Here is a 57,671-nt window from a genome sequence, read left to right on the forward strand (position 1 = left end):
CGAGTGAAATACCAAGAAATAGAGAAAAAGAAGAAACGATTTTTGTGGTTTTGACAAGAGTCGTTTTTTAGTTGGGGAAAAGGGGGAGAGAAAAAATGCAAGAGAGAAAACGAAAGATTGAACACTGGCATGTGATCTCTTTGTACCTGATTGTTTATGATGCTTTCACCGTGAACTTAGCATATCTGCTTGCCTTATGGTTTCGCTTTGATTGTCAGTTTACAAGGATTCCTCGGAGTTACTTAAATGCATGGATGCAATTCATACCTATTTATACAGTGATCTGTTTACTTGTCTTTTTTAGTTTGAAGCTCTATCGCAGTTTATGGCGCTTTGCGGGATACAGTGAACTGTTAAGAGTCACAGCTGCGACGATAGTGACAGGAATTCTTCATGCTTTAGGAATCATGACGTTCTTTCAGCCGATGCCAACGTCTTACTACTTGTTTGGGATGATTATCCAATTCAGTTTAACCATTGGAATTCGTTTCTCTTATCGGTTTGTTTTATTAGAAAGAAGTCGTCGAGAAAAAGCCCATAAAAAGAAACAGGAAAAGAACATCATGTTGATTGGAGCGGGGGATGCTGGACGACTGATCTTACGAGATGTTCAACGAACGGAATTTGATGTAGGCAAGGTTCAATGCATCATTGATGACAATCCAAATAAATGGGGACGCTTCATTGACGGAGTTCCGATTGTCGGAGGCCGGGATGATATCTTAGTCAATGTTGAGAAATACGAAATCCAACAGATTCTGGTGGCGATTCCGAGTGCTAAAGCAAAAGCAAAACGCGATATTCTGAATATCTGTAAAGAAACAGGCTGTGAGCTGAAGATGCTTCCAGGAATCTACCAGATGGTCAATGGCGATGTCGCTTTCTCCAAGATGAAAGAAGTGGCCGTGGAAGATCTCTTAGGAAGAGAACCCATTCAAGTTAATATGGATGAAATCTTTGAACACTTGAAAGGGAAGACAATCTTAGTTACTGGGGGCGGAGGATCCATTGGCAGCGAGTTATGCCGTCAGATCGCAGGCCATCATCCTCAACAACTCATTCTTTTTGAAATCTATGAAAACAATGCTTATGACATTGAACAGGAATTAAAACGGAAATATCCAGAGTTGAACTTGGTTGTTTTAATTGGCTCTGTCAGAGATAGCCGAAGAATTGATAGTGTCTTTGAAACGTATAAACCAGATATTGTCTATCATGCGGCAGCGCATAAACATGTCCCATTGATGGAAGGGAGCCCCAATGAAGCGATTAAGAACAACGTCATCGGTACATATAAGACGGCGTATGCAGCATTAAAGAATGGCTGTCAGCGATTTGTCCTTATCAGCACCGATAAAGCAGTCAATCCTACAAACATTATGGGGGCAAGTAAACGGCTGTGTGAGATGGTGATTCAGAGTATGAACCAGATCAGTCAGACCGGAAGCTATCATCTTCTTCCTCAGCTTTGGTCGCATACATGGAATCCAATCCAAGAGATTCAAGAAAATAAGATTAAAACTGAGTTTGTGGCAGTACGCTTTGGAAACGTGTTAGGAAGTAACGGATCAGTAATTCCTTTGTTTAAGAAACAAATTGCAGAAGGTGGGCCGGTAACGGTAACGCACCCGGATATTATTCGATACTTCATGACGATTCCGGAAGCTGTGAGCTTGGTCTTGCAAGCCGGAACCTATGCTAAGGGAGGAGAAATCTTCGTCTTAGATATGGGAGATCCCGTGAAGATTGATACATTGGCAAGAAATCTGATTAAACTGTCGGGTTATAAGCCGAATGTGGATATCCAGATTGAGTATACCGGATTGAGACCCGGTGAGAAATTATATGAAGAGAAACTGATGGCAGAAGAAGGGTTACAAACAACCCCAAACCAACTGATCCATATCGCAAAGCCCATTGCTTTTGATGTGGAACAGTTTATGAATCAAGTCGAGATCTTATCAGAAGCCAGTTACACAAACAGCTCAACAATTAAACAGCTAGTTTCTGAGATTATTCCAACCTATCATCCTAAGAAGAAGCAGGATGATATTGAAGGAATAAAAGTAAAGAAGTTAAACGAAAACATATTAGAAAAAGTTTAAATAAGAGAAGAGGGAAAATATGAGAAGTATACCATTTAGCCCACCTGATATTACTGAAGCAGAAATTGCGGAAGTGACCGATGCTCTTCGTTCGGGGTGGATTACGACTGGACCAAAGACAAAAAAACTGGAGCAAGAGATTGCGGAGTGGGTTGGGACAAAAAAATGTGTGTGTCTCAATTCTCAAACAGCCTGTGCAGAGACCGCCCTTCGTATTTTAGGAATAGGGGAAGGGGATGAGGTTATTACCTGTGCCTATACCTATACAGCAACAGCTTCTGTTGTATGTCACGTGGGAGCTAAACTGATTCTTGTAGATTGTCAGAAAGATAGTTTAGAAATGAATTACGAAGCTTTAGAGGAAGCCATAACAGAAAAAACTAAAGTAGTCATCCCTATTGATTTAGGTGGAATTCCTTGCGATTATGAGCGCATTTATGAAATTGTCGAGAGAAAGAAAAGGCTATTTCATGCGAATAATGAGATTCAAAAAGTTTATGGAAGAGTCATTGTCATGGCAGATGCAGCTCATGCGTTTGGTGCTGAGTGGCATGATAAGCGGGTTGGAAATGTTGCGGATATAACGAACTTCTCCTTTCATGCGGTAAAGAACTTTGTGACTGCAGAAGGAGGAGCAATGACTTGGAAATCGGTTGAAGGGATAGAGGATGAAGCTATTTATTATCAGGCACAGTTATTAAGCCTTCATGGACAGTCCAAAGATGCTCTGGCAAAGACGCAGCTTGGGGCATGGGAATATGACATTGTTGGGACTTGGTATAAATGCAATATGACAGATATAGCAGCTGCGATGGGATTAGCACAATTTGAGCGGTACCCGGGAATGTTGAAACGCAGACAAGAAATCATCACTCAATATGATGCGGTATTGAAACCATTAGGAATTCAAGTGCTAAATCACTATACAGAGAATTATAGTTCAAGCGGACATCTCTATATTACAAGGATACCTGGAGTGAATAGTGAGCAGCGTAATGAAATCATTATAAAAATGGCAGAAGTAGGGGTATCGTGTAATGTTCACTACAAGCCATTGCCTTTATTTACAGCATATAAAGATCTTGGGTTTGACATTAAGGATTACCCGAATACCTATGCGCATTATGAGAATGAAATTACGCTGCCGCTTCATACAAAACTGACAGATGATGATGTAGATTATGTTATTGAAAAATATTGTGAGATTTTGAAATCTTATATTTAAAAGGAATGAGAAAAAATAGATGCTTAAAAAATGGGAAGAATTGCCATTAGAAATGCAAACAGAAGAAGTTCGATATTATTACGATATCCTCTGTAAGAAAAAATTCAGCTTGGTAATAAAGCGTCTGTTTGACATTTTTATCTCTGCGATCATGCTGGCGGTTCTTTCGCCCGTTTTTTTAATTCTGGCGATTGCAATCAAAGTTGACTCTCACGGTCCGATATTTTATAGACAGGAGAGAGTGACTGCATATGGCAAACGGTTCCGTATTCATAAATTCCGCACAATGATCAATAATGCCGACAAGAAGGGCAGTCTAATCACTTTGAAGAATGATTGCCGTGTCACAAGAGTAGGCAGTTTGATTCGCAAATGCCGCCTGGATGAGATCAGTCAACTGATCGATGTATTCTTCGGAGATATGACGTTTGTCGGAACACGTCCAGAAGTCGTGAAGTATGTGAATCAGTATGCGCCTGTGATGATGGCAACACTGCTTCTTCCGGCAGGAGTTACATCTGAGGCGTGCATTCTCTATAAGGATGAAGATAAATTGCTTGATGATGTTGCGAATGTGGATGATGTCTATGTAGAAGAAGTGCTTCCCAGAAAGATGTATTACAACTTGAGGAGCATTGAGAAGTTTAGCTTCTGGGGAGATATCGGCACCATGCTTAAGACTATGTTTGCGGTGCTTGGCAAAGATTATGAGGCAGATGCTACTGGAGAGCTGGAGTTTGTGGCTTCTTTACATAAAGAGGAGTTATAGGTATGAGTAGGGATAAACCTTTAATTGCATTACTTACAAATAATGACGACGATGTGTACTGTTTCCGCAAGGAATTGATTGACGGCATCCTCGGAGAGGGATATGAAATGCTCATTTCCTGTCCGTATGGTGAGAAATTCGAACTGATGCAGGATTATCAGTATATATATGATGACCCGATCATCGACCGTCGAGGAACGAATGTTGTAGCAGACTTCAAGCTGCTTAAACATTATAGAAAGCTTTTCAAAAAACATAAGCCCGATGTCGTTTTGACATACACAGCAAAGCCTGGCGTATATGGAAGTATCGCTGCAAGAACTTGTGGTATTCCGTACATCAACAATGTAACTGGCTTTGGTAGTGTCCTGCATAAGACTAGGCTTATGCGTAGTTTTATTATGGGACTTTTCAAATTTGCCTATCGTGGTGCTGAATGTATCATGTTCCAAAACTCCACGAACATGAAGTTAGCGCAAGAATCTGGAATGGTCAAGGGTGAATGTAAGCTGATACCCGGTTCTGGTGTTGCACTCGAACGTTACCCTGTTCAGGACTATCCAGATGGAGGGAATGGTCTTGCGGGAGAAACTGTGCGTTTTAATTACTTCGGTCGTGTGATGCATGATAAAGGTGTGGATGACTACATTGAGTGTGCCAAGAGAATTAAGGCGAAATATCCAAACACAGAATTCAATATGTACGGATTTATTGAGCCTACAGAATCACACTACGATGTGGAATTGAAGAAACTTGGAGAGCAAGGCATTATTTTTTATCATGGTAGCCAGAAGGATGTAAAGCCATTTATAACTCGTGCTCATGCGATTATTCATCCTTCCACTTATGGTGAGGGAATGTCGAATGTACTTCTTGAAAATGCAAGTTCGGGTAGACCACTGATCACCACAGATAACCCTGGTTGTAAGGAAACTGTTGATAAAGGCAAGAGTGGTTTTATTTATCACGGCGGTAATGTAGACGAGCTTGTTGAGACTGTAGAGAAGTTCCTTAATATGCAAAATGAAGAACGCAAAGCGATGGGACTGGTCGGTCGAGCAAAGGTTGGAAAAGAATTTAGCAGACAGATCGTTGTGAAGGCGTATCTAGAGAAAATCGGAGAGATATTAGCGAACTCCCAATAATATCAGAGTAGAAAGGAAAACCAATGGAAAGGTATGCTGTTATTACGGTGCTTGACAATCTGTCAGAGACAAGTATGCCGTGGAATGAATTTGTTTTGTATCGTCACAATCAAGATAAGGATCTCAAACAGTATGTAATTGTGTGTGATTCAGCAAAAATTATCAATAGCATACCTGAGGATTTAGATATTACTTTCACCGGATTTAATTCGAAAGCAATTAGGCAAACAATGAAGCGAATATTGTCTGAATGTAAGGCTTCACAACTTGATTTTATTGTCCACTTGCATCAGAGCAAGTCAGCTGCCTATTTTAATTTAGCTACTTTTTTCTCTGGATATGCAAAGAAAACGTTATTTACTGTTCATAGTCAATTTCCAGCATATAATTTGCAGAACAAAATAGCGAGCTTATTTAATGCTTTGCATGCTAAACGCATAAATAATGTAAGCGCTACCTCATATACGGCATACCCGGGTTTAGTGAAAAAACTAAAGGGTAGTCGAATAACTTACATAGAAAATGGCGTTGACATTGATCGAATAGATCATATTATTTCAAATCACAAAATAAAAAAATGCCGAAGAAAACGCTTCGTTTATGTCGCACGAATGATACCACTGAAAAGGCATGAATTTATGATCGATGTTTTCCATGACATCAACCTGGATTATGAATTAGTGCTGATTGGTGCAGAAGACCCAAACGGAAAAATTAGAAATTTAATACAAGCGTATGGAATGAGCGACAAGGTGGTTTTGACCGGGTTGATTCCAAGAGAAGAATTGTTCACATTATTGGCAGATTCGGATGTATATGTGTCAACATCTTCCATAGAAGGACTGCCTGTGAGCGTTTTGGAGGCGATGGCAGTAAGGCTGCCTGCTGTTGTTTCTGATATTGATCCACATAAAGAAATCCTTAGAGCGTGTGATGCGATTGATATATTACCGTTTGATAAAGCCATGTGGGTACAGAAAATCAAAGAGATTATACAAACAAGTGATGATGTACTAGAAGAACGTGGTGCAAAGTGCAGAGATGCTGTTGTCGCCACCTTCTCGTTGAAAGCTATGCATCAAAGGTATTATGCAGAATACGAGAAGCTACTGAGATAATGTGATGGAATAGAGGAGATAAGGATGCTTGAGTCAATAAGACAAATGCTTAAGGCATTTGATGAGAATAATATCATATATTGCCATTGGAAGAGCAATGAGCATTTGGAAGAGGCGTTAAACGGTGAAACAGATCTTGATGTCCTCTTTTTGCCAGAGCAGAGGTGTTTGCTTGACCATGTACTGAGTGGTCTTGGATTGAAGCGTTTTCGAGATGTTCCTCTTATGCAGTATAACGCAATAGAGGATTATATTGGCTTTGACGTGGAGACTGCAAAGATTTGGCATTTACATACACATTATCGCATGACCTTTGGTGAAAAGCACTTAAAAGGCTACACAACTAATTGGCAGAATGCGATTTTGGAACGCAGAATGCGTGATAAAACGGGAATTTTCTGTTCTTCTATTGAAGACGAATACTTTCTTCTATTGATTCGGATCGCCATGAAGCGCAGAAAAAGAGATTTTGGAAAGAAATTGGGCTCTGACGATACAATAGAGCTTGTATGGCTCAGAGAAAGGGCAAATAGAGAAAAGGTCTTTGATGTAGCCAAGCAGTTTTTAGGGGCTGCATGTGCTGCAGAAATTGATAAACTGCTCCAGGTAGATTTACACAAAAAATCGCAGTTTTCTACCCTGCACAAAAAAGGAAAGAAGGCACTAAAGCCTTATAAGGGATATTCATCTTGGGGTTCTACCTATATGAGAACTAGGAGAGAAATATTCTGGCTTGTTGGTGGCCTAAAGAGAAGATTAGGGGTGTCTATAAATTCGCCATCTAGACGTGTTTCACCGAGCGGTGGTGCTGTTGTTGCATTTCTTGGATGCGACGGTGCCGGTAAATCAACAACTCTTGCATATGTAAAAAAAGAATTCAAGAAGAAACTTGATGTTAAGGCAGAATATTTGGGTAGTGGGGATGGTAGCAGTTCACTACTTCGTAAACCTATGAAATTGATAGCAAAAAAGGTCGGAGGCAAGGGTGTTGGTCATTCGGTAGATAAGGAGCTTGATTCTAATAAAGAGAGCAAAAAGAAAATTTCATTGAAAGTGAGACTATATTCCTTTGCAAAGGTGGTTTGGGCTGTAACACTGGCCAAAGAAAAGAAAACAAAATTGCATAAAATCAGTAAGGCTAGGAACAGTGGTATGCTGGTACTCATAGATCGATATCCTCAAACAGAAATTGCAGGATATTCTGATGGACCGTTGCTTAGTAGGTATATTGAAAACAAAGGCTTGTATGGGATAGCTGCAAGGTATGAGCAACGGATATATGAATCGGCATATACCAATGCTCCTGATTTATTTCTGAAGTTGATGGTTCCTACCGAGGTTGCTATTGCCCGTAAGCCCGAAATGACGGTAGATGAAATTGATAATAAGAAAGTGGCAGTGAGAGCTATGTATTCAAACTGTCATTGTGTAGAAATAGATACATCAAGAGATAAGTCTATTACTTTTGGAGAGGCTATGGATGCTATATGGCAGGTGATTTAAAACATCCGGTTGTGTTGGACTTTTTTGGATTGCCCGGTTGTGGAAAAAGTACAGTATCTCATATGTTGGCAGATAAGCTGAGAGAAAGCGGATATAAGGTATATGAGCCGAGTTATGATCTTGATCACAATTTTAGTTCGTTCATGAGGAAGATATTTAAACTTGAACAGTATATTAGGTATTCTGTTTTTCACCCAGCAAAATCTAAAAGGATATCTGATTTGGTGAAGGATAATGGCTATGTAGCCTTTGCTGAAAAACTATCTCAATGTATTAACATTACAACAAAACTCACGGCAATAAAAAACGCAAAGTGTGATTATATTATATTTGACGAAGGCTTGCTACAGGCAGCAATTTCTCTATCCTTTGGAACTGGAGACCAGCATGAAGTGACTTCAAATTATAATAAAATTTTATCTGTAGATGGATCGCAACTAGAAGTTAAATCTGTATATATGCAAATAGGAACGGAAACCGTATTGAGAAGGTTAGAACAACGCGGCGAAAGGAATTCCCGGGTAGATAAGGAAACAGATTCAGAGAAAAGAAAACAAATTATTGAGTCTTTTCAATCATTGTGTGAATCTGTGACCAAGTGCTGTGCAATCAAAGTAAATGCAGAGATATCGCGGACTGAAGCAGTTACGGAATTGATGGAAAGTCTGTATAATGGAGTGTAAAATGAAATTACTATTTTATATCAGTACTATCCGTGGCGGTGGGGCAGGAAGGGTTTTAATAAATCTTGCAAATTATATGGTGTCAACGGGGCACAATGTCTGCTTCGTTACTAATTTTCCTTCCGAAGAAGACTATTGCCTAGACGATAGAGTAGATAGAAGAAATGTCGAAAAATTTGAAGGTGAGTACAAAAAGATCAACCAAAATCCTGTTCGTATTTTTGCATTGAGAAAAATTATGAAGGAAGTCAATCCGGATGTTTGCTTAAGTTTCATGGGAGAAAATAATGTCCGTTTACTTCTTGCCAATATTTTACTCAAAAAGAAATGCATTGTTTCCGTACGAAATGATCCAAATAAAGAATACTGTTCTCTGCCGCTAAGAATACTTGCAAAAATACTATATTGCAAAGCGGATGGAATTGTTTTTCAAACAGAGGATGCGAAAAGTTGGTTTTCTCATAAAATACAAGGAAAATCTCAAATTATTATGAACGCAGTCGATGAACGTTTTTTCAAGATAAATCTGGATGAAAACAGAATGAATATTGTGGCGGTTGGTAGACTTTCCGGTCAGAAGAATTTTATGATGCTGATAAGAGCCTACAGCCGTATTGCGGGGTTGATCCAGGATGACTTGCTTATCTACGGAGAAGGAAGCCTGCATGATGAGATTCAGGAAAAAATAGATGAATACGGCTTGCATGACCGTATTCATCTGATGGGCACCACCGCTGATGTGCCGGGTGTACTAAAAAAGGCTAAGGCTTTTGTAATGTCCTCTGATTATGAGGGAATGCCAAATGCTTTAATGGAGGCACTGGCTGTTGGTGTACCATCTATTTCGACAGATTGTCCTTGTGGAGGTCCCAGAATGCTGATAAAGAATGGATATAATGGCATATTGGTTCCGGTTGGTGATTCTGATAAGCTTGCAGAAGCTATGAAACGAATACTTGAAAATGCGGCACTTGCGAACGAATTCAGCAAAAATGCAAAAAATGGAGCCAATGAGTTTAGATCTGATAAAATATTTAAATGCTGGCAGAAATACATTGAAGGGATTATGAACACATGAAAATATCAGTAATAATAAAAGAAATTCGCAGAAGAATCAAAGGATCATTTTGTATAGTTAAGGAACAAGGGATGATTGTTGAAAGTGGTGTAACTGTTATGGGGGATGTTCGTTTCGGTTCGGAACCCTATTTAATTACACTTCGTAAAAACTGCAGAATATCAGGCAACGTTACTTTGGTCAACCATGACGGTGATACATGGGCTTTTCGTCACAGCGACAGTAAGTATTCGGATGTGATTAAATACGGTAGAATAGAAGTCGGCGAATATTCATTTGTTGGCACCGGTAGTATCATCATGCCCGGTGTTAAGATTGGAAAAAACTGTGTTATTGGTGCAGGAAGCGTTATTACACATGATATTCCTGATGAAACAGTGGCTGTTGGAGTGCCTGCGAGGCCAATTTGTAGTGTTGGGGAATATGCAGGGAAAGCCTAAAAAATATGTCGGATAATTTTGATAAAGAAAAATATTTTGAAGATAAAAGGAAATATCTTCTAACGTATATAAAGTAAGAGGATAGCTATGAAAACAAAATTGCTGATTGTACTGGGAGGATTTGAGATTGGCGGTGCTCAAAATATGGTTTATGAGTTGCTTAGATGTATTGACAGGACGGTTTATGAAGTTGATGTCTTGTGTTACGGAAAGCAGCTCGACAATGATTTAAGCAACAAAATTGAACAGATTCAAAGCGTTAGATATCTTGGTGTAAAAGAGAAAATAACGCCTAAGATAATTGTTAGAGTCTTGAATGAAATCAGCCGTTATAAACCCGATGTTGTTCATGCACATTTGGGAGGGACGATTTTTGCTGTTCTTTGGGGAATATTGCACCATAAACCGGTTGTTGTGACTGCACATACTAAACCTGAAAAAGCATTTTCCAAAGCAATCCTTCCTTTTTTGAGGATAGGATTGAAAGCACATATAGTTAAGCTAGTCGCAGTTTCAAGAGAAAACCAAAACCTATTGACGAAGTACTTCAATTTAGAATCAAATAAATGCGAGTTTGTCAATAACGGAATAAATCTAGGAAGATATTATAAAAAGGAACATGAACATTTCACGTTCATAAATGTAGGACGGCAGGACGATAACAAAAATCAAGCGGTGATTATTCGTTGTTTTGCTAAAATACATAATGAATATCCACATGTTATGCTGTATCTTGTTGGAGACGGCAATAGGCATAATGATCTTATATATGAGGTAAAGGATTTAGAGCTCACTGACAATATTATTTTTTCCGGGAATGTTGGCAATACCGAGGATTACTATGCCATTGCAGATTGCTATGTACAATCTTCTCACAGAGAAGCTCTGCCGCTGACTGCATTGGAAGCGATGGCAACTGGACTGCCTCTAGTTTCAACAAATGTGGGAGGGATGAAAGACATAATTTCAAATCAAAATGGTTTTCTGATTGACGACAATAATGAAGAATTCTTGTATACAGCAATGAAAGCAATGGTTGAAATGCCACAGGAGAAATTAACTTCAATGGGAAATGAGTCCCTAAAAAAGATTGATGAATACTCTTCGGAAAAGATGGCGAAAAGATACGAAGAAATATATTCCCAAAGGAGGCAGCGTAATGGCCGATGAAGTTGCTGTGAAAAACAGAAATATCGTTTCTGTGTCTCTTGGTAAAATCACGATTGTGTACGCAATTACACTGTCGATTATGATTGCAGTAAGAGATTTGGGCGGAATAAATATGAGTAAATATTTATTTGTCGTAGTTTGTACGGGATTTTTTATGTATGCCCGAAAATCAGAAATGATCTCGATGATAGCTTTTACTGCACCTCTATTGTACGGACTTCCGGGAAATTATATTATTCCGATAATATTGGCAATATATTTTATAAAATCACGAAATATAAACTCTAAGCAATTTGTATTATGTGTGTTCATTGCTTTTATGGAGATTATAGCCAGTATGTTTTACGATTCTTTTAGCATACCGGGTATAATCGGATACATGACAAATCTTATGCTATTTTTTTGCTTAATATACGATTGGACTGAGTATGATTATATTAAGACTCTGAACTACTTTGTTTGTGGTGTTGTTTTAACGAGTCTAATAATAGTTTTGTCGACAATCTTAAAATCACCTACTTGGCTACAGGATATTGCAAACGGCTATTTTAGGTTTGGGGTGGTTGAGCATGTAAATGAAGACGCTTTGAATTTAACATTAAATGCCAACGCCTTAGCGTACTATAGTATTTCAGGTATTAGTTGTATTGCTGTTTTGTTGAAATGCTCCGTATACAATAAATTGTTATTGATTGCAGAGATGATTTTTCTTGCGCTGACTGGCGTTATGACTCTGTCTCGAACATGGATGATTGTTGGAAGCTTGTTATTAGTATTATATATATTCTCGTCAAACAGGTCCATGAAAGATGTTGCTAAAGCTTTGCTGATCATTGGTAGTATAGCTATTGTAGCATTTGTGGTTATGGGGCAATTGCCAGAGGTATATGAAGGGTTAATAGCAAGATTCAACAGAGCAGATACAGCTACTGCTAATGGTCGCTTTGACATAACTGAAGAATATATTGAAAAATTCAATTCTGATTTGAGAATAATGTTGTTTGGAACGGGTGTTACGGAATATCGTAGCGTCATGGGAATTACTAAGTCGTTACATAATTCATTGGTACAGATATTGGTGTGCTATGGAATAATTGGCGGCATGGTATTTATGTTTGGCTGGCTTTCCAATGTAATTAAAATGATTGGTCGTGTAAAACTGCTGTATTGGATACCTTTTATTTGTATATTTGCTTATTCCATAACAGCTCAGATAGTAAATCCACATAATTTAATTTATCCTCATATGATGGCTATATTTGCTATCAGACTTGGGCTCGATGCCAAAAGCGAAAGAGGTGCCTTGTGAGAAAATTCTATCCGAGCTTACAGGGAGTTAGAGTAGTACTGTTTATGAGTATTTTTTTCTTTCATATTTTAGGATTTATTGAGAAGAAAGACATACTCTTTGGTGTATTCGAATATGGAGGATGGTTAGGAGTTTCTGGTTTTTTTATTTTGTCAGGATTTTTGGCGGCTTCCCAATATGATGAAAAAGAGAAAGCGCCACAAAAGGATACCGTATTTTCAAAGATTAAGGACTTCCTTAGAAAATACTATGTATTCCATGTGATTTTCACTATTGCTATGATGCCGTTTGCGATATTAAGACTTTATCATGGAGAATTATCAGTAAGTGGTTTTTGCTTTTCATTGATTTCGCAATTGCTTCTGATTCAATCTCAGATTCCGGTAATAGGGGGGGGACTTAGTTTTAATGATGTTTCGTGGTATTTATCTACGATGCTGTTTATTACTTTAGTTTCAGCATTTGTTTTACGTGCTTTATCAACATTGAAAATTAAAAGATTGGTATTATTATTGTATGGCACAATTGGTATCGCTTTTCTAATTCCGACATTTTTAATTTTCGTACATCCAGACGAGACAACAACAGCATGGATATTGTACTATAGTTTTCCTGTTAGATTACTTGATTATGTTGTCGGTGTAATATGGGGCTTACTGAAGAAAAGAAAAGTTGAATTGACAAAAAGCAGTAAATACTATGCACTGCTTTCAATAGTGTTTTTAGTGCTCACACAATTGTCATTTATTAGCATTCCCCTGGAATTAAGATATGCTGCAGTTTACATTCCAGCGTTAGGGTATTTGATTTATTATTGCGCTGATAATACTGGCTTTTTCAGCAGAATTTTAGGTACAAAGAGATTGGTTAATGTTGGCAGTATGTGTATTTACTTTTATTTTTGTCATTATGCTATTGCAAAATACCTATATATTATATTTAAAAAAACATCGTGCGTTAACATTCCTTTTTGGGGCGACACAATATATATCATTTTAACATTAATATTAACGTATATTGTCGGAATGATAATGCGTAAGGTAGAGTTGACTTTTAGGAGTCGTAAAAGTGAGGAAATTTCTTATATCAGTTGATACAGAATAATCTAATATATTCTCATCTTATGGCAATATTTATTCTTAGATTAGCAAATGAAAGGAAGAAGAGTTATGAGTTCAAAAAAAGGTATCTTGTCTGGGCTTGTATGGTCATTCGGTGAGAGAATATCGGCTCAATTGGTTTCAACGGTGGTTTCCATAGTACTTGCAAGGTTATTGACACCGGAACATTATGGAGTTGTTTCAATTGTAATGGTTTTCATTACTTTTTGCAATGTCTTTGTGACAAGTGGATTTGGCAACGCGGTTGTTCAAAAGAAGGAAGTTGATACTGTTGATTTTAGTACTGCTTTTTGGCTCAGCTTTTCAACTGCTGCGGTTTTGTATGTCCTTCTTTTTGCTGCATCCCCGTTTATTGCGAAGTTCTATGGGCTGTTAGAGCTTAAATGGATTATACGGGTGATGGGTTTTCGGCTTCTCCTTGCATCAATGAACGACATTCAACGTGCATATATGCGTAGGAATATGCAATTCAAAAAATTTTTTATTGCTACTCTTGGAGGAACCATTTTGTCCGGATTTGTTGGAATTATGATGGCTTATAATGGTTTTGGAGCATGGTCTATTGTGGCACAGTATCTTACCAATACATTTGTAGATACGGCGATTTTATGTATTGTAAGCGGATGGAATCCCAAATTCCAATTTTCAATTAAAAAAGCTAAAGAAATATTCTCGTTTGGTGGGAAAGTGTTGGCTGCACAACTGGTTTCTACGACCGAAGGTGAGATTAGAGCCCTGATCATCGGAAAAGCCTTCGGAATGGCTGATCTTGCATTCTACGATCAGGGAAAGAAATATCCTGCTTTGTTGGTTAATAATGTCAATTCTTCTCTGATAAGTGTTATGTTACCAGTATTCTCAAGGTCACAAGATAATCTACAGTCATTGAAGGCTATGCTTAGGAAGACGATTTCAACGGGTATGTTTTTACTCGTACCGCTTATGTTTGGACTTTCTGCAGTTTCGAATACATTTGTTTCTGTTTTGATGACAGATAAATGGATTCCGGCAGTTCCATACATTAAAATTTTTTGCTTTGTTTTCTTGTTACGTCCGTTTGAAATTGCATGTAATCAAGCAGTATTAGCTATTGGAAAAAGTGATATATCATTTAAAGTAATGCTTGCAGTGAATTTGACGGCTTTAGCAACATTGATGATTGCGGTGTTCGGTTTTAATAGTGTTTTATTGGTGGCGATTGGAAGCTTACTTTCTTCTCTTGTGAGTGTTATTTGCTTTTTGATTGTTGTAAACAGACATATTACTTATACTGCGAAGGATATTTTTCATGATATTTGGAAACCTATTGTTGCCGGAGCTTTGATGAGCGTTGCTGTGAATTTGTTGGGAGTGCTTGCAATTAATAAAGTGGTTTTGCTGATTTCTCAGATTGCAATAGGTGGTATAGTTTATATTATTTCTAGCTATTTGCTCAAGATAGAGGCAATGCGATATGCAATTATTAAGATGGAGGCTGTTATCAAATAATGATAGCGAGAAAACAAACATATTTCATTAATTTACAAAAGGAGTGAATCGGACATGAAAAAATTTTTGATATCAGTAGATACAGAAGGAGATAATTTATGGCAGTGGAAGCCGGGTGATTCCATTACCACTGAAAATACAAAATATATTCAACGTTTTCAGAATTTATGCGAGAAATATAATTTTATTCCAACCTATTTGACAAACTATGAGATGGCAATGGATGAGAGTTTTGTTGCCTCTTTTCGCGAAAAGTATAAACAAGGAAAATGCGAGATAGGAATGCATCTTCATGCCTGGAATACACCGCCAGAGTACCACCTGGAGAATATTTATGGAGGGAATCCCTTCATAACGGAGTACCCCAAGGAAGTTATCTTAGAGAAGCATCTTTTCCTTAAAAAGCTTCTGGAAGAAAGATTTCAAATGCCTATTGTAAGTTACCGAGCAGGTCGATGGGCAACCAATGAGACATTATTTGAAGTGCTTGAAGAAATAGGTATTGCTGTTGATTGTTCGATTACTCCGGGAATTACTCATGCCCAAATTAGGGGGAAAACTGTCTCTGGTGGAAATGATTATTCGAAATCACCTCAAAACCCATATTTGATTAATGGAAAATTAGTAGAGCTTCCCATGACAAGTTTCAGAAAAAGAAGTTTGTCTGGCAGCACAACTAAAAATATAATTCACCATATGCTCACTGGAGAGCAATTTTGGTTACGTCCAATCGGTACAGGATATGAAAATTTAATGAAAACCCGTAAATATGCAGAAAGGAAAAATAATGCATATTTGATGTTTATGATCCATTCATCCGAACTTATGCCTGGAGGAAGTCCATATTTTAAGGATAAGAGTGCAGTAGAAAATTTGTTTTTTGCTATGGAAAAATTTTTTGATGAAGTATCTAAAACATATGAGGGCATATCAGTAGGAAGTTATGGTTTAAGCTACCTTGAAACATTGAAGCGATTAGATTGTAAAGATATTTTATAAATTTTACTTTGAAACTATGCTGGACAATGTACAAAGACAGGCCGGCAAATTTAGATCAAGATAAAGGAGAAGCCGAATATGATTGATTCGTGGAAGACATATAAAGAGTATTTGAAGCAGGACGCAATTGCGTTAAGAGGAAAGACGCAACCCGGGGGGGGGGGTAAAAGATTTGCTAAAATATGTGATTTATGATGATATATGGAAATATGAGAGACAGCTTCGCTTTTGTGAGTATGTTGATAATTGTTCAAAAAGTAAAGTATGGCTAAAAAAGCTCGCTCCTTTTGCAAATTTCCGATTATATCGGATGTCTCGCAAAACAGGATTTCAGATACCATTAAATGTTTTTGATAAAGGTTTAAGTATAGCGCATATAGGAACGATTATTGTAAATAAATCTGCCAAAGTGGGAAAAAACTGCAGGATACATGACGGAGTGTGCATTGGTGCAGAAAATAGAAATCCAATAGCCGCGAATATAGGCGATAACTGTTTTATTGCAACAGGTGTAAAGATAATCGGTGAGGTGGAAATTGGAGATAATATTGCAATTGGTGCAAATGCTGTTGTTACAAAGTCGTTTCCTGAGGGAAATATTACGATTGCAGGGGTGCCTGCGAGGAAAATAAGTGAAGAGAATTCCTTTAGTAATTTAAATCAAAAACTTATGGAATGTGAGCTGTTGCATTAAGCTAGATATGAATGGATCTTAACAGGACAGTATCGATAATCATCTTGGAATATAGAAACTAATTAAATAGTATAGACATATTTGCAAACAATGAAGAGAATGTGGAAAAAGTGTCTAAAACACTTAACGCATAAAGTGACCATCATAAATCTTTGGCTGTTACTGGTTACCTTGGATAAATCGAGCACGATATTTGTGTGCAGATACGGTCTTGGCAAAATGTGAAGAAGGTTCGAAGAATTTACATGTAAATATGTGTTCAACAAAACCATGACAGGAAAGAGGCGTGTAATATAATGAATTCAGAAATGTGTGTAGTTGTAATTGGTGGATTACACCACAATACACTAGGTGTTGTACGATCTTTAGGGGAAGCAAAGATTCATTCGGAAAGTATTACTTTAATACTTTCTGGCGCAAAAATTGATGAAGATAACATGATTTGCAAAAGCAAATATCTAAAAAAGTCTCCAGTTTTTATTGTACCTAATGATTCAGCGATTATTCCGGTGCTGGAAAGTTTGGCTGAAGATCAGAAAAAGAGAATTGTAATTTGCTGTTCGGATGGTTCAGCAGAAGTTGTCATGAGGAATTACGATAAATTGAAAACTGATTACTTTACTCCTTCTTGCAGTTTAGATATTGGTAATTTGATGGACAAACAGTATCAAAACAAGATTGCTGTTGCAAGCGGATTTTCTGTGCCCGTGAGCGACGTTATTGATAAGCATGATGTTGATATATGGAATATCTATCCTTGTATTACAAAACCTGTAAAGAGTGTAATGGGGGGCGGAAAAGCTGATATTCATATCTCAGATTCCAAAGAAGACTTATTCAATGCCTTAAATTATACTAAGACACAATATGTACAAATTCAACAGTTTATAAAAAAGAAAATGGAGTTTCAGCTAATTGGTTGTTCGCTTAATGGTGGTGAAGAGATTATTATTCCCGGATTTACAAAGATTATACGTCAACCGGATAATACAAATACTGGCTATCTAAAGTATTCCCCAATTTCTGAATTAAAATACAATAGAATGGCTGTTAATACTTTCATTAAGACAATCGGCTATTCTGGACTGTTTAGTTTGGAATTTATAAGAGATGAACATGGACAAGATTTTTTTCTAGAGATTAATATGCGTAATGATGGAAATGCATACTGTGTTAAATCAGCAGGAGTTAATTTGCCATATGTTTGGTGTTACTCGCAGGCTTATGGTGAGATACCTAAAACAAAGACAAGTTTTAAGAAATCCATTTACTTCATGCCTGAGTTCTTCGATATCAAAAGAGGCATTAAAGAAGTTGGGGTGTTTAAGTGGATTGCTCAGTTTTTTCTTTCAAAATCACATGCAGTTTTCAATTGGAAAGATATGAAACCGTTTTTGTTTACATTTTCTCATCTTCTCAAAGCGGTTAAACAAAACCAAAGGAATAGGGCTGATCACAAGTAGACTTTCAAAATTATGTTTGTAGAGAGATGTATGATTATATTATGGATAAAATGAATCAAAATAGCAGGAAATTAATTGAATTAAATTGGCTACGAGGTTTGGCATGTATTGCAGTAATGCTCTTTCATTATACAGTGCGATACGATCAGATTTTCGGTCATGTGAAGTCTTATCCGGTTGATGTATCATGGGGAGGCGGCTGTGTTATTCTGTTCTTTATGCTTTCAGGCATGCTTACAGCATATACACTGAATGAGAGAGCAACTGCCAAAAAATATATTAGAAATAGATTCATACGCCTTTATCCGATGTACTGGGTATGTATGGGAATTACTATTATCGTAATGTCACTACTTTTTCCTCTATATAAGCAGCTACCAGATTCTGCAATTGACTTAAAAACGGTTCTTGCAAATATTACAATGCTTCAAGGATTTACCGGTGGAGCTATCAAGTCAGTTGATGGTGCGTACTGGACGCTTGCGTATGAACTACGATTTTATTTTTTTATCATATTTATATTGCTGTTTAAGCAATATAAGCATTTAAAAATCTGGACATTTGCTTGGCTAGGGGGTGCATTTTGTGTTGTGATATTCAGGCTTCTTAGCATGACACATTGGATCATTAGTGGTATCGAATTTGTAATAATGCCAGGGTATGCAGCGAGTTTCATTGCAGGAATGATGCTCTCTTACCTGCTTCGAAATTCTCGTGACTGGATAGCGTATATAGGGTTGATGTTGACAATATTGTTGGCGTTTTTCAAGTTGCGAACATCCTATTTTCCGTTTCAATGCATAGGTGTTGTAATATTGTTGGCTATTACATTGGTTCGTAATAGTAAATTTTCAGAACAATATATCTCGGTAATTAACAAAATAGAAGATAAGGGATTATGGGTTTTGAGTTGGATCGCGTCCATTTCTTTCCCCACTTATTTGCTTCATCAACATGTTGGTTTTGCCATCATCTGGCGCATGGAATCATTGGGATTATGCGAAGAAGTGTTTTTGGTTATCCCAATTATTATTATTTTGACTTTGGCCTGGGGAACTAACACAATTGTCAATAAGGCTGTAAAGATTCTATCAAATAAATAAGATTTTATAAAAATGTTTCTGCTAAGAAGAAAATACATCTACTAGAAAAATGAAAGAATATGAGTAATTTATGGAGGACATAAACACAATGTTACCACAGAATATTTCCCTACAAAATAAAACCATCCTCATAACGGGCTCTGCCGGTTTCATCGGCTCGAACCATGTTCTCGAGTTGCTCCGCACTCAATCTCTTTGCCACATCGTCGGCATCGACAATATCAACGATTACTATGATGTGTCCATCAAGGAGTGGCGTCTGAAGCAAATCGAAAAAGAAGTAGAAAACAATCCAGAGTCTACATGGACTTTCATTAAGGGCAGTATTGCTGACAAGGTTCTTATTGATGATATTTTTAGCACCTATAAGCCTGCTGTAGTAGTAAATTTGGCAGCTCAGGCTGGGGTACGCTATTCCATTACCAATCCTGATGTTTATGTAGAATCCAATCTTATTGGCTTCTACAATATTCTTGAAGCATGCCGTCATAGTTACAATAATGGAGAACCCGGGGTGCAGCATCTTGTCTATGCATCTTCATCCTCAGTGTATGGTTCTAATAAAAAAGTACCTTATTCCACAGACGATAAGGTAGATAATCCTGTCTCTCTCTATGCAGCTACCAAGAAATCGAATGAGTTAATGGCTCATGCTTATAGTAAGCTTTATAACATTCCATCTACCGGGCTGCGTTTCTTTACTGTTTATGGTCCGGCAGGAAGGCCAGATATGGCTTACTTTGGCTTTACGAATAAACTGATCAAAGGGGAAACCATTGAGATCTTTAATTATGGAAACTGTAAACGGGATTTTACTTATATTGATGATATTGTTGAAGGAATTATCAAGGTGATGCAAAAACCGCCTAAGAAACAGTCGGGGGAAGATGGGTTACCTTTGCCTCCGTATGCAATATATAACATAGGGAATAATCATCCAGAGAATTTGCTTGATTTTGTAACTATACTTCAGGAAGAATTGATACGAGCACGAGTATTACCGGAAGACTATGATTTCGAAGCACATAAGAAATTAGTACCGATGCAGCCTGGGGATGTTCCAATCACTTATGCTGATACAACGGCATTAGAACGAGATTTTGGATTTAAGCCGAGCACAAGTTTAAGAGAAGGATTAAGAAAATTTGCACAGTGGTATAAAGAGTATTATTTAGGGAAGTAGGAACTTCTTTTTTTATTGGAGGAACATATGAAAATCGCGGTAGCTGGAACAGGATATGTGGGGTTATCCATCGCCACATTATTAGCACAACATCATGAAGTATGGGCAGTGGACATTATTCCTGAAAAAGTAGAGTTAATCAATCAGAGAAAGTCGCCAATTCAAGATGAATACATTGAGAAGTATCTGAAAGAAAAAGAATTGAACTTGACCGCAACGTTGGATGCTCAAAAAGCTTACAAAGAGGCAAAGTATGTTGTTGTTGCGGCACCGACGAATTATGACAGTCAAAGGAATTTCTTTGATACTTCGGCAGTTGAATCGGTAATTCATCAAGTTATTGATATTAATCCGGATGCGTTTATCATTATTAAATCTACAGTGCCTGTAGGTTATACCAAGCAATTAAGGGAACGCTTAAGAAACAAGAAGATCTTGTTCAGCCCTGAATTCTTAAGGGAATCTAAGGCATTATATGATAATCTGTACCCATCCCGAATTATTGTGGGAACAGATTTGGAAGATGAAAGTTTGACGGAAGCTGCTCATACCTTTGCGAAGTTATTACAGGAAGGGGCACTGAAGGAGAAGATTGAAACGTTATTCATGGGCTTTACTGAGGCGGAAGCCGTGAAGCTGTTTGCGAATACTTATTTGGCACTGAGGGTGTCTTTTTTTAATGAGCTTGATACGTATGCAGAAGTAAAGGGATTAGATACGAAACAGATCATTGATGGAGTATGTCTGGATCCAAGAATCGGAAGTCATTACAACAATCCATCCTTTGGTTATGGAGGGTATTGTCTGCCGAAAGATACCAAACAGCTGTTGGCTAATTATGCCGATGTGCCGGAAAATCTGATTGAAGCCATCGTAGAAAGCAATCGCACCCGAAAGGATTTCATCGCAGACCAAGTGCTGAAGATGGCAGGGTATTATGATGAGAACAGCAGTTGGGATGAAAGCAAAGAAAAGCAAGTGACAATCGGGGTCTATCGCTTAACGATGAAATCGAATAGTGATAACTTCCGACAGAGTTCAATCCAGGGAGTCATGAAGCGGATCAAAGCAAAAGGGGCAAAAGTGATTGTATATGAACCGACATTGGAAACAGGAAGTACGTTCTTTGGCAGTGAGATTGTAAATGATTTCGAAGTGTTCAAACAGAGAAGTCAGGCAATCATTGCCAATCGAGTGGATGATGTACTTCAGACGGTTATGGAGAAAGTGTATACGCGAGATCTATTTCAACGTGATTAATGAAGCTAAGGTGGCCGTATAGGTCACCTTGTTTTGTCTAAGGGATCAGTGAATACTTTTTTGTATTATATTAAGGATAGAAGTCTGGGGATGTTTTTGTCAAATTCAGTTGTAAGAAATGGGGAAGAAGTGATAAAGTTGTATGTATCAAGACTAGAAGCAGAGTCAGTAATTTAAAAATTACTGCGGAAAGGAGAAGCTGAAATGATCAATAAACCTATTCTTCAGGGAACTCATAATACACGTGAGCTGGGTGGGTATCCACTGAAAGAAGGCGTGCAGACAAGGAAGAATCGATTCCTGCGCAGTGATTCTCTGTGCGGAATCACGTTGGAGGATCGGCAATTATTAAAACGCAAAGGACTGTCAATGGTGATTGATCTGCGTTCGCAATATGAACAGGAACAATCGCCGGATCCCAAGCTTGGTGTACCGCATTTGAGCTTTCCGTTGTTGGATCAACTGAATTCAGGGATGAGTACGGCGGGTTTTCCTTCCAATATGGGGGATGTGTATATCGGCTTGCTGGATCACAGTCAGGATACTCTCTGCGGGGTTTTTGAAGCGATGGCAGAAACAGATGGCTGTATTTTGTTTCACTGTTCTGCAGGAAAGGATCGAACTGGGGTAACGGCGATGCTTTTGCTGGATCTGGCAGGGGCTGAAGAAGATCTGATCATCGAGGATTATGCCGCTTCGGCGTTTAACTTGTATCCGCATTTACAGGATCAGATGGAGATGCTGCAAAAGATGGGCGTCAAGGATCCCGATGCTTTATTGGGATCACCGAAATCCAACATGATCCGGACTTTGGAACATCTAAGAAAAACGTATGGGACAGCTGAGAAATATTTAAGACAGATTGGCGTAAGTGATGCTAAAATAGAAGTATTAAAAGCATCATTGCAGGAAAGGGTGGAATAAATGGATAAACACACACAAACACTGCGTTGGACGCAGATGCTGCAGGCAAAGAAAAAGCTGGAGGACCATCAGTTTCAAGTCGATTTGTTTCAATCTCAGGATGCATGTCTGCAATATTTAAAAGACTTGCTGAAAGACCAGGTGTCGGTCAGTGTCGGTGGATCAATGACGCTGTTTGAAATGGGAATCATTGACTTTCTGGAGAACAATTCGGAGATTCAGTATTTAGATCGGTATCACAGTGAACATCCGCATGAAATCTATCATGCAGCGCTGTCCTGCGATTATTTTTTGACCAGCACGAATGCGGTTACGCTAAGCGGTGAATTATACAATGTCGACGGCAACGGCAACCGAGTTGCGGCAATGATTTATGGCCCTGAGCATGTCTTAGTGATCGCCGGTGCTAATAAGATTGTAAGAGATTTAAAAGCGGCGGAAGATCGGGTGAAAACGATCGCAGCTCCAGCCAACTGTGTTCGTTTAAATAAGGATAACCCGTGTACTAAGATTGGAGCCTGTGCGGATTGTCAATTGCCAACTCGGATTTGTTCAGCTGCGGTGACATTGCAGCGTTCCCATGTGCCGGGACGTATTCATGTTTTACTCATTAACGAAGATCTTGGTTATTAATTCGTACTTGGCGGCAGAGTAGGCCGCCTTTTCTTTTGTATGAGAGTGAAACAGAGTGCATAACTTGTGAAAAAGGAAACAATGCAGTTTGTTCCTTGACTTTTTAAAGTGAACTTTGTATCCTTTAAAAGATTCTTGTCGAAAGGGGAGAGCACATGAACTGGTATGTACTGTTTATCCGCAGCGGAATGGAAGAGAAAATCCGAGATTTTTTTCTCAGTCAGGGTCTTCAGGCTTTTATTCCTAAGATGAAAGTCGTGTTCAGAAAACAGGGAATCTCCGAACTCGTAGAGAAAACGATGTTTCCAGGCTATTTGTTTATCGAAAGCGAGCTGGGACAAGTCGAGATGGATGAGCGGATTAAAGAACTGCGGCAGCAGAAAACCGGAATTGTCAAGCTGCTTAAATTTGATAAAGAAGGAACCCCGGCGCTGCGCAGCGAGGAAAAAGAATATCTTGAACGGCTGCTGGGCAAAAATAAAGTATTGGAGCATTCCACAGGTCTGATTCAGGGCAATCAGGTCATCATTACCGAGGGTCCGCTGCAAGGCTTCGAATCGCAGATCGTTAAGATTGATCGGCATAAGCGTCGGGCGGTGTTGGAACTGGAGCTGTGCGGTCAGCCGACACGTGTCAGCGTTTCCTTGGAAATTGTTCAGAAGATTGATTAAGGCAGGAAAATTTCCTGTCTTTTACTTTTGTTCCAGTCAGGATACTGGTATAATAAAAGACAGTTTTGAAATGGGGGATACCATGTCGATAGAACACTGCATACTGCCTGAGCATTACCACTCACTGCTGAATCAAAAAGAAACCCAGCTGGCCATCAAACTGGTCAAAGATACCTTTGAGCGGAAACTGGCTGACAACCTGCGCTTAATTCGTGTCAGCGCCCCGCTGTTTGTAGAAGCTTCCAGCGGTCTCAATGACAACCTGAATGGGGTTGAACGTCCGGTTCATTTTGATGTGAAGGAAACCCAGACTGAAGCGGAAATCGTGCATTCGCTGGCGAAGTGGAAGCGGCTGGCGCTGCGACAATACGCGTTTGAGCCGGGTGAGGGACTATATACGGATATGAATGCGATCCGCCGGGATGAAGATCTGGATAATCTGCACTCGATTTATGTGGATCAATGGGATTGGGAGAAAATCATCCTGCGTCCGCAGCGGACCTTAGCTCAGTTGGAGGAAACCGTGCGTCTGATCGTCCGGAGTTTGAAGGAAACAGAAGAAACACTGTGTTCAGAGGTGCCGCAGATCACACCGATCATCACGGAAAAAGTAACGTTCATCACTTCTCAGGCGCTGTTGGATCGTTATCCGTCGCTGAGCGCTAAACAGCGTGAGGATGCGATCACGAAAGAATATGGTACAGTGTTTATCGAACAGATCGGTGATCGGCTGAGTGATGGGAAGCCGCATGATGGCCGGGCTCCGGACTATGATGACTGGAAGCTCAACGGTGACTTGTTGATCTGGGATGCGGTGTTGGACAGAGCAATGGAAATTTCGTCAATGGGCATCCGCGTCGATGAGGCCAGCATGATCGATCAGCTGAACAAAGCCGGTTGTCCTGAACGCTCCGTGCTGCCGTTTCATCGGGCATTATTAGCTGGGGATCTGCCGTTAACCATGGGCGGAGGCATCGGTCAGAGCCGCATCTGTATGCTGCTGCTGCACAAAGCTCATATTGGTGAGGTTCAGGCTTCACTGTGGCCGTCGATCATGCGCAAGCTGTGTCATGACAATGGGATTGAGCTGCTTTAAGAGATCAAAGTAAGGAAGGAAAATCTATGGAAATATTTAATTTAATTTTGCTTGTCTTTTTTGCCGCTGCCTGCGTCTGGCTGATTCGGATTCTGCTGCGTCAGAAGAAAGCGATTGAGATTTACTGCTGCTTTTGGACGGCATCGCGGATCATGATTCTGATCGCGGCTTCGCTTTGCTTTCTGCCGTTTTTAGCTCTCGATTTCAGCCCGATGACGATTCTGCGTTCCGTACTGATGGCCGTGGTGATCATCATGTTCGCGCTGATCAGCGATGGATTGGGCAGTGAAGGATTCATGTATATGGGCAGCGCAGTTCCGTTTGAAGCGATCACAGAATATGATGTGAAGGAAGTTAAGAATAAGTGCAAAGTTGTCATGACCGTCAAAGAAACGGATAAAAAAGGCAAAACTTCCTTAACGCAGCTGACCTTTGATTTTAAGAAAGAACAGAATGAAGAAATAACCCGCCGTTTAAAAGCGGCAATCGGCAAGAAATACCGCAGAATGAAGCTGGAGCGTTAAACTCCGGCTTTTTTGTTACGCTTTTTCAAATGAATTTGAAAGGGTTCTGCTGCTATGGGGGAGCTATGCGAATAAAGAAGACGAGGAAAAGATAAGGGGAGAATGCTGACTTTCTTGATTTTCTGCCAGTCGTCTGCCTGATCCTTTGAAATTTAAGTGAAATCTCAACAAAACCAAAGAAAAAGCCTTTTTTTGCCTGCCTGTTTATGGTATTATATCCGCGTGAAAGGTGACTGGTGAGCAATGAGAAAAACAGGCATTTCCATGAAGGATACTTTTCATAAAAATCAAGAATAAGCATGGGTGTTTTGCACCTGTGTTTTCTTTTTGACGGCTTCATGATTTTGTATAATCGTGGGAATAAGGCTCACAAGTTTCTACCTTGCTGCCGTAAACGGCAAGACTACAAAACGAAGGCTTTTTTGTTTTTGTTTTGTAGACATTGGAGGTTCTCTGATGTCTTTTTCTATTTCTAAATTCAAGGAGGAGTATGAAAATGGAAGAAAAAGCAGTAGTTGGGATTGTCATGGGTTCGATGAGCGATTATGAGGGAAACGTTTCATCAACCTGCGAAACCTTGGAATCCTTAGGTATTCCGTATGAAAAGATTGTACTGAGCGCTCACCGCACTCCGGATGAAACGATCGAATATGCCAAAACCGCCTATGATCGCGGTCTCAAGGTGATCATTGCGGCAGCGGGAGGCGCGGCGCATCTGGCCGGAGTCATTGCCGGCTGCTCAACACTGCCGGTCATCGGCATCCCGATGAAAACTAGTACGCTCGATGGATTAGACAGTTTGCTTTCGATTGTCCAGATGCCGGCTGGTGTTCCGGTTGCGACCGTCGCGATCGGCAAAGCCGGATGCAAAAATGCTGCTTATTTGGCCGCGACGATGCTGGGTGCTTTTGATCCACAAATGCATAAAAAGATTGAAGCTCACAAGGATCAGATGAAGAAGAACGTCTTAGAAAACATGAAGTTTTAGAAATGGAGAAAACCATGAGTTTAATAAACAAGCGCATCTTTGTTGAAAAGAAAGACCGCTTCCGTACGGAGGCGCAGGATCTGTTGAATGAATTAAGCGAAAATCTGCAGCTTCAGGCGCAGGGACTGCGTCTGTTCAATATTTATGATATCTTTGATATTGACAGCGAAGATTATGCTAAGGCCAAGAAAACCGTTTTTACTGAAGTCATGACCGATACGCTCTATGAAACGCTGGATCTGGAAGCCAAGTCGGTTATCGTTTGGGAAACGCTGCCGGGACAGTATGATCAGCGGGCTGACAGTGCCATGCAGTGTGTCAAGCTGCTGAATCCCGCGTCAAACTGCCGGATCACGACCGGCAAGCTGATGATCCTGGAAGGGGAAGTCAGCGATGAAATGCTGAAGAAAATCGAAGCCTACGTCATCAACCCGATTGAATCCCGCGTGAAGGATCTGTCGAAGCTGGCGATTGATCAGAACGTCGATGTTAAGCCGCTGCAGCAGTTCCCGTATTTTATTGAGATGGATGCCGCCCAGATCGCCGCGTTTGTCGCAGAACAGGGATTAGCGATGAGCGAAGCCGATCTGACCTTGGTGCAGCACTATTTCCGCGATGAAGAGAAGCGCAATCCGACAGAAACGGAAATTCGCGTTTTGGATACCTATTGGTCGGATCATTGCCGGCATACAACCTTTGAAACCTGTCTGAAAAGCGTTAAGATTACGACAGAGCGGTTTGGCGAGCAGATTCAGCAGGCCTACCAGCGTTATCTGCAGCTGCGCACAGCCTGCGGCCGGGATGAAAAGCCGCAGACGTTGATGGACATGGCGACGATCAATGCCCGCGATCTGCGCCGTCAAGGCAAATCGCCGGAAGTTGAGGTCAGCGAAGAAATCAATGCCTGCAGCGTCTTTATTGATGTCGATCATGACGGACAGCCTGAAAAGTGGCTTTTAATGTTCAAAAATGAAACACACAATCATCCGACCGAAATCGAACCCTTCGGCGGTGCTTCCACCTGCATCGGCGGCGCGATCCGTGATCCGTTAAGCGGACGCAGCTACGTCTATCAGGCCATGCGTGTCAGCGGCTGCGGCAACATCTTGGAAAAACTGGATGAAACGATTGCCGGCAAGCTGCCGCAGAAAGTCATCTCCAAAAAAGCCACGCACGGCAACTCCTCCTATGGGAATCAGATCGGTCTGCCGACAACGCATGTCCGTGAGATCATTCATCCCAGCTATGTCGCCAAGCACATGGAAGTCGGAGCGGTGGTCGGTGCGGCCAAAGCGGAAAATGTCGTGCGCCAATCTCCACAGGCGGGCGATGTTGTCATTCTGTTAGGCGGCAAAACCGGACGGGACGGCATCGGCGGCGCTACCGGTTCTTCCAAGGAACACAATTTAAAATCATTAGAGGTCTGCGCCAGTGAGGTACAGAAGGGCAATGCGCCGGAAGAGCGGAAGATTCAGCGGTTGTTCCGCAATCCGGACTGCACCCGTTTAATTAAAAAATGCAATGATTTCGGAGCCGGCGGCGTCTGTGTAGCGATCGGCGAGCTGGCTGATGGGCTTGAGATTCATCTCGATCAGGTCCGGACTAAATATGCCGGCCTGAACGCAACGGAAATCGCGATCAGCGAAAGTCAGGAACGTATGGCGGTGGTTGTTTCAGCAGCGGATGAAGCGAAATTCATCACCTTAGCCGCAGAAGAAAATCTGGAAGCATACCGCGTGGCGGAAGTGACGGATACCGGTCGTTTAATCATGAAGATGAACGATCAGACGGTCGTCGATCTGGCGCGGAAGTTTATTGATACCAGCGGTGTCCGCCAGCAGGCCGATGTTGAAATTGCGACTTTGGAGGGAGCGAATCCGTTTAGCACGGATACGCCGTTAGGTAAGGAAGCGATTCTGACCATGATGGCTCAGCCGAACGTCTGCTGCCAGAAAGGGTTGGGCGAAATGTTTGACGCCTCGATTGGATCCACGACGGTGCTGATGCCGTATGGCGGCAAGACGCAGCTGACGCCGGCTCAGGCTTCGGTGCAGAAACTGCCGGTTCTCGACGGCAAAACAACAACCTGCAGCATTCTGACCTATGGCTTTAACCCGCGGATTATGGAATATTCGACCTATGTCGGAGCGATGGACAGCGTGCTGGAATCGATGGCTAAGACCGTTGCCTGCGGCGGAGACTTTGAAAAGATTCATTTCTCATTCCAGGAATATTTTGAACGGCTGAATCAGGATCCGCAGCGTTGGGGTAAAGTCACCGAAGCGCTCTTGGGGGCGATGCAGGTGCAGGATTATTTCCAGAAAGCGGCGATCGGCGGCAAGGACAGCATGTCCGGAACCTTCAATGACAAGCATGTCGTACCGACGCTGATTTCGTTTGCCTGCTCGGATGGTTCGGTCCGCAACATCATCACGCCGCAGTTAAAAATACCGGGCAATCGTCTGGTTGCCTTCAAGCCGCAGATCAGTGCTGAGGGGCTGCCGGATTTAGCCAGCTACAAAACAATGTTTGAGGCGGTTCGTGAAGGAATTCGTCAGGGAACAATTCAATCGGCCTATGTCGCAGAAGAGGGCGGTATTCTGGCAGCTCTGTTCAAGATGAGCTTCGGCAATCGCCTGGGCTTTGAAATCAACGGCGGCAACGAACTGCTGCAGTTGCAGCCGGGGCTGATCGTGGCGGAAGTCACGCCGGAATTTAACGATGCACGCGCCGCTATGATCGGACAGGTCATCGCCCAGCCGCTGTATCGAATCAATGAATTGGAACTGACTCAGGATGAAGTGCTGGCGGCCTGGATGGGAACGCTCAGCGCGCTCTATCCGGTTTACAGCAAGGGCGAAGTCAAGACGCTGCCGGTGCGGGATAAAGCTAGTACGCACCCGTATCGTTGTGAACAGCCGAGTACGGAAGTCCGCGTTTTGATTCCGGTTTTCCCAGGCAGCAACTGCGAATATGATACCCGACGGGCTTTTGAAGAAGAAGGGGCCAACGTCACCATCTTCGTTTTCCGCAATCAGAATGAACAGGCGATTTTCGATTCGATTGATCAGATGGCTGCCTTGTTGGACAACAGTCACATTCTGGCGATTCCAGGCGGCTTCTCAGCCGGGGATGAACCGGATGGATCGGCGAAGTTCATTGTGAACATCTTACAGAATGAGAAGATTAAAGCCGCGGTAAGCCGGCTTCTGAAACGCGATGGGTTGATCCTGGGCATCTGCAATGGTTTCCAAGCGCTGATCAAGTCCGGCCTGCTGCCGTACGGCGAGATCCGCACCCTCGATGAAACCAGTCCGACGCTGACCCGAAATCATATCAACCGACACATTTCCAGTGTCGTGAGAACCCGGGTTGCCAGCACCTGCTCTCCATGGCTGCAGGGAATGGAGTGCGGTGAAGTGTATTCGATTCCGGTCAGCCATGGCGAAGGCCGGCTGGTCGCAGACGAAGCGATGATCGATCAGCTGTTTGCCAATGGCCAGGTGGCGTTCCAATACTGCGATGAAAACGGCTTGCCGACGATGGATCCGAAAGCCAACCTCAACGGCTCAGACTGGGCGATTGAAGGTCTGGTTTCTCCGGATGGCAAGGTATTAGGAAAAATGGGTCATTCCGAACGCTTCTTTACGGATGTCTTTAAAAATATTGACGGAGAAAAGAAACAGAATATTTTCGCCAACGGGGTAAATTACATCCGGGGCAAGGGAGGAAAAGCATGAGTACACAGTATGAAAAGGCCGGCGTTTCGTTAGAGGCTGGATACGAGTCGGTTCGTTTGATCAAAAAACACATTGAAAAAACCCGCCGCTTCGGCATGATGGGCGGCATCGGCAGCTTCGGCGGCCTGTTTGATCTGAGTGCGCTGAACATGAAAGAGCCGGTGCTGGTCAGCGGCACAGACGGAGTCGGGACGAAGCTGAAGCTGGCCTTTATGATGGATAAGCATGATACCGTTGGACAGGACGTCGTCGCAATGTGCGTCAACGATATCATTGCTCAGGGGGCAGAGCCGCTGTTTTTCCTGGACTACATTGCGGTCGGCAAAAATCATCCGGAGAAAATTGAACAGATTGTCAAGGGCGTGGCCGATGGCTGCGTGCTTGCCAACTGTGCTTTGGTTGGCGGGGAAACGGCGGAAATGCCGGACATGTATGACGAAGAAGATTATGATATCGCCGGTTTTACGGTCGGGGCTGTAGAGAAATCCCAGATGATTACCGGAGCGAAAACTAAGGCCGGCGACGTCGTGATTGGACTGGCTTCCAGCGGTGTCCATTCCAACGGCTTCTCCTTGGTCCGCAAGATTGTCTTAAAAGACAATCAGCTTGATCTGAACACGAAGTTTGACGAATTGCAGGACTCCCTGGGAAATACATTGCTGACACCGACGCGGATTTATGTCCGTCCGGTGCTGGAAGTTTTGAAAAGCGTGGATGTCCATGGCATCGCCCATATTACCGGCGGCGGCTTCTATGAGAACATGCCGCGCTGTCTGAATCCGGGATTAGGCATTGAAATCCATCGCGGAACCTGGGAAGTGCTGCCGATTTTCCATGTTCTGCAGAAGCTCTCAGGCATGGATGAAAAGGAAATGTACAATGTCTTCAATATGGGAATTGGCATGATTCTCATTGTGGATCCGAAGGATGCGGAGGCCACATTGGAAATTTTAGCTGCTCAGGGTGAAAAGGCAACGGTGATCGGCAAGGTGACCAGTCAGGAAGGAATTGACATTCAATGAAGAACCTCGCGGTCTTTGCTTCCGGAACGGGAACGAATTTTGAAGCGATTGCCGATGCGATTGAGGCCAGTCAGCTGAAAGCGAAACTGACGCTGGTCGTCGTGGATAAACAAAACGCCCCGGTCATCGAAAAAGCACGGCAGCGTGGCATTGACGTGTTTGCGTTCAATCCGAAGGACTATTCGTCCAAGCCGGATTATGAACGGAAAATCATTGCGCAATGTCAGGCGCATCATGTCGATTTTATCGCCCTGGCCGGATATATGCGCTTGCTTTCTCCATTAGTGTTAGAGGCTTACGATCAGCGGATCGTGAACATTCATCCGTCGCTATTGCCGGCGTTTAAAGGCAAGGATGCCATCGGGCAGGCGATTGATTATGGCGTTAAAGTTATGGGCGTGACGATTCATTACGTCGATGCGTCGATGGACGGCGGCCGGATTATCGCACAGCGGGCGTTTGCCGTGCAGCCGCAGTGGAGCAAGGAAGAAATTGAGGCGCAGGTGCATGCGATCGAGCATGTCCTGTATCCGGAAACATTAAAAATGCTGGTGGAGGAATAAACAGGTATGGCAAAAGTATTGGTGATCGGCAGCGGCGGACGGGAACATGCGTTAGCCTGGAAATTTGCGCAGAGTCCGCAGGTTGAAAAAGTCTATGCCGCTCCGGGTAATCCGGGGATGGCGGAAGTTGCCGAATGCGTGGCGATCGGCGTACTGGAGTTTGACAAGCTGATTGCGTTTGTGAAGGCTCAGGCAATTGATCTGACGTTTGTCGGACCGGAAGTGCCGTTATGTGAGGGCATTGCCGATGCCTTTGCGGCCGCGGGGCTGACGGTCTTTGGTCCTAGCCGTGCGGCGGCGCGGTTAGAGGGAAGCAAGGCATTTGCCAAAGCCATGATGAAGAAATATGCGATTCCAACCGCGGCTTATCAAAGCTTTTCCGATTATGATCAGGCGAAGGTGTATCTTGAGCAGCAGCCGATGCCGATCGTGCTGAAGGCCGATGGTCTGGCTGCGGGCAAAGGTGTCATCATTGCCCAAACCCAGGCCGAGGCGCAGGATGCTTTAAAAGAGATGATGTGCGGCGGATTGTTCGATCAGGCCGGGGCAACTGTTGTCATCGAGGAATATCTTGAGGGAGAAGAATTCTCCCAGCTGGCCTTTGTCAATGGGACAACCGTCATTCCGATGGAGATCGCGCAGGATCATAAGCGGGCCTTTGATCATGATGAGGGGCTGAATACCGGTGGAATGGGCGCTTATACACCAGTATCGCATTTGTCCAAAGCCGTTGTTGAAGAAGCGATTGAAAAGATCGTTAAGCCGATGGCGGCGGCCATGGTTCAGGAAGGCTGTCCCTTCACCGGAATTTTATATGCCGGCTGCATGGCGACGGAGCGCGGCGTGAAAACGATTGAATACAATGTCCGCTTCGGCGATCCGGAAACGGAAGTGCTGATGATCGCCCTGCAGGATGATCTTTATGAAATCTGCATGTGGGTGCTGCAGCATCAGACCCTGCCGCTGCATTGGTCGAAAGAACCGGTGCTGGGCGTCGTGCTGGCCAGTCAGGGGTATCCGGAAAGTTCAACTAAAGGTGCGAAGATCAGCAATCTTGAGCACGTGGAAGCAACCGTCTTTCACATGGGAACCGCCCTTGAAAACGGACAGCTGGTGACCTCCGGCGGACGGGTGCTGTTTGTCGCTGCACAGAGGCCGACGCTGAAACAGGCGCAGGCTGCGGTCTATGTCGAAATTGAAAAAATTGACTGTGACGCGCTGTTTTACCGCCATGATATCGGCGCGCGGGGACTGCAGGATTGTTGACAGCGAACCGGCTTTGCGGTACACTAGCAATACTGTAAGGAGGCCATCATGACGAAATCAAAAAAGACATTTCAGAAAATCATGGTGATCGGCTTGGTCAGTTTCATCTGTCTGATGATGATTCTGAATACGATCCTGATGTTCTAAAAAGATACGCATTCACAAACAGGAAGCGGAAGGGATAAGGTAAAACTTCCGCTTTTTCTCTATTTGCGGCCGGCTTCAGTTTTCGGCTGATAAGGATTGAGGTAAGGCTGATTCAATTTTACAAAAAGGGGGACAGAGGATGGATCAAACTAAAAAAGAGGCTTTGGGTGCCTCGCTGGCAGTCTTTCCCGGCTATCTGGTCGTGGGCATCGCTTTCGGTCTGCTTGCCCAGCAGCATCAGATCAGCTGGGGCTGGGCTGTGTTAATGAGTGTTGTTGTCTATGCCGGCTCAATGCAGTTTGTCGGGATTTCGCTGATCGCTCAGGCGGCCAGTCCGCTGCAGGTGATCTTCATGACGTTGGCCGTCAATCTGCGGCATCTGTTTTACGGTTTTTCATTTCTGCAAGAATTTGGCGAGCGGGGGCTTCGCCGGCTGTATCTGATTTTTGGATTGACGGATGAAACCTATGGCTTGTTATGTCAGAAGAAGCTGGAGAAAAGAGCGGCGCCGCAGTGGCTGTATTTCTGGATTACCTTGTTCGATCAGCTGTGGTGGATTTTGGGAACGCTGATCGGAGCCGCGGTCGGTTCGGTTATTCCCTTTGATACAACAGGAATTGACTTTGCGATGACCGCGCTGTTCTTTGTTACCTGTCTGGATCAGCTGAAATCAGCCAGCACGCCGATCCCCACTGTTATCGGACTGGTCAGTGCCGTGACCGCGCTTCTTTTCTTTGGCGCTGACGGCATGATTTTGCCGGCTCTGGTGATGATCGCGGCGGGCTTATTGGGCGTACGGCGAACTCTGCAGGGAAGGGGGCTGATCCAATGAATCCCATTTTGATTACGATTTTGTTGATGGCGGCGGTCACCTTTCTGACACGCTGGCTGCCATTTGCGGCGTTTCGCCCCGGTCAGCCGATCCCTAAAACGATTGCCTATCTCGGGCAGGTCCTGCCGATGGCGATGATGGCAATGCTGGTGGTGTACGGCCTGCGTTCTGCTTCATGGCTGGGACCATATCACGGGGCACCTGAACTGCTGGCGCTGGCGCTGACGGGTTTCATTCATCATTGGAAGCATAACAGCCTGCTGAGTATCGGCTGCGGAACGTTGTTTTATATGTTTCTAGTCCAACAGATTTTCCGCTGAAAACAGGTTGAAAAACATGGCGTGAAACGCATGAAAATTTTCTCTGCAAGCTTTGAGGGAAATCTGGTATAATGGGAATACTCTAAAAGGGAAAGGAATGGATTATGGAATACTTGAAATTAATCGGCATTCTGATCATTGTGGTCGGATTTGCCTTAAAGTGGGACGTCATTGCGGTCGTTCTGATCTCTGGCTTAGTCACCGGACTTGTTTCAGGATTGGATTTTATTCAGATCTTGGAGATTATGGGGAAATCGTTTGTGGATAACCGGCTGATGTCGATCTTTTTGATCAGCTTTCCGGCGATTGCCCTGATCGAACGCTACGGCATGAAGGAGCGGGCTGCGGAATTGATCGGCAAGATAAAAAACGCAACGGCCGGCAAGGTCTTGTCTATTTATATGGTTGTTCGGATTTTGGCTTCAGCGATGTCAATTCGATTAGGCGGTCATGTACAGTTTGTCCGGCCGCTGATTCTGCCGATGAGTGAAGCTGCAGGGCAAACCTCTATCAAAAAGCCGCTGAACGAAAAGCAGCGTGAACGGATTAAAGGTCTGGCCGCGGCAGTGGAAAACTATGGTAACTTTTTTGGTCAAAACATTTTCTTAGGCAACAGCGGCGTTCTGTTGATTCAGGGGACTTTGGCTGCGGCCGGATATGAGGTGACGCTGGGTTCGATTGCGCAGGCTTCAATTCCGGTCGGGATCGTTGTCACGCTCTTTACGATTATCCAGGTCTTATTGGCTGATCGCAAGCTGAAAAAGGAGGTGCAGGCATAATGGATTTAAAAACAGTGCTGAATTGGGGCAGTGAAATCATTTTCTGCCTGTGCGGACTGGTCAGCTTTAACGCCGCATGGCGCGGGCTGCAGAACGAGAAGTGCCGGATCGGTACGTTTGCTTTCTGGACGATTCTCGGTTTGATTTTTATTCTGGGGCCTTATCTGCCCTATGCGCTGACGGGAGCTTTGCTTCTGGTGTTGGGCTGTCTGACGGCGGCTAAACAAGTGCAGATGGGAAAATTTGTTCCTTCGGAAGCGGCATTCCGCAAGGCGCAGGCGGATAAGCTGGGCAACAAGATCTTTCTGCCGGCAATCACGATCGGCGTTGTTGCACTGGTGCTGTCGATGCTGAAATTTTCCGGCAATTCACCGGTCATTTCGTTTCCGTTAGTTTGGGGATTGATTCCGGCTGCGGTTTTGATCGTCTGGGCTGGTTTGAAGTTTGTAGGCGCAAAGAAACAGGAAGTGCAGGCAGCCCGCAGCGCGCAGCGTCAGGCTGGGCAGTTAGCGATTGCCGGTGTGATTTTAGCTGCGGTGACCTTTGTCTTATCTCAGCTTCAATTCACTGTTGCGGAAGGAGGCGTTTCGTTTCCATTCGCTCTGGCAATTGGTTTAGCTTCGATTTTAGCTTATCTGATCGGTGTGGCAATCACTAGGCCGAAGTTTGCGGATACGCGGGATGATACTGCGCGGCTGTTGATGACGGTGGGGGCTGCCAGCCTGCTGCCGCAGCTGTTAGGTGCTTTGGGCTCAGTCTTTACAGAAGCCGGTGTCGGGGCAGTCATTTCCGGCATCATGGCGAATGTGGTGCCGCAGGGCAGTATTGTTCTCGGCGTCATTGTGTATGTAGCTGGGATGGTGCTGTTTACGATGGTTATGGGCAATGCCTTTGCGGCGTTTTCCGTCATCACCGTTGGAATTGGCGTACCGTTTGTCATTCTGCAGGGCGGAGATCCGGCGATTGTTGGTGCCTTGGGCATGACGGCGGGTTTCTGCGGAACACTGATGACGCCGATGGCCGCCAATTTCAACATTGTTCCGGCAGCGGTGCTGGAAACGAAGGACAAGTATACGGTGATCAAGGCTCAGCTGCCGATGGCACTGGTGATGATTGTCGTACATGTTATCCTCATGCTGGTGCTGGCTTTCTAAATTCAAGTATTTCTCAGCATCTTTGCGTAGGGTAAAATCGCAGATTTTGAAGTAAAAAATACACAAGGAGGACAGATCAATGAAAATATTAGTGACAGGCTTTGACCCTTTTGGCGGAGAGTCCATCAATCCGGCGATTGAATCTGTTAAGCGGCTGCCGGAGGTGATCGGCGGAGCGCAGATTGTGAAACTGGAAATTCCAACCGTTGTCCATAAGTCGTTAGCGGTCATCCGCGAGGCCATTCTCAAAGAAGATCCGGATATGATCTTATCCATCGGTCAGGCCGGCGGACGGGCAGAGATTACAGTGGAGCGGGTCGGCATCAATGTTGATGATTGCCGGATCAGCGACAATGAAGGCAATCAGCCGGTGGATGAGCCTATCTATGCCGATGGGCCGGATGCTTACTTTGTAACGCTGCCGATCAAGGCGATGGTGAAGGCGATGCAGGAAGCGGGCATTCCCGCCTCGGTTTCCAACAGTGCCGGAACGTTTGTATGCAATCATGTGACTTACGGCGTCCGTTATCTGATTGAAAAAGAATTTCCGGGCAAGCGCTCCGGGTTCATTCATATTCCGTATCTGCCATCGCAGGCGGCATCAAAAAAAGCGATGCCGTCGATGGAACTGGACACGATTGTCCGAGGATTAACGGCAGCGATTGAAGCGATGATCGAACATCAGGAAGATGTGAAGATTACCGGCGGAACAATCTGTTAAAGAAGCAGTACGGGGGCTGAATTATGAAAATTGCGTTAGGACAAATCAAGGTTAAGCAAGGACAGCCGACGGAGAATCTTGCAGCTATGCGCCGTATGATTGAACAGGCTAAAGCTGAACATGCGGATCTGATCGTTTTTCCGGAAATGGCACTGAGCGGATACTGTCTGCAGGATCAATGGCTGGATCTGGACTGGTGTCGGAATCTGGACAGCTTCAACGATGAACTTCTGGCCTTGTCCGAGGGAATCGGGATTCTCTATGGTAATCTGTGGAATAAACCGCTGGGGCAGGCAGTCTGTGGCCGTGACGGTCGTCCGATCCGCTGCAATGCCGCGTATTTCTATTATAACCAAAAATGGGTGAAGAAAGAAAAGGGTGCGTTGGATGGGATTTACATCAAACATCTCAATCCGGATTATCGGGTTTTTGATGATTCCCGTTATTTTCTTTCCGGAATTGAGATTGCGATGCGCAATCAAAAAGCCGTCGATTCCATGATCAGTCCGTTTCTGTTTGAGAAGGACGGAAAAACATGGCGGATCGGCGTTGAGATTTGCGAAGATCTGTGGAGCGATGATTATGCGCTGGATGTGACGGAAACTTATCTGCGTCAGGATGTGGATCTGATCATCAATTTGTCCTGTTCGCCATGGACAGTCAATAAGGAACACTCCCGTGATAAACGAGTGAAATCCCATGCTGAAAAAGCGTCGGGACACTTTGTACCGCTGGTGTATGTCAATGCCTGTGGTATGCAGAATAATGGCAAGAATGTCATGGTGTTTGACGGTGACAGCACGATTTATGGAGAAAACGGCGATCGTCAAGTTTCATTGAATGATACGTTTGAAGCAGAATGCCGAACCTGTTCGCTGCATGAGCATCAGACGATTTCACGGCAGCCTGAATCCAAGCTGATGACGGCTTTGGTTTGTGCGATCCGCGAATTTGATCAGCAGATGTTTTCGCCGAAGATGAAATGGATCGTTGGTTTGTCCGGCGGTCTGGACAGCAGTATTACGTCGGCACTATTGGTTTATGCTTTAGGAGCGGAGCGGGTCGTTGGCTACAACATGGCCAGCCGCTATAACAGTCTGACGACCAAAAACAACGCAAAGGCTCTGGCAAATCGGCTAGGCATAACCATCCGCGAGGGCAGTATTGAGAAGATTGTGGATGCAACGGTGGAAACGCTGCAGGACTATGGCTATCCGCAGGCTGAGGGGCTGGCGCTTGAAAATATCCAGGCCCGCCTGCGCGGCCACCTGTTGTCCAGCTTTGCGTCGATGGAAAACGGTGTGATCGTCAACAATGGCAACAAGGTCGAGGCGGCCTTGGGTTACTGCACGTTGTATGGCGATGCCATCGGTGCGCTCTCGCCGATTGCGGATTGCACGAAGGTGCAGTTGTTTGATTTAGCGAAACAAATCAATGCTGCATTTGGCAAAACGATCATTCCGGACAATCTGCTTCCGGAAATTCAGGGTGATTCACTGATCTGGGAATTCCCGCCGTCTGCGGAATTAAAAACGGATCAGCGGGATCCGATGAAGTGGTTCTATCATGACTGGCTGATTGGCAAGCTGACAGAATACCCAAGCGCACAGGTCGAGGAAATCATGGAAGATTATCTTGACGGAACGCTGCAGGACAGTGAAATGGGGCGTTGGATCCGTTATTATGGCCTGGATGATCCGGAAGCCTTTATTCAGGATTTAGAATGGGTATTGCGGACGATGAAGGGAGCCGTATTCAAGCGGATTCAGTTCCCGCCGATTGTGATGATAAGCCGCGGTGCTTTCGGCAATGATGTGCGGGAGGCTCAGATGCGTCCGGAAACAACCCATCGCTATCGTGAGCTTCGGGAAAAGATATTAGCGCTGAAAAAACCAAGTTCACTGGGAAAATAAAGTAATCTTAAAGTAATAAAGAGGCAAAGAAAAAGCTGAGGAGGACAGATATAATCCTGTTTCCCTCAGCTTTTTTTGTGAAACTGGGTTTGTTAATGCTTTTGTTCAGCGCTTAAATCAATCATGTCTGCGAAGACCGGGGTCGGCAGGCCAAAACCTCCATGAACGGCCATCACCTGACCTGTTGTATAGGCGGATTCGTCACTGGCGAAGTAAACAACTGCCGCGGCAATTTCTTCCGGTTTGCCCATTCGTTTGATCGGTGTGTGGCGCAGGAAGAATTCCTGAAATTCCGGGGACATGTTGTTCATCACGGCGTCGGTTGCGGTCTGTCCTGGACAAACGACATTGACACGGATGTTGCTGCGAGCTGTCTGCACGGCAATGTTTTTAGAAAGGTAGATGATCGCATCTTTGCTTACCGCATACCCAATTCGGGCAATATCCGGGGTTAGGCCGCCGATCGAACTGATGTTGATAATGCTTCCTCCGCCTTGCTTTTTCATGTGCGGGATGACAGCTTGGCTGCTGACATAGACACTGGCCAGATTGATGTTGACAGTCGATTGGAAATCTTCCCATTTCGTATGTTCAATATCGAGATCAGTTTGAGGATTGGAGGTACCAAAATTGTTGACCAGTACATCAATTCGACCTTCAAGTTTGATCACTTCTTCGATCATTGTCCGATAAGAATCCAGCTTGGTCGCATCGTTGTAGACCGTGTGGACATGATAACCTTTCTGATTCAATTCTTCAGCTCGCTGCTGAGCTAGGTCTAAATTGCGAGCCGCCATATAAACGATTGCGCCTTCCATGGCGCAGGCCTGGACGGTAGCCAAACCAATGCCTCGAGTCGAGGCAGTAACCAATACTACTTTGTTTTGTAATCGCATTTTTTTCTCCTTTGGATAGTGTAGGTATTATAAGTCAGATTCTGAAAAAAGAAAATCGAAATGCCCCGCTGAAAGGTTGAAAATCGAACATAAGTCAAACCCAGAGGCGAAGATGTGATCTTTAATGGAACAAAAAGAAAACAGCGCGGAGCGGGAAACGATATATTCTCTCCTGACGCTGTATTCTAATATTATATTGAAATGAAATTATTGAACAGAAGCATCGTAAATCGATTCAATCGAAGATTTCAGCAGGGCGTTGAATTCTTCATCGGTTTGCTGAGCCTTAAGACCTTCGGTTAAAGCACGGGAGAAGCTGGCGATCAGGCCTGGATTGCGCGCCAGTTTTTCGTTGGCTTCCTTGCGGGAATAGCCGCCGGATAAGGCAACGACACGCACAACATGCGGATCTTCCATCAAGTCACCGTAAAAGCCATCAACGGTCGGAATCGAAAGCTTAAACATCAAGCGGACATCCTCTGTTAATTTGGCCAGATGCTGCTGGATTTCAGCTTTCAGCAGCAGCTCACATTTTTCCTTGTCGGCAATGGTAATGTCAACTTCCGGCTCCAGAATTGGAACGAAACCAGCTTTGGCAATTTCCAAGCCGATTTCAAATTGCTGGGCTACAATAGCATGGATTCCAGCAGGATCGGCTTCCTTGATGACTGAGCGCATTTTAGTGCCAAAAATATGCCGATCTTGGGCTCGTTCAAGCAACTCCTTCAGATTCGGAATCGGCTTCATCAGCTGAACACCGTTTTCCAGTGGGGCTAATCCTTTATCTACTTTTAAGATTGGAAGAATCCCTTTCTTTTCCCACAGATAATCAGCGGTATACTGTCCTTCAATCTGACGATCCATGGTCATTTCAAAGAGGATAGCGGCCAGAATGTGTTCGCTGGTAAAGGCCGGACTGGTGATAATGCGAGTTCTCATCTGGTGGATCAGATCGAACATCGCTTCTTCACCCTCATACTGATCTTCCTCAATTCCATACAGCCGAAGTGCTTTCGGTGTACTTCCTCCACTTTGGTCCAGAGCGGCGATAAAGCCTTTGGCGGAATGCATACGATTCAGTTGTTCTTGATTCATGCGAAACCCTCCTTTTCTCTTGCCCGGGATGATTCAGTTCATCTCTAAACTCATGATAGCACTTTCTTTTTAAAATATCTACGATATCTCACTAGACATCGGGATAATTAAACACTGCCGAGCAGGACTGTTTTATGATATGATGTACAAGGTGATAACAATGAAGGAAAAAAAGAAAGAAACGAATAAAGTACTAAAAAAAGCACCTAAAAAAGAACTGAAGAAGGAACAAAAGAAGGAACCTACGTATATATTAAAAACGATCTGTTCGGGACTGGATGTTTCCGGCAAGGGAATTGTTAAGATCAAAAATGACAAGGTTTTGATTGAAAATCTGCTTCCCCAAGAGGAGGTAGAGTTGGAATATACGATCAGAAAAGAGCCTAAGGTGATCTCTGCGATGCGCTTAAGCGAAAGTGCTGATCGGGTAAAGTCACGCTGTCGGATTTTTGATCGCTGTGGCGGATGTCAACTTCAGCATCTGAACTATAAAGCTCAGTTGGAATGGAAAAAGGAAAAGGTACAATCACTTTTAGGCCGCTATGGACAGGTTCAGGAGATTCTGGGAATGGAGGAACCATGGGCATACCGCAACAAGGTGATTGCTACGTTTTCATTGAATAAGAAGGGCAAGGTGATCGCCGGCATCTATGAAGAGGACAGCCATCAGGTTGTGCCTTATTCAGAATGCTGGATTCAAGATGCGCTGGCAGCAAAGATTTTAAATACTTTGTGTGAACTGATGACAAAATTCAGGATCGAACCGTATGATGAAGATAAACGAACAGGATTAGTCCGTCATTGTTTGATTCGAATTGGTCATGTCAGCCGTGAAGTGCTGGTTTGTCTTGTGTGTGCTTCTCCGATTTTCCCAGCACGAAAACAATTGGTTCAGCAGCTGCGCAGCCAGCATCCGGAGATTACAACGATTGTCATGAATGTCAATAACCGCAGTACAAGTATTGTCCTGGGACAGCAGGAACGAGTGTTGAGCGGAACGGGCAAAATTCAGGATCAGCTGTGTGGTCTGCGGTTTTCCATTACCGCGAAGTCTTTTTATCAGATCAATACGCAGCAGACCGAAATCCTGTATTATAAAGCCATGGAACTGGCAAATTTAACCGGTCAGGAACGTGTTCTGGACGCTTATTGTGGGATTGGAACGATCAGTCTGGTCGCTGCTCAGAAGGCAAAAGAGGTAGTCGGTGTCGAGGTAAACCCGGTTTCGATTAAAAATGCGATAGAGAATGCCCGCGTAAATCATATTCGCAATGCTTGGTTTGTGGAGGCTGACGCTGGCTTGTTTATGGAACAAGCAGCTCGGGAAGGGCAACGGTACGACGTTGTGTTGATGGATCCTCCACGCTCAGGCGCGGATGAGCGATTCTTAAAGTCTTTGTGTCAGCTGAGTCCGGATCGGATTGTTTATATTTCATGCAATCCTTCCACACAGGCAAGAGATCTGCGTCATTTAACTCACGAAGGGTATCAGGTGGAAGCGATTGTTCCCGTAGATTTATTTCCGATGACAGTTCATGTGGAAACGATTGTATTAATGTCAAAAGTGAGCCCTAACAAGTAAATAAAGTGTAGTAAATAAAAGGCTTATTCAGTTCATATCGTTAAACTGTTGATACGGTACCGGAAAAGCCTTTATTTTCATGTTCAACAATGGCTTTGTGGGAACTGATTTATAAAGTAAGGTTGACACTAGGGGGTAGATAATATTGAAAAATGAACCCTAAGGGTTCACCATGTAACGATAGAGTATAAAGAAAAACAGCGACTGGATAACTGGTATCCAGCGCTGCATGTGCATTAGCGGTAATTCCTATTGTAAAGTTCCTTCGCATAGGATTGCATCTTCTTCATGTAATTGTACGCCTTGGATTTTCCTTTTTTAAATCAATCTACTTAAGCACATTGCTAATCTGTGGATCTTCCATAAGAAGCGAGAAGATGATTTTTGGATCATTTGGGGTTTTTGTTTAAGTCAGGGATTTAAATCGAGACTAAGGTCTAAAAATTTATATTGAAATAGTAGGCACTATGTGGAAATGATAGGCTGCTTATTTTTTTGATGCGTTGAAAAAAATATGGAAATTAGGTATAATAAATTATCTAATGAGTGTAATTTCTTAGACAGAAGAGAATTGTATGCTAAAAAATAATATAGAAGTGGACGTAAAGATAAAATGCATAGAGGAGAGCATGACACAGACTCAGCTTGCAGAGCAGATTAAAACGACAAGTCCGTATGTCAACCGTATTATCAAAAAGCAGGACGGTGTTGTAAACAAAACCTTTGTGCAGATGCTGGAAGCATTGGGATATGATATTGAATTAACATATGTGAAGCGAGAAGATTAGGAGGATACCACAGTGGATAGTTATGGAGAAATTCTCATATACCAATCTGATGATGGATTAACCAATATTGATGTAAAGGTTCAGGATGAAACCGTGTGGCTGACCCAGCAGCAGATGGCAGATTTGTTTCGAACATCTCGTACCAATGTTGTGGAACACATAAAACATATTTATGATGAAGGTGAGCTTGATGAAAATTCAACCCGTCGGAATTTCCGACAGGTTCGAAAAGAAGGAAATCGTGAAGTAGCAAGAGAGATACCCTTTTACAATCTTGATATGATTATTTCTCTCGGATACAGAGTTAAATCTGCTATTGCAACTAATTTTAGACGATGGGCAACAGTGCGTTTGAAAGAATATATGATCAAGGGATTCACTATGGATGATGACCGTCTGAAGGAGTTGGGTGGTGGCGGATACTTTAAAGAACTATTGGAGAGAATCCGTGACATCCGGGCATCTGAAAAAGTATTCTATCGTCAGGTGTTGGAAATCTATGCTACAAGTATAGACTATGATCCCAAAGCGGAAGTTTCTGTTCAGTTTTTCAAGAGAGTACAGAATAAAATTCACTATGCTGTTTCTAAAGAAACGGCGGCGGTGATTTACCATCGTGCAGATGCTGAAAAAGACTTTATGGGATTGATGTCATTTTCGGGGGAACAACCGACTTTGAAGGAAGCAAAAATTGCAAAAAATTATTTGGATGAAAAAGAACTGCGGGCCATGGGGCAGTTAGTATCTGGTTATTTGGATTTTGCAGAAAGACAAGCGGAACGGGAGATTCCAATGACAATGGAGGATTGGGCAAAACATCTGGATGGAATTTTAACTTCCACAGGCGAAAATCTTCTCATCGGAAATGGCACAGTTAGTCATTTGCAGGCGATGGAAAAGGCTCAGGCCGAGTATAAAAAGTATAAAGCTAAAACGCTTAGCAGTGTGGAAAAGGACTATTTGGAAAGCATCAAAACGCTGGAAGAAAAAGGAAAACAGCAGAAATAAGTTATTTGAAAATTTCGTAGAACTGTTTACTTGAACTATTCGGAATTTCCTGATAGTTGAGATATGAGGATATTCAGTTGTAAAGAAAAACTTTATAACTGAAGCGATGTGTATAAGTATAGTTTTAAGGGAGATGTGTTCATGAAATTTCGATAGGAAATTTTACGCATTTTTAATGCGAAAACTATCCACGCACCAGTAATTCAAGAAGCTTTTATCAATATGGAAGTACATTGAAAGATATACAGGATCTAAGTGGTTACATCTTTGGTGATTGGACAAGTACAGCACATTTCTGTTGAGGAAAGATATGCACAAGGCTATGAACAACGATATGGTAAGGAAGGATTTATGATGCTGATACCGGCACCCCAAAATCTTGTTACAGGAGAACCAAATCAATCGGCGATAGCTACTGTAAATATTAAAAATTATGACTGACTACTTCCGATTTATTTGGAAATTATTTAGAATGAAAATTGGGATTTAGTTTGCGACTGTCAAGGAGGTTAACTATGGAATATACACCTATAGAAAAAGATGTCCTTTTAATGATGAAAAAGACGAATTTTAAGAATTTATCTAAAAATGATGTTATTAGTTTCGTGTCAAAATTAGGAGAATTGCGTCCAGAAGTCGCAAAAGAGGTTCTTGCTCAGTATCCAGAATTTGTAAAGTTGGTGAACTCTACTCTCGCAGAATATAAAAACATGATTGATTCTATCGTTAAAAGTGATGATGAGAGTCTTAAAGTGTATTACAGTATCGCAGATAAAGAAATGGATAGTGCATCTGATAGTAGGAAACAGTTTTACAATCTTGTGAAACAAGTACAATCAGATTACAGCAAATGCTTAGATAATCCAAACTTATCTCCAGAAATGCTTATGGAGGTATTAAACAGGGAAACTGAATTTATTAAGATGGCTAATGAAAAAGACACAGAAATTCGTGACCAAGAAAAAGAAATCGAAAGTAAAGCTTATAAAAAAGATACGGAAAAAAGAGAATTCAATTGGAAACTTGTAAGCGGAATCAGTTTGGCATTAGTTATGGTTGCAGGAATTAGTGCAGGAGTGCTGGGTGGTAAATTTGATTTTAAGCTACCAAATAAAAGTTGAAACCTAAAATAACTCATTTTATTCATGATATAATTATAGATATAGAAACCGTTGCCTGTTCTCACATGGACAGACCTCTGTTTTGAAAATGCTGTTGACCGATTACCGATGGGAGAACGTCCAAAACAGTGAAAAAGCCATAAATCACCCTTGATTTATTTACTGAAATACAAGCATTTTCTAAGAATTTCGGCTTGGACTTGATCATGCAAATTCAGCGGATTTTGTGGACTTATTACCCGCAATAATAAGGACTTAGGCTCTAACATCGCTATCAAAACTACCCGCTCAAGCCATGCTGAAAAGGTTGTGTTGATGTCTAAAAAATGAATAGGAGAAAGATGAACTATGGAATTATTTAAAAAATCAGAAGTGACGATTCTGAAAGAGTCCAGCTACAATCGGGTATATCTGGAAAAGCTGGAAGGATTACTTATCAAGGCGAATGGGGATGTAAAAGATAAGATTCAGAAAGAGTGTGCTATTGCAAAAGCGGGTATTATAGGTGAGGATAATATTCTGTTTGAACTAAAAAACAGCAATATAGATATGGTTGTATTGCATGATATCTATATTGAAACAGCAGATGGCCGCAGTGCACAAATTGATTTTGTTGTTGTGACATCAAAGATTACGTTTATTATTGAATGTAAAAATCTATATGGAAATATTGAAATTGATTCAAAAGGAAATTTCATTCGTGTAATGGAGTATGGTGGAAAAAAGCATAAGGAAGGCATATATTCTCCAATTACTCAAAATGAACGACATATGACTATACTAAAGGAATGCAATGCAGAGAATAAAAGTGTATTACAGGCTGCATTGATTAGAAAATATTTTAATGACTTCAATAAGTCACTGGTAGTTTTAGCAAATCCAAAGACTATTCTTAATGACCGATATGCAAAGAAGGAAATAAAAGAGCAGATTCTTCGAGCTGATCAGCTTATTAAAGTTATGAAAGAGATGATTTCAAAATCAAAAGAAATTGCTTCTTCGAGAAAGGATATGCTGAAAACTGCTGAAAATATTTTACGATTAAATAAAGACATGAGTAATGACTATATTACTAAATATGAAGAATTAGTATCAAATATGCAAAATACTGTAACTACTCAAGAAAACGAAATGCAAGAGGCAAAGGCAAAGCTTGAGACTATGGTCTGCCAAAGGTGTGGGGCACCTCTAGTGCTAAGAACAGCAAAAAAAGGGGATAAAGCAGGAAACCAATTTTATGGCTGTTCAAATTATCCAAAATGCAGATTCATTAAGAATATCGAATAGATGAAATTCGATTGAGGATATACTGGAGCAAAATTAAGCAGGGATATAAAGCGCAAAATAAGGAATGAGTTTTAGCTTTATAGTATATCTGTATATGGATTAAATTACCTTGTTTATATCGATAGTTATAGAAGAAATTAAATAATAATGAAAACAAATGCCTTATATTTCTTGATTCAATTCCGAAGATAATATTAAATTCTTTTGAGAGTTAAGCGAAAACCAATCAAATAGCCGGATTCATAAGTTCTAATTTTTCGATATATTTCCGTAAACGAACTGTTACTAAATCGACGGTAGGATATTCATGCGCTTAACTCGTGACATGTTGAAACGGTAGCATTGATGTCAAGGAAGACATGAATTTCAGTAGTATAATCATGTCATGATGCCGGGTCAAAAGCCTTATATTTCACAGTAAATATAGCTCATTAAGGAGTGACTACAAAAAAGTTTTATACAACGGTTCAAAATAAGATGCACTATACAGTATATGGGCATACAGCTGTTGAATTGATTGTAGAGAGAGCAGACCATACAAAAGAGCATATTGCATTAACAACATGGGCAGATGTGCCTGAAGATAAAATCAAGAAAAGTGATGCCACAATTACAAAGAGTTTTCTGAACCAAGAAGAAATGAAGCAATTAGATCGTATGGGTAATGCATATCTAGATTTTGCTGTAAATATAAGATATATTCTATTGACAATGCAATATTTGGAAAAACGTCTTGATAGTTTTATTGAGATGTTTGAATACGGAATTTTGCAGGATGCAGGTAAAGTGATTGCTGAGATTGCAAAACTTCATACAGACTGATTTGAAAAATATAGAATTATTCAGGTCAGATTATTTATGTCTGATTTTGATAAGTGATAAGTATATGTTGGAATCAGAAGAAAATGTAAAGGAATGAAGGTTTTTATTTTGATATAATTAACGTTCATTCAAACTCGTTTGAGAGAAGATATTCTTCCTTTCAATAAGTTTACATAACAGGATGAGGCGATCGGTATGGATCATAAAGTTAATAAGAATAAAAATTTGAATGTTATTATTCATATATCAGAAGAGAGTCTAATTTAAATTGAATCAGTCTTTTACGCAGATACTTTTTGGCTTTCTTCGGACAAAAAGATCAGAAGACACTGGATCTTCTGAAACTATCCGAAAAGGAAAATTAAGTTTAGAAAAGGAGGATTAAGGATGAAACTGATCATTGCACCGGCAAAACGGATTAAAGATGATGAAGTATTTCTGCAGCCCCGTCGTTTTCCTTTTTTTCTGGAAGACAGCCGAAAACTTTTAAGTATCATGAAAACATTGTCTGCAAAACAGCTGGAAAAACTGCTGAAATGCAGCCCAAAAATTGCTGAGGAAGCCGCGAAGCAATATCAGCGGATGGATTTGGATCAGGAGGGAACTCCGGCGCTTTTAAGTTATGATGGAATTCAGTATTGGACGATGGCACCGCATGTTTTTACGGATGATCAGCTGACTTATATGGAAGAACATGTTCGCATTCTTTCAGGTTTCTATGGCCTGCTTCGGCCTTTGGATTCAATTCATCCCCATCGCTTAGAAATGGATTCACCATTAAAAACATCGGATTTTCATAGCTTGTATGAATTTTGGGGAGATCGGCTATATCGGCATTTAACACAAACAGACTCAGTCATCATTGATTTGGCCAGCGCTCAGCATGCCCGCAGCGTCAGCCGCTATGCAGCATCGCCAGTGCGCGTTATCAAGTGCTGGTTCTACGAAGAAACGGCACAAGGACTTCGTGAAAAGGGCGTTTATGTCAAGATGGCACGCGGAGAAATGGTTCGCTATTTAGCTGAAATCCTGGCGGAAGATCCTGATCTGATCAAGACGTTCAATCGGCGGAATTATCATTTTTGTCCTGATCTTTCCAATGATCAAAATTTTGTCTTTACGAGGAAGAACGCAGAATAACATTTGTCTGAGTTCAGAACGGGAAGATTCCCTGATTTGTCCGCGCTACGGTGGGAAACTGCTTTTAAGAACAACGAAAAAAGGAAAAAATACCTGAAAATCCTTTTATGGATGCGCCAATTTTCCTCAATGCCGCTATGTCAAACCTTTGGATTGAATGATGGAAAAGCAAGCCGGGAGTAAAAGAACCTTGCTAAAAAGCCAGCGAGCCCATTAAAATAAAGTGAACAAGAACTCTGCAGAAAAGGGAGGAAAAAGGTTTGGAGAGATTAGGAATCATTGCAGCGGCAGACGATGAAATTCAGCCGCTGATCGATCAGATGCAAATTGAAAGCGTCATTGAAACGGCGAAACTGAAATTGTTTGTCGGTCAATGGCAAAAACAAGCGGTGATTGCCGTTCGCTGCGGTGTAGGCAAAGTCAATGCAGCGCTGGCTGCTCAGCTTTTGATCAACCAATCCCTCTCAGCGCTCTTGATGACTGGGACAGCTGGAGCATTGGATTCTCGCCTAAAGATCGGTGATGTTGTGATTTTAGAACAGTGCACCTATCACGATGTAGACCTTCAGGGAGTTCTGATGGATTATCATCCTTATATGAAAGATCCATGGTTTACCAGCGATCCCAAACTGACCGCCTGGGCTAAAGCTGCGGCAACGCAGGCTGATCTACAAGGAAAGGTGTGGACTGGACGAGGCGTTACAGGCGATCAATTTATTGATCAGGATCAGCGGGATTCAATCATCGAACGGCTGGATCCACTTTGTGTCGATATGGAAAGTGCAGCTGTGGCGCATGTTGCTTATGTCAATGAGGTTCCTTTTCTGGCAATTCGTGCGATTTCAGATACACCCTTCAACAGCGGTCTTGAGGTATATCATGCGCATTCAGAAAGCGCGGCTAAACAGGCGCTGCTTCTGTTCAATGCGATGATGAGAAAAGGAAAACCGATTGAATGAAAGAAAAGACAAAAATGATTGCCGGAGAACACTATAATCCACTGGATCCGCAGCTGATTGTTCTGCGGGACAGAGCCAGCCGAATTTGTCATCGGTATAACAAAAAGTTTTCCATGAAATTAATCTGCGCAGTCGGCTGCTGCGCAAACTGGTAAACACGACGGGAAATTTCTGGGTAAAGCCGCCATTCTATTGTGATTATGGTTTCAACATTACTTTGGGTTCGGATGTGATGCTGAATTATGGCTGCGTATTGCTTGACGTCTGTCCCATTACGATTGGCGATAAGACGTTGATCGGCCCGCAGGTTCAGCTGGTCACAGCCTGCCATGCGTTAGAACCTGAGCTGCGTGAGAAAAATATGGAATGGGGAAAGCCAATTACCATCGGCAGAAATGTTTGGATTGGAGCAGGCGCGATCCTATGTCCGGGAGTTACGGTTGGGGACAACACTGTGATAGGAGCAGGCAGCGTGGTCACCCGATCCCTGCCGGAAAATGTCGTCGCGGTCGGCAATCCCTGCCGCATCCTCAGACAGCTTGGGGAAGCACCGAATCTAAAAGAAGATGACAAAAAGAGAAGCCATTTTATTGAGCCGGAGTAAACTCAATAAAGGCTTCTCTTTTCATTTCCAATAAACCTAAAGCTTGGCGATCAGGGCATCAGTAAATTCGATTGTTGAGGCTGTACCGCCCAAATCCCGTGTGCGGATCGACGTTTCACTCAGCACACTCACTAAAGCCTGATGAATCCGCTGCGCATGCTCGTCATACCCTAAATGCTCCAGCATCATGCATGCCGACTGCAGCAAAGCGGTTGGATTGGCAAGATTTTTCCCGGCAATGTCCGGCGCCGAGCCATGCACAGCTTCAAAAATCGCGATATCTTCGTTGCGGTTGACCCCTGGCAGTAATCCCAGACCCCCAATTAAACCACTGGAGAGATCGGAAAGGATATCACCATATAAATTCGGCATGACCATAATATCAAACTGTTCCGGATGCATGACTAGCTGCATGCACGCATTATCAACAATCAAATCATTCGCTTCGATGTCCGGATAAAGAGCCGCTGTTTCGCGGAAGACCTGCAGGAACAGTCCATCACTCTGCTTTAAAATATTGGCTTTATGCACGCAGGTGACTTTTTTTCGCTGGTGCGCGAGGGCATAATCAAATGCCGCCTGAATAATCCGTTTGGAAGCGGGACGGGTGATCCGCTTAATCGCCTCAACGGTGTCCGCATCCACAACGCGTTCTTCACCAATATATAAGTCTTCTGTGTTTTCACGAAAAATGATCAGATCGACTTGATCATATCGGGTTTTTACGCCCTTTAAAGAATGGGCAGGGCGGATGTTTGCGTATAGATCAAACGCCAGCCGCAATCCGACGTTTACGCTGCGGAAGCCTTTGCCAATCGGCGTGGTACAGGGAGCTTTTAGCGCCACCTGGTTGCGGCGGATGGACTGCAGCGTGGCTTCCGGAATCAGACTTCCGGTCTGTTCCCATGCTTTCTGGCCTAAACTCTGCCGGTCAAAGCTTAGGGGAGCCCCTGCCGTATTTAAAACACGGATGACCTGAGCTGTAATCTCCGGGCCGATGCCATCGCCCTCGATCAAAGTGATTGTTTTTGTCATGTTCGATGCCTTCTTTCTACCTGTTTTTAAGTGTACCGCATCCAAGAAAATTTGAAAAGAAGAAAATGAAAAACAAATCAAGGAATCTGAAAATTCTTTCTTTCTGAGGTTCTTCTGGACTTTTAAACGGGCTGATTAAGGCCGACTGAGTTTCCACGAGACACCCAAAATTAGAACAGCTCCCACGATCTGGGGAATCGTAAAGGGTTCATGCAGTAAAAAACCAGAGAAGAGCAGTGCACTGATCGGATCAATATAGCTGAGGAAAGCCGCTGTCGTACTGTTCAGCTTCGGCAGCGCTGAGAAGTAAAGGGCATAGGCGATTCCAGTATGAACAATCCCTAACACAAGCACAAGCCACCATTGAATTGTGGTGATTGCTTTCCAATGAATCATCGGCGGCTGAATGAACAGATACAGAAGCAGGATGAGGGCAGCGATCAACAGCTGCAGGCAGGAACTGTCCAGCCCGGAGACCGATTTAAAATGAGGATTGATCAAAATGATTCCGGCATACATCAGGGCCGCGATGAGCCCGAAACTGATTCCGATCACTGGATCACTTCCCAACTGTGCACCCGGATTGATTAACAGACCCAATCCAATTAAAGCACTTAATAAAAGAATACCGGAGCGGCGGTTAAAAGTTCGCGAACGCATCAAGGTGAAAAAGGCAACGAGAATGGGTGCCAGATAATAACATAAGGTAGCGACAGAAACCGTGGTTCTGCGGTACGCTTCAAATAAGAAGACCCAGTTGGAACCAAGCAGGATGCCGGAGATCAACAAGGCCAGCCGTGCTTGAAATGACTTTGGAAGCTGCAGCCGCGTATGTCGGATCACTTTGTAAAGCCCCAGAACACCCGCTCCGATTCCGGCTCGCAAAGCGGCGATAACGGCAGAAGGCAGCGGAAGCAGGCGGACAAATAATCCCAGACTGCCGAAGATCAGCATCGCACTGATCAGCTGAATTTGACTGCGTTTCATCTCATTTCACCTTTGCTCTCAAGAAGTTCTTAAATATAGGATAGAAAAGAAGCAAGGCACTGTCAATGGAAAGCCATAAAAGAAAGCATGAGGAATGGATTATTTCGCTGCGCAGACCGTTTTCATGCGATGAACCAATCAAGAAAACGGAAAGAACAAAAAAAGGGTGAGTATGCAGATTCCTTATGCTTCCATTTATAAAATGCGGTATACTGGAAGAAAGAGCGGAGTGAGACAGATGAAAAAATTTATGGATGAAGATTTTTTACTGCAGAATGAAACAGCGAAGCGATTGTATCATGAGGCGGCGCAGAAGATGCCGATCCTCGATTATCACAATCATCTGGAACCTCAGGTCATCTATGAGGATCGATGCTATTCCGATATCGCTGAAGTGTGGCTGGGGCGCGATCATTATAAATGGCGGGCGATGCGGGCGGACGGTGTGAATGAAGAAAAGATTACCGGTAAGGCCAGCAATCGTGAGAAATTTGACGCCTGGTGCGCAACGATGCCAGATTTAATTGGCAATCCACTATATCATTGGACGCATTTGGAATTAAAACGATATTTTGGAATCGACGCTTTGATCTGTCCGGAAAATGCAGATGCAATTTGGCAACAGACTCAGGCGCTGCTTCAGACACCGGAGTATTCAACTCGCAATCTGCTGCGGAAGATGAATGTGAAAACCTTATGCACGACGGATGATCCGCTGGATGACCTGCACTGGCATCGTGGGTTGAAGGATGATTTTGAGATTCGTGTGCTGCCGGCATTCCGGCCGGATCCCGTGCTGAATTTGGATAAGCCTGATTATTTGGATTATATCGGCAGGCTGGAAGCCCTGACGGGTGAACACTGCGGCCAGTGGTCAGGATTAAAAACCGCCTTAAAAAAGCGAATGGATGTTTTTGGTCAGCACGGTTGCCGCCTAAGTGATCACGCTCTGGATGGAAACTTCTATGCTCCGGCAAAGGATCAGGAAATTCAGGCGATCCTGGACTTGAAAAAAGCCGGACAGCCTCTGACTTCCTTGCAGCTGCGGCAATATCGTGGAGCTGTGTTGGTCTTTTTAGCCGGGGAATATGTGCAGCGCGGCTGGGCGATGCAGCTGCATATTGGAGCACTGCGCAACAACAATACTCGAATGTTCAAAATACTGGGTGCGGATACCGGTTATGACAGTACGGATGATCCGATGATTGCCGCTCAGCTCAATGCGCTGCTCGATGCGATGGAACAATCGCAGGGTGTCCCGAAGCTGATTCTGTATAGTTTGAATTCCAAGGATTATGAAGTTCTGGCGACGGCAGCTGGCAACTTCCAGGATGGAACAATTCCCGGAAAGATTCAATTGGGTTCGGCATGGTGGTTCTGTGATCAGAAACGTGGGATGGAAAAACAGCTGGATACGCTGGCTGAGGTTGGCTTGTTATCGCGGTTTGTCGGCATGCTGACGGATTCCCGCAGCTTCCTGTCATTTCCAAGGCATGAATATTTCCGCAGAATCTTATGCAATAAGTTGGGAACTTGGGTTGAAAATGGTGAAGCGCCGCAGGATTGGGCTTTGCTGGAAAAGATGGTTCAGGATATTTGCTATGATAACGCAGTCCGTTATTTTGATTTCTGAGAAGATAAGTGTAAAGAAAGAGAGTCAAGGGATCTTGGCTTTTTTTCATTCATCTATAAAAAGCGATGAAATGATCATACACTATATTGCAAAACTGAATAGTGCGTGATAAAGTGGAGATAACTTCAATGGGAAAGGAAGATCAATATGAAAATCAATCAGCTTTGGATACAAGAACAAAATGCTCAGTTCACATATCAATGTCAGATGTTCTTGGAAAAAGATGAAAGTTTCTGGTTGTCGGATCAAATGGTTATCGATACCCTCTCCAGGCAAAATGAACCCATCCCTTTTACGGTTTCAGAATCAGAAGAATTATTGTTTCGGGCGAATGCCTGTCAAATTACACCGCAGCTGGAACAGGCCGGCGAAGTGATTCTCTGTTACCATGGCCAGGCTGAAGGGTGGGCGAATGTTCACCAATCAGGATTACTGGCGATGAATTTCTATTCCGTCTATTTCCCTCAGCAGCGAAACTTTTCCATGATTCCTTTTCCACTTGTCTATCAAGGCCGGCCCGGTCATGACATGTTGGAGGGAGAATGGGACGAAACAATCCAGGGCTGGCGAAGTCAGGGCTTGGCTAAAGATCCCGGCCACGTTGTCATTATGGATCCGGCAATTCGGCGCGTGCAGGAAAATGACGTGGCTCAGTTTACTTATTTTGATGAATCTGAAACAGCGCTGGTTTCAACCCTGATAAACGAAGTAGAACAGATCTTAGCCGACTACCAGCAGGCCTACGGCAGCCGTTCTTTGCCGAAGCGGAAAATGATCTCTTTCAATCTTGCCGACGAGGGCAATTCCGGTGCTTTTCAGCGCGGCGAATGGACTTTTTATACACGAATTCTGCCTGGAAAGGAATATAATGAATTGCATGTCCAGCAGATGATCGGTATCATGGCACATGAATTCGCTCATCTCTGGTTTACCGGCGCGGATGTTTCATCGTGGGAGGACTGGCTGAATGAAACCGGGGCAGAATGGGCCTGCCTGCGCTATTTAATGAAGCAGAATCGACAAGCTCTGCTCAAACAAAAATTGAATCGGCTGCTTGCCCTTTACGCGCAGGTTTCACCAATCCGCACGCCAGACCTGGAAAACAATGCGCAAAGTGTCCATGTTAAAGGAACAGCGTTGTTTCTGAGCTTGGCTTTGCGGCATGGTATGGAAGTTGTTGACCAGCTGTTGTATTTGCTTGCCGAGCTGCCGGAAAAGACAACCGCAGCCCTGTTAACCCAAATTCGGCAGAAGCTGTCTATCTCATTAGCAGAAGAAATCGAATCTCTGCTGGATCAATCTGACTTTGGACTGACGGCAAAGGATCCGGCTTTTGAGCAGGTGCTGCATGTCAGGCTGACAGACTGACGGCATTCTGTTTCCATCGCGGGATCACAAAAGCGAATTCAGGCTTAAGATCAGGCAAAAAAGAAAGTAAAGAAAAAGGAGACGCGCATCTCCTTTTTTAGTTTAAATCACATTCATTAAATTGTCTTGCCTGCGACATAGCCGGTTCTGACCGCTTCCAGGACGCTGCCGACACCTTGCGCATCGCCGATCGTAATGACTTCATCACACAGATCCTGAATTTGATCCGCAAGAAGGGCATTCGGGCGATCCCCTACGGCAATGATGACATTGTCTGCCCGAAGTGTCTGACGGCCTTGATCGGACTCAATGACAACCGCCTGATCCTGAATTTCGACACACCGCGTATTCAGCAGCGTATTGCAGTTCAGATCGCGCAGATGAGCTTTGAGAATAAAGCGGGTTGTTTCAACCATCTTTCCCATTAACTGATCGCTCATTTCAACAATCGTCACATTTTTTCCTGCCTCCAGCATCCATTCTGCCGTTTCACAGCCGACCGTGCCGCCGCCGATGATCACAATGTTTTCTCCTGTCGGCTTTCCCATCAAGGCTTCTTTAGCATTCATGACAGACGGTTTATCAAAACCTGGAATCGGCAGCACCGCGGGCAGAACGCCGGTCGCGACAATGACCGTGTCTGGTTTTAAGCGTGCCACTTCCTCGCGGGTAATTGGATGATTCAGCTCTACTGTAAAGCCGCGGTATTCGGCCTGGGCTTCCATATACGGAATATAATCGGCTAAATTTTGTTTGTAAGGCGGAACAATGGCTGGGATCAGCTGGCCTCCCAAACGATCAGCCGCTTCATAGACCGTAACGTGATGACCACGGATCGCTGCGACGCGGGCGGCTTCGATGCCTGCCGGGCCGCCACCAACCACCATGACATTTTTAATTGTTTGAGCTGCCGGAAGGGAAGCATCGTTGTCATCGTGACCGAATACGGCATTGCCGCTGCAGATCAGTTCGCCGTCATGATGCAGCTGATTGTCCATGCATTTCTGGCAGCCGATACATGGCCGGGCATATTTCCAAGTTCCTTCCATGATCATGTTCGGACGATTCGGTTCAGTCAACAAGCCCCGGCCCATATGGATGAAATCGCATATGCCCTGCGCTAGGGCGCCTTCGGCCAGTTCTGGATCATAAGTCCGACCGCCGGAAATCAAAGGAAGGGTAATGGCGGGGACACCGCGGCCTTCCAGATTCGGGCGGTCTTCATTTTCCGCGATCGTTGCTTTGCGGATCATTCCGGCTAACGGGAAGGTCATGCCTTTCGCCTGACCGCCGGCGGGAATATCTTTCAGCGTTGCGACGTCACTCCAGTCACAGGCGATGACTTCAATCGCATCAGCCCCAGCCTGCTGGACTAAATAACAGTTCAACAAACCATCCATAACGCTGACACCGCCGTTTAAGCCGCCGTCAACCACGTTCATTTTGATCAGCACTGGGAAATCCGCGCCGCACCGGGCTTTGATTTTGCGGATAATATTGCACGCGAAGCGGGCGCGGTTGAAAGCATTGCCGCCGTATTCGTCAGTTCTTAAATTCGCCGTGGCTGAGAAAAACTGCGCGACTAAATAATAACCGGCGCCATGCACTTCAACAGCGTCATAGCCAGCCTGTTTTGCCCGATAGGCCGCATCGGCAAATTTATCTTCCAGCGCTACGATCTCATCATGCTCAAAGGCCCGCGGTGTTTCCCCGGTCAGACCGGTCAGAAAACTGTACGGCATGGCCACGGCCGAAGGGGCAACCGCCGGCTGATGAAGCTGATGAAGGACATCCAGATTTGCGCCGCGGCCAGCATGGCTGAGCTGTATCGCACATTTTGAACCATATTTGTGAATCACATCGGTGATCCGGCGGAATCCCGGAATATACTTGTCGTCGCTGAGGGCAATGTACTGCGCGGTATTAATGCCTAACGGAGGATCGACACAGGTGACTTCGGTAATGATCAGGCCGGTGCCGCCTTTGGCGTTTTCGGCATACCGGTTGACGATGGCGTCGGTGACAAACCCGTCTTTTCCGGCATCGGTGCCCATTGGCGGCAGAACGATGCGGTTTTTCAGTTCAAGCGAACCGATCTTGCCGGGGGAGGTGAGGATAGGGAATAAATCGGACATAAGAATAATTCTCCTTTCTGTGAATGTGATTCACATTTTGTAATTTCATTATATCGCCTTGT

54 protein-coding genes and 1 riboswitch (1 of these 55 running past the window's edge) are annotated in these 57,671 nt (G+C 43.3%); of the genes, 49 read left to right on the forward strand and 5 right to left on the reverse strand.

The window, feature by feature from the left end:
• The 36 genes from MCG46_RS08370 to nadE all read left to right on the forward strand — a co-directional run.
• A protein-coding gene (locus MCG46_RS08370) for a tyrosine-protein phosphatase (RefSeq protein ID WP_240279292.1) crosses the window boundary here: on the forward strand, positions 1-54 show its 3' portion. It extends 693 nt beyond the left edge of the window; only the last 54 of its 747 coding nucleotides appear in the window; its start codon lies beyond the left edge, outside the window; its stop codon occupies positions 52-54.
• Positions 55-95: 41 nt separating this feature from the next.
• Positions 96-2,105, forward strand: coding sequence for a nucleoside-diphosphate sugar epimerase/dehydratase (locus MCG46_RS08375; protein ID WP_240279297.1), 2,010 nt, complete (start codon positions 96-98; stop codon positions 2,103-2,105).
• A gap of 19 nt (positions 2,106-2,124) precedes the next feature.
• Entirely contained in the window at positions 2,125-3,330 is a 1,206-nt protein-coding gene (locus MCG46_RS08380; RefSeq protein ID WP_240279298.1) for a DegT/DnrJ/EryC1/StrS family aminotransferase, read from the forward strand.
• 19 nt (positions 3,331-3,349) lie between these two features.
• Positions 3,350-4,099, forward strand: coding sequence for a sugar transferase (locus MCG46_RS08385; RefSeq protein ID WP_240279299.1), 750 nt, complete (start codon positions 3,350-3,352; stop codon positions 4,097-4,099).
• A gap of 2 nt (positions 4,100-4,101) precedes the next feature.
• On the forward strand, positions 4,102-5,244 hold the full coding sequence (locus MCG46_RS08390; RefSeq protein ID WP_240279300.1) for a glycosyltransferase family 4 protein: 1,143 nt from the start codon (positions 4,102-4,104) through the stop codon (positions 5,242-5,244).
• A gap of 23 nt (positions 5,245-5,267) precedes the next feature.
• Complete coding sequence (locus MCG46_RS08395; RefSeq protein WP_240279302.1) at positions 5,268-6,362, forward strand: glycosyltransferase family 4 protein; 1,095 nt, start codon at positions 5,268-5,270, stop codon at positions 6,360-6,362.
• A gap of 24 nt (positions 6,363-6,386) precedes the next feature.
• The gene (locus MCG46_RS08400; RefSeq protein WP_240279303.1) at positions 6,387-7,865 is read left to right on the forward strand and encodes a hypothetical protein; all 1,479 of its coding nucleotides are present in this window, start codon (positions 6,387-6,389) and stop codon (positions 7,863-7,865) included.
• Entirely contained in the window at positions 7,850-8,548 is a 699-nt protein-coding gene (locus tag MCG46_RS08405) for an AAA family ATPase (protein WP_240279305.1), read from the forward strand. Before MCG46_RS08400 ends, MCG46_RS08405 begins: the two co-directional genes overlap by 16 nt.
• A 1-nt stretch (position 8,549) precedes the next feature.
• Positions 8,550-9,626: a glycosyltransferase family 4 protein gene (locus tag MCG46_RS08410; protein ID WP_240279307.1), complete on the forward strand. Its 1,077-nt coding sequence runs from the start codon at positions 8,550-8,552 to the stop codon at positions 9,624-9,626.
• Positions 9,623-10,066 (forward strand): acyltransferase, encoded by a 444-nt coding sequence (locus MCG46_RS08415; protein WP_240279309.1) that lies wholly within the window; start codon positions 9,623-9,625, stop codon positions 10,064-10,066. Before MCG46_RS08410 ends, MCG46_RS08415 begins: the two co-directional genes overlap by 4 nt.
• Before the next feature lie 87 nt (positions 10,067-10,153).
• Positions 10,154-11,236 (forward strand): glycosyltransferase, encoded by a 1,083-nt coding sequence (locus tag MCG46_RS08420; RefSeq protein WP_240279311.1) that lies wholly within the window; start codon positions 10,154-10,156, stop codon positions 11,234-11,236.
• Positions 11,226-12,545, forward strand: a complete 1,320-nt coding sequence (locus MCG46_RS08425; RefSeq protein ID WP_240279313.1) for an O-antigen ligase family protein — start codon at positions 11,226-11,228, stop codon at positions 12,543-12,545. Before MCG46_RS08420 ends, MCG46_RS08425 begins: the two co-directional genes overlap by 11 nt.
• Positions 12,542-13,639: an acyltransferase family protein gene (locus tag MCG46_RS08430; protein WP_240279315.1), complete on the forward strand. Its 1,098-nt coding sequence runs from the start codon at positions 12,542-12,544 to the stop codon at positions 13,637-13,639. Before MCG46_RS08425 ends, MCG46_RS08430 begins: the two co-directional genes overlap by 4 nt.
• Positions 13,640-13,714: 75 nt before the next feature.
• The gene (locus tag MCG46_RS08435; protein WP_240279317.1) at positions 13,715-15,154 is read left to right on the forward strand and encodes a lipopolysaccharide biosynthesis protein; all 1,440 of its coding nucleotides are present in this window, start codon (positions 13,715-13,717) and stop codon (positions 15,152-15,154) included.
• Positions 15,155-15,208: 54 nt separating this feature from the next.
• Positions 15,209-16,153 carry a hypothetical protein gene (locus MCG46_RS08440; RefSeq protein WP_240279319.1) on the forward strand — a complete coding sequence of 315 codons (945 nt, stop codon included), beginning with the start codon at positions 15,209-15,211 and terminating at the stop codon, positions 16,151-16,153.
• A gap of 172 nt (positions 16,154-16,325) precedes the next feature.
• Complete coding sequence (locus tag MCG46_RS08445) at positions 16,326-16,847, forward strand: serine O-acetyltransferase (RefSeq protein ID WP_240279321.1); 522 nt, start codon at positions 16,326-16,328, stop codon at positions 16,845-16,847.
• 296 nt (positions 16,848-17,143) lie between these two features.
• Positions 17,144-18,310, forward strand: coding sequence for a hypothetical protein (locus MCG46_RS08450; RefSeq protein ID WP_240279323.1), 1,167 nt, complete (start codon positions 17,144-17,146; stop codon positions 18,308-18,310).
• 41 nt (positions 18,311-18,351) lie between these two features.
• The gene (locus MCG46_RS08455; protein ID WP_240279325.1) at positions 18,352-19,413 is read left to right on the forward strand and encodes an acyltransferase family protein; all 1,062 of its coding nucleotides are present in this window, start codon (positions 18,352-18,354) and stop codon (positions 19,411-19,413) included.
• Positions 19,414-19,501: 88 nt separating this feature from the next.
• A complete protein-coding gene (locus MCG46_RS08460) occupies positions 19,502-20,596 on the forward strand; it encodes a GDP-mannose 4,6-dehydratase (RefSeq protein ID WP_240279327.1) in 1,095 nt (364 codons plus the stop codon).
• Between the two features lie 27 nt (positions 20,597-20,623).
• A complete protein-coding gene (locus tag MCG46_RS08465; protein ID WP_240279329.1) occupies positions 20,624-21,856 on the forward strand; it encodes a nucleotide sugar dehydrogenase in 1,233 nt (410 codons plus the stop codon).
• A gap of 204 nt (positions 21,857-22,060) precedes the next feature.
• On the forward strand, positions 22,061-22,780 hold the full coding sequence (locus tag MCG46_RS08470; RefSeq protein ID WP_240279331.1) for a tyrosine-protein phosphatase: 720 nt from the start codon (positions 22,061-22,063) through the stop codon (positions 22,778-22,780).
• Positions 22,781-23,413: a lactate utilization protein gene (locus MCG46_RS08475; RefSeq protein ID WP_240279333.1), complete on the forward strand. Its 633-nt coding sequence runs from the start codon at positions 22,781-22,783 to the stop codon at positions 23,411-23,413. It abuts the gene before it with no gap.
• Between the two features lie 155 nt (positions 23,414-23,568).
• Positions 23,569-24,084, forward strand: coding sequence for an antiterminator LoaP (gene loaP / locus MCG46_RS08480; RefSeq protein WP_240279335.1), 516 nt, complete (start codon positions 23,569-23,571; stop codon positions 24,082-24,084).
• Between the two features lie 82 nt (positions 24,085-24,166).
• Positions 24,167-25,180, forward strand: coding sequence for an aspartate--ammonia ligase (asnA, locus tag MCG46_RS08485; protein WP_240279340.1), 1,014 nt, complete (start codon positions 24,167-24,169; stop codon positions 25,178-25,180).
• A gap of 26 nt (positions 25,181-25,206) precedes the next feature.
• Positions 25,207-25,704 carry a hypothetical protein gene (locus MCG46_RS08490; protein WP_240279342.1) on the forward strand — a complete coding sequence of 166 codons (498 nt, stop codon included), beginning with the start codon at positions 25,207-25,209 and terminating at the stop codon, positions 25,702-25,704.
• Between the two features lie 324 nt (positions 25,705-26,028).
• Positions 26,029-26,130, forward strand: a riboswitch (purine riboswitch).
• A 64-nt stretch (positions 26,131-26,194) separates the two neighbouring features.
• Entirely contained in the window at positions 26,195-26,692 is a 498-nt protein-coding gene (gene purE / locus MCG46_RS08495) for a 5-(carboxyamino)imidazole ribonucleotide mutase (RefSeq protein WP_240279344.1), read from the forward strand.
• 14 nt (positions 26,693-26,706) lie between these two features.
• Positions 26,707-30,432, forward strand: coding sequence for a phosphoribosylformylglycinamidine synthase (locus MCG46_RS08500; protein ID WP_240279345.1), 3,726 nt, complete (start codon positions 26,707-26,709; stop codon positions 30,430-30,432).
• Positions 30,429-31,454 carry a phosphoribosylformylglycinamidine cyclo-ligase gene (purM, locus tag MCG46_RS08505; protein ID WP_240279347.1) on the forward strand — a complete coding sequence of 342 codons (1,026 nt, stop codon included), beginning with the start codon at positions 30,429-30,431 and terminating at the stop codon, positions 31,452-31,454. The genes MCG46_RS08500 and purM overlap by 4 nt, the downstream gene beginning before the upstream one ends.
• Entirely contained in the window at positions 31,451-32,017 is a 567-nt protein-coding gene (gene purN, locus MCG46_RS08510; RefSeq protein ID WP_240279349.1) for a phosphoribosylglycinamide formyltransferase, read from the forward strand. Before purM ends, purN begins: the two co-directional genes overlap by 4 nt.
• A 6-nt stretch (positions 32,018-32,023) precedes the next feature.
• Positions 32,024-33,283, forward strand: coding sequence for a phosphoribosylamine--glycine ligase (gene purD, locus MCG46_RS08515; protein WP_240279351.1), 1,260 nt, complete (start codon positions 32,024-32,026; stop codon positions 33,281-33,283).
• Positions 33,284-33,569: 286 nt separating this feature from the next.
• Positions 33,570-34,262 carry an AzlC family ABC transporter permease gene (locus MCG46_RS08520; RefSeq protein ID WP_240279353.1) on the forward strand — a complete coding sequence of 231 codons (693 nt, stop codon included), beginning with the start codon at positions 33,570-33,572 and terminating at the stop codon, positions 34,260-34,262.
• On the forward strand, positions 34,259-34,582 hold the full coding sequence (locus MCG46_RS08525; protein WP_240279354.1) for a branched-chain amino acid transporter permease: 324 nt from the start codon (positions 34,259-34,261) through the stop codon (positions 34,580-34,582). Before MCG46_RS08520 ends, MCG46_RS08525 begins: the two co-directional genes overlap by 4 nt.
• A 104-nt stretch (positions 34,583-34,686) precedes the next feature.
• Positions 34,687-35,361 carry a DUF969 domain-containing protein gene (locus MCG46_RS08530; protein WP_240279355.1) on the forward strand — a complete coding sequence of 225 codons (675 nt, stop codon included), beginning with the start codon at positions 34,687-34,689 and terminating at the stop codon, positions 35,359-35,361.
• The gene (locus MCG46_RS08535; RefSeq protein ID WP_240279357.1) at positions 35,361-36,515 is read left to right on the forward strand and encodes a DUF979 domain-containing protein; all 1,155 of its coding nucleotides are present in this window, start codon (positions 35,361-35,363) and stop codon (positions 36,513-36,515) included. The genes MCG46_RS08530 and MCG46_RS08535 overlap by 1 nt, the downstream gene beginning before the upstream one ends.
• A gap of 79 nt (positions 36,516-36,594) precedes the next feature.
• Positions 36,595-37,236: a pyroglutamyl-peptidase I gene (pcp, locus tag MCG46_RS08540; RefSeq protein ID WP_240279358.1), complete on the forward strand. Its 642-nt coding sequence runs from the start codon at positions 36,595-36,597 to the stop codon at positions 37,234-37,236.
• Between the two features lie 23 nt (positions 37,237-37,259).
• Complete coding sequence (nadE, locus tag MCG46_RS08545; RefSeq protein WP_240279360.1) at positions 37,260-39,149, forward strand: NAD(+) synthase; 1,890 nt, start codon at positions 37,260-37,262, stop codon at positions 39,147-39,149.
• A 92-nt stretch (positions 39,150-39,241) separates the two neighbouring features.
• Here nadE and hdhA read toward each other — a convergent pair whose 3' ends face one another.
• Both hdhA and MCG46_RS08555 read right to left on the reverse strand, forming a co-directional pair.
• The gene (hdhA, locus tag MCG46_RS08550; RefSeq protein WP_240279362.1) at positions 39,242-40,045 is read right to left on the reverse strand and encodes a 7alpha-hydroxysteroid dehydrogenase; all 804 of its coding nucleotides are present in this window, start codon (positions 40,043-40,045) and stop codon (positions 39,242-39,244) included.
• A gap of 207 nt (positions 40,046-40,252) precedes the next feature.
• Entirely contained in the window at positions 40,253-41,140 is an 888-nt protein-coding gene (locus MCG46_RS08555; protein ID WP_240279364.1) for a fructose bisphosphate aldolase, read from the reverse strand.
• A 160-nt stretch (positions 41,141-41,300) separates the two neighbouring features.
• Between MCG46_RS08555 and rlmD the strand changes: the two genes are divergently transcribed.
• From rlmD to MCG46_RS08610, 11 genes are all read left to right on the forward strand, one after another.
• Entirely contained in the window at positions 41,301-42,722 is a 1,422-nt protein-coding gene (gene rlmD / locus MCG46_RS08560; protein ID WP_240279366.1) for a 23S rRNA (uracil(1939)-C(5))-methyltransferase RlmD, read from the forward strand.
• Between the two features lie 629 nt (positions 42,723-43,351).
• Complete coding sequence (locus MCG46_RS08565) at positions 43,352-43,510, forward strand: helix-turn-helix domain-containing protein (protein WP_020223346.1); 159 nt, start codon at positions 43,352-43,354, stop codon at positions 43,508-43,510.
• A gap of 12 nt (positions 43,511-43,522) precedes the next feature.
• A complete protein-coding gene (locus tag MCG46_RS08570) occupies positions 43,523-44,518 on the forward strand; it encodes a virulence RhuM family protein (protein WP_240279368.1) in 996 nt (331 codons plus the stop codon).
• Positions 44,519-44,785: 267 nt separating this feature from the next.
• Positions 44,786-44,959, forward strand: a complete 174-nt coding sequence (locus MCG46_RS08575) for a hypothetical protein (RefSeq protein ID WP_240279370.1) — start codon at positions 44,786-44,788, stop codon at positions 44,957-44,959.
• A gap of 74 nt (positions 44,960-45,033) precedes the next feature.
• Positions 45,034-45,639: a hypothetical protein gene (locus MCG46_RS08580; protein ID WP_240279373.1), complete on the forward strand. Its 606-nt coding sequence runs from the start codon at positions 45,034-45,036 to the stop codon at positions 45,637-45,639.
• A gap of 348 nt (positions 45,640-45,987) precedes the next feature.
• Positions 45,988-46,926 (forward strand): NERD domain-containing protein, encoded by a 939-nt coding sequence (locus MCG46_RS08585; RefSeq protein WP_240279375.1) that lies wholly within the window; start codon positions 45,988-45,990, stop codon positions 46,924-46,926.
• A gap of 438 nt (positions 46,927-47,364) precedes the next feature.
• Complete coding sequence (gene rhuM, locus MCG46_RS08590; RefSeq protein ID WP_430622662.1) at positions 47,365-47,748, forward strand: RhuM family protein; 384 nt, start codon at positions 47,365-47,367, stop codon at positions 47,746-47,748.
• Positions 47,749-48,135: 387 nt separating this feature from the next.
• Positions 48,136-48,888: a peroxide stress protein YaaA gene (gene yaaA, locus MCG46_RS08595; protein ID WP_240279386.1), complete on the forward strand. Its 753-nt coding sequence runs from the start codon at positions 48,136-48,138 to the stop codon at positions 48,886-48,888.
• Positions 48,889-49,148: 260 nt separating this feature from the next.
• A complete protein-coding gene (locus MCG46_RS08600; RefSeq protein WP_240279388.1) occupies positions 49,149-49,847 on the forward strand; it encodes a 5'-methylthioadenosine/adenosylhomocysteine nucleosidase in 699 nt (232 codons plus the stop codon).
• Positions 49,844-50,002: a maltose acetyltransferase domain-containing protein gene (locus MCG46_RS08605; RefSeq protein ID WP_240279390.1), complete on the forward strand. Its 159-nt coding sequence runs from the start codon at positions 49,844-49,846 to the stop codon at positions 50,000-50,002. Before MCG46_RS08600 ends, MCG46_RS08605 begins: the two co-directional genes overlap by 4 nt.
• Positions 50,003-50,079: 77 nt before the next feature.
• Positions 50,080-50,451 (forward strand): sugar O-acetyltransferase, encoded by a 372-nt coding sequence (locus tag MCG46_RS08610; protein ID WP_240281444.1) that lies wholly within the window; start codon positions 50,080-50,082, stop codon positions 50,449-50,451.
• Positions 50,452-50,487: 36 nt separating this feature from the next.
• Here MCG46_RS08610 and MCG46_RS08615 read toward each other — a convergent pair whose 3' ends face one another.
• Together MCG46_RS08615 and MCG46_RS08620 are read right to left on the reverse strand one after the other, a co-directional pair.
• Complete coding sequence (locus MCG46_RS08615) at positions 50,488-51,486, reverse strand: isocitrate/isopropylmalate dehydrogenase family protein (RefSeq protein ID WP_240279392.1); 999 nt, start codon at positions 51,484-51,486, stop codon at positions 50,488-50,490.
• 135 nt (positions 51,487-51,621) lie between these two features.
• Positions 51,622-52,473, reverse strand: coding sequence for a DMT family transporter (locus MCG46_RS08620; RefSeq protein WP_240279394.1), 852 nt, complete (start codon positions 52,471-52,473; stop codon positions 51,622-51,624).
• A 238-nt stretch (positions 52,474-52,711) separates the two neighbouring features.
• Here MCG46_RS08620 and uxaC point away from each other — a divergent pair, with 238 nt between their 5' ends.
• Together uxaC and MCG46_RS08630 are read left to right on the forward strand one after the other, a co-directional pair.
• Positions 52,712-54,106, forward strand: a complete 1,395-nt coding sequence (gene uxaC / locus MCG46_RS08625; RefSeq protein ID WP_240279396.1) for a glucuronate isomerase — start codon at positions 52,712-52,714, stop codon at positions 54,104-54,106.
• Between the two features lie 147 nt (positions 54,107-54,253).
• Positions 54,254-55,474 carry a hypothetical protein gene (locus MCG46_RS08630; protein ID WP_240279398.1) on the forward strand — a complete coding sequence of 407 codons (1,221 nt, stop codon included), beginning with the start codon at positions 54,254-54,256 and terminating at the stop codon, positions 55,472-55,474.
• Between the two features lie 116 nt (positions 55,475-55,590).
• Here the strand turns inward: MCG46_RS08630 and MCG46_RS08635 are convergent, their stop codons facing one another.
• Positions 55,591-57,609: an FAD-dependent oxidoreductase gene (locus tag MCG46_RS08635; protein WP_240279400.1), complete on the reverse strand. Its 2,019-nt coding sequence runs from the start codon at positions 57,607-57,609 to the stop codon at positions 55,591-55,593.
• Between the last annotated feature and the right edge of the window lie 62 nt (positions 57,610-57,671).

This window comes from Holdemania massiliensis (genome assembly GCF_022440805.1).
GTDB lineage: Bacteria > Bacillota_I > Bacilli_A > Erysipelotrichales > Erysipelotrichaceae > Holdemania > Holdemania massiliensis_A.

What these genes read in the sequence shown, in the direction of transcription:
- loaP (WP_240279335.1), top strand. Translation starts at nt 23,569, where the DNA reads ATGAACTGGTATGTACTGTTTATCCGCAGCGGAATGGAAGAGAAAATC.
- pcp (WP_240279358.1), top strand. Translation starts at nt 36,595, where the DNA reads ATGAAAATATTAGTGACAGGCTTTGACCCTTTTGGCGGAGAGTCCATC.
- purE (WP_240279344.1), top strand. Translation starts at nt 26,195, where the DNA reads ATGAAAATGGAAGAAAAAGCAGTAGTTGGGATTGTCATGGGTTCGATG.
- MCG46_RS08455 (WP_240279325.1), top strand. Translation starts at nt 18,352, where the DNA reads ATGGATAAAATGAATCAAAATAGCAGGAAATTAATTGAATTAAATTGG.
- MCG46_RS08405 (WP_240279305.1), top strand. Translation starts at nt 7,850, where the DNA reads ATGGCAGGTGATTTAAAACATCCGGTTGTGTTGGACTTTTTTGGATTG.
- MCG46_RS08450 (WP_240279323.1), top strand. Translation starts at nt 17,144, where the DNA reads ATGAATTCAGAAATGTGTGTAGTTGTAATTGGTGGATTACACCACAAT.
- MCG46_RS08470 (WP_240279331.1), top strand. Translation starts at nt 22,061, where the DNA reads ATGATCAATAAACCTATTCTTCAGGGAACTCATAATACACGTGAGCTG.
- MCG46_RS08435 (WP_240279317.1), top strand. Translation starts at nt 13,715, where the DNA reads ATGAGTTCAAAAAAAGGTATCTTGTCTGGGCTTGTATGGTCATTCGGT.
- MCG46_RS08580 (WP_240279373.1), top strand. Translation starts at nt 45,034, where the DNA reads ATGGAATATACACCTATAGAAAAAGATGTCCTTTTAATGATGAAAAAG.
- nadE (WP_240279360.1), top strand. Translation starts at nt 37,260, where the DNA reads ATGAAAATTGCGTTAGGACAAATCAAGGTTAAGCAAGGACAGCCGACG.
- MCG46_RS08385 (WP_240279299.1), top strand. Translation starts at nt 3,350, where the DNA reads ATGCTTAAAAAATGGGAAGAATTGCCATTAGAAATGCAAACAGAAGAA.
- MCG46_RS08605 (WP_240279390.1), top strand. Translation starts at nt 49,844, where the DNA reads ATGAAAGAAAAGACAAAAATGATTGCCGGAGAACACTATAATCCACTG.
- MCG46_RS08465 (WP_240279329.1), top strand. Translation starts at nt 20,624, where the DNA reads ATGAAAATCGCGGTAGCTGGAACAGGATATGTGGGGTTATCCATCGCC.
- MCG46_RS08395 (WP_240279302.1), top strand. Translation starts at nt 5,268, where the DNA reads ATGGAAAGGTATGCTGTTATTACGGTGCTTGACAATCTGTCAGAGACA.
- MCG46_RS08635 (WP_240279400.1), bottom strand. Translation starts at nt 57,609, where the DNA reads ATGTCCGATTTATTCCCTATCCTCACCTCCCCCGGCAAGATCGGTTCG.
- MCG46_RS08440 (WP_240279319.1), top strand. Translation starts at nt 15,209, where the DNA reads ATGAAAAAATTTTTGATATCAGTAGATACAGAAGGAGATAATTTATGG.
- MCG46_RS08630 (WP_240279398.1), top strand. Translation starts at nt 54,254, where the DNA reads ATGAAAATCAATCAGCTTTGGATACAAGAACAAAATGCTCAGTTCACA.
- purM (WP_240279347.1), top strand. Translation starts at nt 30,429, where the DNA reads ATGAGTACACAGTATGAAAAGGCCGGCGTTTCGTTAGAGGCTGGATAC.
- rlmD (WP_240279366.1), top strand. Translation starts at nt 41,301, where the DNA reads ATGAAGGAAAAAAAGAAAGAAACGAATAAAGTACTAAAAAAAGCACCT.
- MCG46_RS08500 (WP_240279345.1), top strand. Translation starts at nt 26,707, where the DNA reads ATGAGTTTAATAAACAAGCGCATCTTTGTTGAAAAGAAAGACCGCTTC.
- MCG46_RS08615 (WP_240279392.1), bottom strand. Translation starts at nt 51,486, where the DNA reads ATGACAAAAACAATCACTTTGATCGAGGGCGATGGCATCGGCCCGGAG.
- MCG46_RS08520 (WP_240279353.1), top strand. Translation starts at nt 33,570, where the DNA reads ATGGATCAAACTAAAAAAGAGGCTTTGGGTGCCTCGCTGGCAGTCTTT.
- MCG46_RS08375 (WP_240279297.1), top strand. Translation starts at nt 96, where the DNA reads ATGCAAGAGAGAAAACGAAAGATTGAACACTGGCATGTGATCTCTTTG.
- MCG46_RS08460 (WP_240279327.1), top strand. Translation starts at nt 19,502, where the DNA reads ATGTTACCACAGAATATTTCCCTACAAAATAAAACCATCCTCATAACG.
- MCG46_RS08490 (WP_240279342.1), top strand. Translation starts at nt 25,207, where the DNA reads ATGGAAATATTTAATTTAATTTTGCTTGTCTTTTTTGCCGCTGCCTGC.
- MCG46_RS08425 (WP_240279313.1), top strand. Translation starts at nt 11,226, where the DNA reads ATGGCCGATGAAGTTGCTGTGAAAAACAGAAATATCGTTTCTGTGTCT.
- MCG46_RS08380 (WP_240279298.1), top strand. Translation starts at nt 2,125, where the DNA reads ATGAGAAGTATACCATTTAGCCCACCTGATATTACTGAAGCAGAAATT.
- MCG46_RS08555 (WP_240279364.1), bottom strand. Translation starts at nt 41,140, where the DNA reads ATGAATCAAGAACAACTGAATCGTATGCATTCCGCCAAAGGCTTTATC.
- MCG46_RS08610 (WP_240281444.1), top strand. Translation starts at nt 50,080, where the DNA reads ATGCTGAATTATGGCTGCGTATTGCTTGACGTCTGTCCCATTACGATT.
- MCG46_RS08410 (WP_240279307.1), top strand. Translation starts at nt 8,550, where the DNA reads ATGAAATTACTATTTTATATCAGTACTATCCGTGGCGGTGGGGCAGGA.
- yaaA (WP_240279386.1), top strand. Translation starts at nt 48,136, where the DNA reads ATGAAACTGATCATTGCACCGGCAAAACGGATTAAAGATGATGAAGTA.
- purN (WP_240279349.1), top strand. Translation starts at nt 31,451, where the DNA reads ATGAAGAACCTCGCGGTCTTTGCTTCCGGAACGGGAACGAATTTTGAA.
- MCG46_RS08400 (WP_240279303.1), top strand. Translation starts at nt 6,387, where the DNA reads ATGCTTGAGTCAATAAGACAAATGCTTAAGGCATTTGATGAGAATAAT.
- MCG46_RS08420 (WP_240279311.1), top strand. Translation starts at nt 10,154, where the DNA reads ATGAAAACAAAATTGCTGATTGTACTGGGAGGATTTGAGATTGGCGGT.
- MCG46_RS08525 (WP_240279354.1), top strand. Translation starts at nt 34,259, where the DNA reads ATGAATCCCATTTTGATTACGATTTTGTTGATGGCGGCGGTCACCTTT.
- hdhA (WP_240279362.1), bottom strand. Translation starts at nt 40,045, where the DNA reads ATGCGATTACAAAACAAAGTAGTATTGGTTACTGCCTCGACTCGAGGC.
- MCG46_RS08620 (WP_240279394.1), bottom strand. Translation starts at nt 52,473, where the DNA reads ATGAAACGCAGTCAAATTCAGCTGATCAGTGCGATGCTGATCTTCGGC.
- MCG46_RS08475 (WP_240279333.1), top strand. Translation starts at nt 22,781, where the DNA reads ATGGATAAACACACACAAACACTGCGTTGGACGCAGATGCTGCAGGCA.
- MCG46_RS08535 (WP_240279357.1), top strand. Translation starts at nt 35,361, where the DNA reads ATGGATTTAAAAACAGTGCTGAATTGGGGCAGTGAAATCATTTTCTGC.
- MCG46_RS08415 (WP_240279309.1), top strand. Translation starts at nt 9,623, where the DNA reads ATGAAAATATCAGTAATAATAAAAGAAATTCGCAGAAGAATCAAAGGA.
- MCG46_RS08530 (WP_240279355.1), top strand. Translation starts at nt 34,687, where the DNA reads ATGGAATACTTGAAATTAATCGGCATTCTGATCATTGTGGTCGGATTT.
- asnA (WP_240279340.1), top strand. Translation starts at nt 24,167, where the DNA reads ATGTCGATAGAACACTGCATACTGCCTGAGCATTACCACTCACTGCTG.
- MCG46_RS08390 (WP_240279300.1), top strand. Translation starts at nt 4,102, where the DNA reads ATGAGTAGGGATAAACCTTTAATTGCATTACTTACAAATAATGACGAC.
- uxaC (WP_240279396.1), top strand. Translation starts at nt 52,712, where the DNA reads ATGAAAAAATTTATGGATGAAGATTTTTTACTGCAGAATGAAACAGCG.
- MCG46_RS08585 (WP_240279375.1), top strand. Translation starts at nt 45,988, where the DNA reads ATGGAATTATTTAAAAAATCAGAAGTGACGATTCTGAAAGAGTCCAGC.
- purD (WP_240279351.1), top strand. Translation starts at nt 32,024, where the DNA reads ATGGCAAAAGTATTGGTGATCGGCAGCGGCGGACGGGAACATGCGTTA.
- MCG46_RS08565 (WP_020223346.1), top strand. Translation starts at nt 43,352, where the DNA reads ATGACACAGACTCAGCTTGCAGAGCAGATTAAAACGACAAGTCCGTAT.